Below are 56,191 nucleotides of genomic sequence, written 5' to 3'. Positions count from 1 at the left end.
CACACCAGCACCAGATAGATCGCGCCGACCACCGTGATGCGCGTGAGCACATAGTCGATATATTCGGCCGTCCGCTCGCCCGGACGATAGCCGGGAATGAAGCCCGAATGCTTCTTAAGCTGGTCGGCCGTGTCTTTCGGGTTGAACACGATCGCCGTGTAGAAAAAGGCGAAAAACGCGATCATGGCGGCGTAAAAGATCATGTAGAGCGGCTGACCGTGCCCCAGCGTGGCAAGGATCGAATTGGCCCAGCCCGGCAGGGTGGTCGTGTCGGAAAAGCCTGCCAGCGTCGCCGGCAGGAGAAGCAACGAGGATGCGAAGATCGGCGGAATGACGCCGGCCGTGTTGAGTTTCAACGGCAAATGCGACGTATCGCCCTGGAACATGCGGTTGCCGACCTGGCGCTTCGGATACTGGATCAGGAGCCGCCGCTGGGCGCGTTCGAAAAACACGATCAGCGCGATGAGCGCGATCGCCAGAACGATGATCGCCAGGATGATGCCGGTCGACAGTGCCCCGGTGCGGCCGAGTTCCAATGTGCCCCCGAGTGCCGACGGCAGACCGGCGACGATGCCGGCAAAGATGATCAGCGATATGCCGTTGCCGATGCCGCGCGCGGTGATCTGCTCGCCGAGCCACATCAAGAACATGGTGCCGCCGACGAGCGTGATGACGGCCGAAATGCGGAAGAACCAGCCCGGGTCGGTAACAATGTTCGCCCCGCTCTCTAGCCCGACCGTGATGCCGTAGGCCTGCACGGTGGCAAGCAGCACCGTCCCGTAGCGGGTGTACTGGTTGATGACCTTGCGGCCCTGCTCGCCTTCCTTCTTGAGCTGTTCCAGCGTCGGGATCACCGACGTCATGAGCTGCATGATGATGGAAGCAGAGATGTAGGGCATGATGCCGAGCGCGAAGATCGCCATGCGCTCCACTGCGCCGCCAGCAAACATGTTGAACATGCCGAGCACGCCGCCCGACTGCTGTTCGAACGCCTGGGCGAAAGCTTCCGGATTGATGCCGGGAATGGGGATATAGGTGCCGAGGCGGTAGACAAGCAGCGCGCCGAGCGTGAACCAGATTCTCTTTTTCAGGTCCTCCGCCTTGGCGAAGGCGGCGAAGTTGAGATTGGATGCAAGTTGCTCAGCAGCAGATGCCATGAAAAATTCTCCGCTTCGTCACGCCGCTGGTCCGTTCCGTTCCGAACGGCATGCGTCGCCGAAGCCCCGAGATAGGCTCCGGCCAGCCAAGATGCAAGCGGCGGCCTTGGGCCGCCGCTATTGGTCGCACCGGGTGCCAGTCTATTCCGCGGCGGGTTTTTCCGGCACTTTGACGGAACCGCCGGCCTTTTCGACCTTCTCGACGGCTACTTTCGAGGCGCCGGCAATGTCGAACGCCACCTTGGCCTTGAGGTCGCCGTCCGACACAAGCCGCACGCCGTCCTTGACGCGGCGAATCACGCCGGCCTTGACGAGTGCCTCGGCCGTCACCGTCTCCTTGGCGTCGAGCTTCTTGGCATCGATCGCGATTTGGATGCGCGCCAACGAAACGACGTTGAATTCCTTCGGGAAAGGAACCTTGAAGCCACGCTTGGGCAGGCGCCGGTAAAGCGGCATCTGGCCGCCCTCGAAGCCGTTGATGGAGACGCCCGAACGCGATTTCTGACCTTTCACGCCACGTCCGCCGGTCTTGCCGAGACCGGAGCCGATGCCGCGTCCGACGCGCTTGCGCGAGTGGGTCGCGCCGTCCTTGTCACTCAGTTCGTTGAGTTTCATGTCGATACTCCAGCGTCGCTCAGGCCTCGTCCACGACGCGGACGAGATGTTGCACTTTCGCGATCATACCGCGCACGGAGGGGGTATCCTCCAGCGTACGCCGGCGATGCATCTTGTTGAGTCCCAGCCCGATCAACGTCGCGCGCTGCGCGCCCGGACGGCGGATGGGACTGCCGGTCTGCTCGACCGTAACGGTCTTGCCGCTTTTCTTCTCAGCCATTGTCCTGCTCCTCAGTCAGCCGATCGACGGACTATTCTTCGGCGGCGGCGGTGCCGCGACGCGCCTGAAGCGACGAATATTTGATGCCGCGCTGAGCGGCGATGTCCTTCGGATGCATCTGCTGCTTGAGCGCGTCGAACGTCGCCCGCACCATGTTGTAGGGATTGGACGATCCCATCGACTTGGCGACGACGTCATGCACGCCGAGCGTCTCGAACACGGCGCGCATCGGGCCGCCGGCGATGATGCCCGTACCGGCCTTGGCGGCGCGCAGAAGCACCTTGCCGGCGCCGTGGCGGCCGGCAACGTCGTGATGCAGCGTGCGGCCCGAACGCAGCGGCACGAAGATCATTTCGCGCTTGGCGCTCTCGGTCGCTTTGCGGATCGCCTCCGGCACTTCGCGCGCCTTGCCGTGGCCGAAGCCGACGCGGCCTTTCTGGTCGCCGACCACGACGAGCGCGGCGAAGCCGAAGCGACGGCCGCCTTTGACGACCTTGGCGACACGATTGATGTGAACGAGCTTGTCGACAAACTCGCTGTCGCGCTCATCGCGATCACGGCTGCGGCCGTCCCTGCGATCTTGTGCCATTATCCTGTTCCTTATTCTTTTCCGGAAGCACGGTTGTTGTTGGAGACCCGCACGGCATGAAGGGCCGTGCGAGCGGTGATCAGAAGCTCAGGCCGCCCTCGCGGGCCGCCTCGGCCAGCGCCTTGACGCGACCGTGGTAGAGATACGCGCCGCGGTCGAACACGACGTCCTTGACGCCGGCCTTGACGGCGCGTTCGGCAAGCAGCTTGCCGACGGCGGTCGCCGCGTCAGAATCCGCACCGGTCTTGAGCGACCCCTTGAGGTCTTTCTCGAGCGTAGACGCGGCGGCGACGGTATGGCCCTTCTGATCGTCGATGATCTGGGCATAGATGTTCTTCGACGACCGGTGAACCGAAAGCCGAAGGCGATCGCCCGACACCGCCTTCAATTGGCGGCGAACGCGGGCGGCGCGGCGCTGAGCGGGATGCTTCGAAGCCATGGCCTGCTTTCCTTACTTCTTCTTGCCTTCTTTGCGCACGATGCGCTCGTCGGCATAACGCACGCCCTTGCCCTTATAGGGCTCGGGACCACGATATTTGCGGATTTCCGCGGCGACCTGGCCGACCTTCTGGTTGTCGATGCCGCTAACCACGATTTCGGTCGGCTTCGGCACAGCGATCTGAATGCCTTCGGGGGCCTCGTAGACGACCTCGTGGCTGAAGCCCAGCGAAAGCTGCAGGTTTTTGCCCTGCATCGCGGCGCGGTAACCGACGCCGGTGATCTCGAGCCGCTTCTCGAAACCGCTCTTCACCCCCTCGAGGATGTTGACGATCATCGTGCGCGACATGCCCCATTTGGAGCGCGCGTCCTTGGACTGGTCGCGCGGATCGACCTTGATGCCGTCGTCGTCGAGCTTGATCAGCACTTCGTCGTTGACGACAAATTTGAGCTCACCCTTCGGGCCCTTCGCGACAACGGTCTGGCCGTCGACGCTGGCCGTTACGCCCTCGGGCACCGGCACGGGTTTCTTACCAATACGAGACATTTTCCCGTCCTCGTCTTCCTGTTCCGTTTCCCAGCCCGATCAGAAGATCTGGCACAGGATCTCGCCACCGACATTGTTCTCGCGCGCCTCGTGATCGGCCATCACGCCTTTGGGCGTGGACAGGATCGAGATGCCGAGGCCGTTGGAAACCTGCGGGATCGACCTGGCCGACACATAGACCCGTCGACCGGGCTTCGACACGCGGGCGATCTCGCGGATCACCGGCACGCCGTCGAAATATTTCAGTTCGATCTCGATTTCCGACTTGCCGTTGTCGAAATCGGTCTGGCTGTAGTCGCGGATATAGCCTTCCGACTTCATCACTTCCAGGACGCGGGCACGCAGCTTTGAAGCCGGCGTGGACACCGTGTTCTTCTTGCGGCCGTAGGCGTTGCGGATGCGGGTCAGCATATCGCCGAGAGGATCACTCATGGACATCGCGCGCCCTCCTTACCAGCTCGACTTCACAAGGCCCGGGATCATGCCCAGCGAGCCCAGTTCACGCAGCGCAACACGCGACATGTTCAGCTTGCGATAATAGGCACGCGGGCGACCGGTCACCTCGCAGCGGTTACGGATGCGCACCTTGGAGGAGTTGCGCGGCATCGCGGCGAGCTTGAGCTGGGCGCGAAAGCGGTCCTCCATCGGCAGGTCGCGATCCATCACGGTCGCCTTGAGCGCAGCGCGCTTGGCGGCGTGGCGCGCGACGAGCTGACGGCGGCGCTTGTTCTTTTCGACTGAGCTGGTCTTTGCCATTTCAGATTGTCCTTTCTCGCTGCCGTTACTGCCTGAACGGGAAGTTCAGGGCCTTGAGCAAGGCCCGAGCCTCGTCGTCCGTCGGGGCAGTCGTACAAACGATGATGTCCATTCCCCAGATCTGATCGACCCTGTCGTAATTGATCTCGGGAAACACGATGTGTTCCTTGATGCCCATGGCGAAATTGCCGCGGCCATCGAAGCTTTTCGAATTCAGGCCGCGAAAGTCGCGCACCCGCGGCAACGCGATCGTCACCAGACGATCGACGAAGTCGTACATACGATCCTTGCGCAGCGTCACCTTGGCGCCGATCGGCATGCCCTCGCGGACCTTGAAGCCGGCGATCGAATTGCGGGCGCGGGTCACCACGGCCTTCTGGCCGGCGATCAGCGCCAGGTCTTCCGCCGCCGTGGTCGGCTTCTTGGAGTCCGCCGTGGCCTCGCCGACACCCATATTGATGACGACCTTGTCGAGACGCGGAACCTGCATCTCGTTGGCATAGCTGAACTGGTCGCGAAGCGCCTTACGGATCGTCTCGTTATAGAGCTTTTTCAGGCGGGGTTCGTAAGCCGTCTCAGACATCGATCGTTACTCCCGAGCGCTTGGCGACGCGCACCTTCTTGCCGTCCTTGACCTCGAAGCCGACACGGGTCGGCTTGCCGTCCTTCGGGTCGGCGAGCGCGAGGTTGGACAGGTGGATCGGCGCGTCGAGCGCGACGATGCCGCCTTCCTGGGTCTGCGTCTGCCGCTGGTGGCGGCGCACAACATTGATGCCACGCACGACGGCCTTGTCGTCCTTCGGCATGACTTTCAAAACTTCACCGGTTCGGCCTTTGTCCTTGCCGGCGAGCACGACGACCTTGTCGCCCTTACGGATCTTCTGCATCAGTCCGGCTCCTTAAAGCACTTCCGGCGCGAGCGAGATGATCTTCATGTGGCTCTTCGCGCGCAGTTCGCGCGGAACCGGTCCGAAGATACGCGTGCCGATCGGCTCTTTCTTGTTGTCCACGAGGACGGCGGCATTCTTGTCGAAGCGAATGACGCTGCCGTCCGGGCGGCGGATGTCCTTGGCCGTGCGTACCACGACCGCCCTCATCACATCGCCCTTCTTCACGCGGCCGCGCGGAATGGCTTCCTTCACCGACACCACGATGATGTCGCCGACGGAAGCGTATTTCCGCTTCGAGCCGCCCAGCACCTTGATGCACATGACACGACGGGCGCCGGAATTATCCGCGACGTCGAGGTTTGTTTGCATCTGAATCATGACTGGCCGCCTTCTTCTTGTTCAGGGGGACAGGCCAACGCCCTCCCCGGCTTCCTTGATCGTTGCTATTCGGCCTGCGCTTCGGTCACCACGACCCAGCGCTTGTCCTTCGAGATCGGCCGCGATTCCTGAATGAGCACGGTATCGCCGACCTTGAAGCTGTTCGCCTCGTCATGCGCCTTGTAGTTCTTCGACGTACGCACGGTCTTCTTCATCACCGGATGGGTGAAGCGACGCTCGACCTTGACGACAACGGTCTTGTCGTTCTTGTCCGAGACGACGGTGCCCTGCAGGATGCGCTTTGGCATTTGTTTGTCCTTACGCCTTCTTGTCCGCCGATTTCTCGGCGACGATGGTCTTGATGCGCGCAATGTCCCGACGGACCTGCTTGACGCGCGCGGTCTTTTCGATCTGCCCGGTGGCCTGCTGGAAGCGCAGGTTGAACTGCTCCTTCTTCAGGCCGGCGAGATCGTCGGTGAGCTGGTCGAGGGTCTTGGCCCTGAAATCCGAGGCTTTCATCTGTCCGCCCTTTCTATTCGACGACGCGCTGCACGAAGCGCGTCTTGACGGGAAGCTTGGCGGCGCCGAGCCGCAGCGCCTCGCGCGCGATCGTCTCATTGACACCGTCGAGCTCGAACATGATCCGGCCGGGCTTGACCCGACAGACCCAATAATCAACCGAGCCCTTGCCCTTGCCCATACGGACTTCGGTCGGCTTGGACGTGACCGGCACGTCCGGGAAAATGCGAATCCAAACCCGACCCTGACGCTTCATCTCGCGGGTGATCGCACGGCGTGCGGCCTCGATCTGGCGCGCGGTCACGCGCTCGGGTTCGAGCGCCTTCAGGCCGAACGCCCCGAAATCGAGATTGGTCCCGCCCTTGGCCGCGCCATGGATCCGACCCTTGAACTGCTTGCGGAACTTCGTGCGCTTCGGCTGCAGCATCGTTTTCTACTCCAAATTCCGTTTTGCCAGCGGCAAACGATCAGGCGTTTTCGCGACGACGGCCACCGCCGCCCTGATGCTCGCTCTCGACCACGCGGCGTTCCGACGCCATCGGGTCGTGCTCGAGAATCTCGCCCTTGAACACCCAGACCTTGACGCCGCAGATGCCGTACGCGGTCTGCGCCTCGGCTGTCCCGTAGTCAACGTCGGCGCGCAGCGTGTGCAGCGGCACGCGACCTTCGCGATACCATTCCATACGCGCGATCTCAGCGCCGCCGAGACGGCCGGCGCAATTGATACGGATGCCTTCCGCGCCGAGCCGCATCGCCGATTGCACAGCGCGCTTCATGGCGCGCCGGAACGCGACGCGGCGCTCGAGCTGCTGTGCGATCGACTGCGCGATCAGCGTCGCGTCGATCTCCGGCTTGCGCACCTCGACGATGTTGAGATGCGTCTCCGACTGGGTCATCTCGGTCAGCTTGCGGCGCAGCTTCTCGATGTCAGCGCCCTTCTTGCCGATGATCAGGCCCGGGCGCGCGGCATGGATCGTCACGCGGCACTTCTTGTGCGGGCGCTCGATCACCACCTTGGAGACCGCGGCCTGCTTCAGTTCCGACATCAGATATTTGCGGATCTTGATGTCCTCGTGCAGCAGCTTGCCGTATTCGCCGGTATTTGCGTACCAGCGCGAGTCCCAGGTCCGATTGATGCCGAGACGAAGCCCGATCGGATTGACTTTCTGGCCCATCAGGCGGCCTCCACGTTTTCTTCTACTTCGCGAACCACGATCGTCAGGTTCGAGAATGGCTTCTCGATGCGGCTGGCTCGACCGCGACCGCGCGCATGAAACCGCTTCATGGTGATCGACTTACCGACGAAGGCTTCCGCCACGACCAGCGAATCGACGTCGAGATCGTGGTTGTTTTCCGCATTTGCGATCGCGGATTCCAGTGTCTTCTTGACCGTGCCGGCGATACGCTTGCGCGAAAATTCGAGATCCGCGAGCGCGCTCGCCACCTTCTTGCCGCGGATCAGCGCGGCAACCAGGTTGAGCTTCTGAGGGCTGACGCGGATCGTGCGCAACACGGCGCGCGCCTCGTTGTCAGCAAGCCGGCGCGGAGCTTTGGCCTTGCCCATCTTTATTTCCTCTTCGCCTTCTTGTCCGCCCCGTGGCCGTAATAGGTCCGGGTCGGCGCGAACTCACCGAATTTATGCCCGACCATGTCTTCCGACACGGAAACCGGCACGTGCTTCTGGCCGTTGTAAACGCCGAAGGTCAGGCCGACGAACTGAGGCAGAACGGTGGAGCGACGGCTCCAGATCTTGATCACCTCGTTGCGGCCGCTCTCGCGCACCTTGTCGGCCTTCTTCAGCATGTAGCCGTCGATGAAAGGGCCTTTCCAGACTGAGCGGGTCACTTCGCGTTACCTCTTATGACTTGCGCGCATGACGCGAGCGCATGATGAACTTGTCGGTCGACTTGTTGGAGCGCGTCCGCTTGCCCTTGGTGGGCTTGCCCCACGGCGAAACCGGATGGCGGCCGCCGGAGGTACGGCCTTCGCCGCCGCCGTGCGGATGGTCGACCGGGTTCATGGTGACGCCGCGATTGTGCGGGCGCTTGCCGCGCCAGCGTGTGCGACCGGCCTTGCCGTCATTGGTGTTGGCGTGGTCCGGATTGGAAACCGCGCCGACCGTGGCCAGGCACGAACCGTGCACGAGGCGCTGTTCGCCGGAACTGAGCCGCAGGATCGCCATGCCCTGATCGCGGCCGACGAGCTGCACGTAAGCGCCAGCCGAACGCGCGACCTGACCGCCCTTGCCGGGCTTCAGCTCGACATTGTGGACGATCGTGCCGATCGGCATCGCCGAAAGCGGCATCGCGTTACCCGGCTTCACGTCGACCGACGCGCCAGCGACCACCTTGTCGCCCACCGCCAGGCGCTGCGGCGCCAGGATGTAGGACAATTCACCGTCATCATAACGCACCAGCGCGATGAAGGCCGAGCGATTGGGATCGTATTCCAGCCGCTCCACCGTCGCCACAACGTCGAACTTGCGTCGCTTGAAGTCGACCACGCGATAGGTCCGCTTGTGGCCGCCGCCGATAAAGCGCGCCGTAACCCGGCCGGCATTGTTGCGCCCGCCCGATTTCGTCAGGCCCTGCGTCAGGCCCTTGACCGGCTTGCCTTTGTAGAGGCCGGAACGATCGACGATGATCAGCTGACGCTGGCTCGGCGTGATCGGATTGTACTTCTTGAGTGCCATAACTCTACCTCAAGCCTCTCAAAGACCCGTCGCGATATCGATCGACTGGCCCTCGGCCAGCGTCACGACGGCTTTCTTGATGTCGCTCTGCTGACCGGAAGTGCCGCGAAAGCGCTTCACCTTGCCCTTGCGAACGAGCGTGTTGACGGCCATGACCTTGACGCCGAACAGCGCCTCCACGGCAGCCTTGATCTCCGGCTTCGTCGCCTTGCGGGCAACCTTGAAGACCACCTGGTTGACCTCCGAGGCCATGGTCGACTTTTCGGTGATCACCGGGCTGACGATCACGTCGTAATGGCGCAGATCCGTCATTTGAAACGCTCCTCGAGAGCCTCGATGGCCGATTTCGACAGAACCAGCGTACCGCGGCGCAAAATGTCGTAGACGTTGATGCCCTGGATGGGCAGCACGTCGATATTGGGAATGTTCGACGCCGCGCGCTTGAAGTTGGCGTCGATCTCCGCGCCGCCGATCATCAGCGCGTTGTCGAGCCCGAGCTTCTGGAAGCTCGCGATCAGCGCCTTGGTCTTGGCTTCCGGCAGCGCCAGATCGTCGATCACGATCAGGTTCGAGGCCTTCGCCTTGGCCGACAGCGCGTGCTTCAGGCCGAGCACGCGCACCTTCTTCGGCAGGTCGTGCTCATGGCTGCGCACCACCGGACCGTGGGCCCGGCCGCCGCCGCGAAACTGCGGAACGCGCGCGGAGGAGTGACGGGCGCGGCCCGTACCCTTCTGCCGGTACATCTTGGCGCCGGTGCGGGCGATCTCGGAGCGCCCCTTGGTCTTGTGGGTGCCCTGTTGCTTCTTGGCGAGCTGCCAACGCACCACGCGCTGCAGGAGGTCGTCACGCGGGTCGAGCCCGAAAATCTCGTCCGACAGCGACGCCTTGCCCGCGTCCTTGCCGGCCAGCGTTGTGATCTTGATATCCATCACTCGGCACCTTCCTGAGCGGCGGCTTGACTTACGCCTGCGTCGTTCGCGGCGGCGGCCCGGAACGCGGCCGGTTGGGGCGCGTTGTCCGGCAGCGACGCCTTGACGGCGTCGCGCACCAAAATCCAGGCCCCCTTCGAACCGGGAACCGCGCCACGCACCAGGATCAGGCCGCGGTCGACATCGGTCGACACGACTTCGATATTCTGGGTGGTGACCCGGGTGTCGCCCATGTGACCGGCCATCTTCTTGCCTTTGAACACCTTGCCGGGGTCCTGGCGCTGGCCGGTGGAACCGTGCGCACGGTGCGAGACGGAGTTGCCGTGGGTCGCGCGACCACCACCGAAATTGTGACGCTTCATCACACCCTGGAAGCCCTTGCCGATCGAGGTGCCGGTGACATCCACCTTCTGCCCCGCGACGAAATGGTCGGCCGTGATCTCGGCGCCCACGTCGAGCAGGCATTCCGGGGATACGCGAAACTCGGCCAGCTTCGACTTGGGCTCGACGGACGCGGTGGCGAAATGGCCACGCAGCGCCTTGGTCGTGTTCTTGACGCGGGCAAGCCCCACGCCGAGTTGGACAGCCGTGTAGCCGTTCTTTTCCTGGGTGCGCTGCGCAACAACCTGACAGTTCTCCATCCGCAGAACAGTCACGGGCACGTGTTCGCCCGCTTCGTTGTAGATGCGCGTCATCCCCACCTTCTGTGCGATAACACCTGAACGCATCGGTTCGATTTCCTTCTCAAGAGTTCCCGGGCGGGGCTCGAGCGCCCCACCGCGCCTCTTCTCAGCTCGTCAGAGCTTGATCTCAACGTCGACGCCGGCGGCCAGATCGAGCTTCATCAGCGCGTCAACGGTCTGCGGTGTCGGATCCACGATGTCGAGCAGGCGCTTATGCGTGCGCATCTCGAACTGTTCGCGGCTCTTTTTGTCGATGTGCGGCGAGCGGTTCACAGTGAACTTCTCGATCCGCGTCGGCAGCGGAACCGGCCCGCGAACATTCGCCCCGGTACGCTTGGCCGTCGACACGATCTCCCGGGTCGAGGCGTCGAGCACACGGTGATCGAACGCTTTGAGGCGAATTCGGATATTTTGTCCGTTCATGGATATTGTCCTTGTTTGGCGGGGTGCGGCGGGTTTGCCGCGCCCGCGCCAGACCGGTTTGTGCCTATTCGGTGATCGAGGCGACGATGCCCGCGCCGACCGTGCGGCCGCCTTCACGGATGGCGAAGCGCAGCTTCTCCTCCATCGCGATCGGCACGATCAGTTCCACGTCCACCGTCACATTGTCGCCCGGCATCACCATCTCCGTGCCTTCCGGCAGCGAAACCACGCCCGTCACGTCCGTCGTGCGGAAATAAAACTGCGGACGGTAATTGGTGAAGAACGGCGTGTGGCGACCGCCCTCCTCCTTCGTCAGAATGTAGGCTTCCGCCTTGAACTTGGTGTGCGGCATCACCGAACCCGGCTTGCACAGGATCTGACCGCGCTCAACGCCCTCGCGATCCACACCGCGCAAAAGCGCGCCGATATTGTCGCCCGCCTGCCCCTGGTCCAGAAGCTTGCGGAACATCTCAACGCCCGTCACCGTCGTCTTCGTCGTCGGACGGATGCCAACGATCTCGACTTCCTCGCCGACCTTAACGATGCCGCGCTCGACGCGTCCCGTCACCACCGTGCCGCGGCCCGAGATCGAAAACACGTCCTCGATCGGCATCAGGAACGGCTGGTCGACCGGACGCTCCGGCGTCGGGATATAGGCGTCGACCTCCTTCATCAACTCGCGGATCGCGTCCTCGCCGATCTCCTTGTTGGAATCCTCAAGCGCGGCAAGCGCCGATCCCTTCACGATCGGAATGTCGTCGCCCGGGAACTCGTAAATCGACAGAAGCTCGCGCACCTCAAGCTCGACCAGCTCCAGAAGCTCCGCGTCGTCAACCTGGTCGACCTTGTTCAAAAACACGACAATCGCCGGAACGCCAACCTGGCGCGCCAGCAAAATGTGCTCGCGCGTCTGCGGCATCGGGCCGTCGGCCGCCGAAACAACCAGAATCGCGCCGTCCATCTGCGCCGCGCCCGTGATCATGTTCTTCACATAGTCCGCGTGACCGGGGCAGTCGACATGCGCGTAGTGCCGCGCTTCCGTCTCATATTCAACATGCGCCGTCGAAATCGTGATCCCGCGCGCCTTCTCCTCCGGCGCCGCGTCGATCATGTCATACGCCTTGAACTCGCCGAAAAACTTCGTGATCGCCGCAGTCAACGACGTCTTGCCGTGGTCAACGTGACCAATCGTGCCAATGTTCACATGAGGCTTATTACGCTCGAATTTACCTTTTGCCATGTGATTTCTCCATTTCCTTCCACCCGCTCGCGGGCATTGTTGACTTCGGCGTCAGTCCCTCGGGACTACGCGTATTTCTTCTGAATTTCCTGGGCGACCGCGGTCGGGACAGGCTCATAATGATCGAACAGCATCGTGTACTGGGCGCGGCCCTGAGACATCGAGCGAAGATTGTCGACATATTTGAACATGTTCGCCAGCGGCACCATCGCGTTGATCACGGTGGCGATGCCGCGGGCTTCCGTGCCCTGAATCTGACCGCGCCGCGAGTTCAAGTCGCCGATGACGTCGCCGACATAATCTTCCGGCGTCACGACTTCGACCTTCATGATCGGCTCCAGCAGCTGCGCGCCGGCCTTTTGCGCACCTTCGCGGAAGGCTGCACGCGCTGCGATCTCGAAAGCGAGCACCGAGGAATCGACGTCATGGTAGGCGCCGTCGATCAGCGTCGCCTTGACGCCGAGCATCGGGAAGCCCGCGACCGGACCGGAGGACAACACGCTCTCGATGCCCTTCTGGACGCCGGGAATGTATTCCTTCGGCACCGAACCGCCAACGATCTTGGATTCGAAGACGAATTCCTCGCCCTCGGCGTTCGGCTCAAACACGATCTTCACTCGGGCGAACTGCCCCGAACCACCCGACTGCTTCTTATGGGTGTAGTCGATCTCGGCGACCTTGGTGATGGTCTCGCGATAAGCGACCTGCGGGGCGCCGACATTGGCCTCGACCTTGAATTCGCGCTTCATGCGATCGACCAGGATGTCGAGATGCAACTCGCCCATGCCGGCAATGATCGTCTGGCCGGATTCCTCGTCGGTGCGCACGCGGAAGGACGGATCCTCGGCGGCGAGCCGGTTGAGCGCCATGCCCATCTTTTCCTGGTCGCCCTTGGTCTTGGGCTCGATCGCGATCTGGATGACCGGATCGGGGAATTCCATGCGCTCCAGAACGACCGGCTTGAGCGGATCGCAAAGCGTGTCGCCCGTGGTCGTCTCCTTGAGACCGGCCAGCGCGACGATGTCGCCGGCGAACGCCTCGTCGATATCCTCGCGTGAATTGGAGTGCATCTGCAGCATACGGCCGATGCGCTCGCGCTTGCCCTTGACCGTGTTCTCCAGCCCGACGCCCTTCTTCAGGACACCGGAATAGATGCGGCAGAAGGTGAGCGAGCCGACAAACGGGTCGTTCATGATCTTGAAGGCCAGCATCGACAGCGGCTCGTCATCGGACGATTTGCGCGCGGTCTCCTGCTCGGTCTTCGGGTCGATGCCCTTGATCGGCGGCACTTCCACCGGCGACGGCAGGAAGTCCACGACGGCGTCGAGCAGTGGCTGAACACCCTTGTTCTTGAAGGCTGAACCACAGAACATCGGGAAGAACTTGACCGCGACCGTACCCATACGGATCAAGCGGCGCAACTCGTCATTGGACGGGAACTCACCTTCGAGATAGGCCTCGAGCGCCGCCTCGTCCATTTCGACGGCGGTCTCGATCATCTTCTCGCGATATTCCTCGGCCTTCGCCTGCATGTCGGCAGGAATGTCGACGACATCCCATTCGGCACCGAGATTTTCCGACTTCCAGACCAGCGCCTTCATCTCGACCAGGTCGATGACGCCGGCGAAATCACTTTCGGCGCCGATCGGCAACTGCATGACAACGGGCGTCGCGCCGAGACGCGAGGAAACCATCTCGACCGAACGATAGAAGTCGGCGCCGATCTTATCCATCTTGTTGCAGAAGATCATGCGCGGCACGTGATACTTGTCGGCCTGGCGCCATACCGTCTCGGTCTGCGGCTCAACGCCGGCATTGGCGTCGAGCAGCGCGATCGCGCCGTCAAGCACGCGCAGCGAACGCTCGACCTCGATCGTAAAGTCGACGTGGCCCGGCGTATCGATGATGTTGAAGCGGCGCTTCTTGCCGTCGCGCCCCTGCCAGAAGGTCGTGGTCGCGGCCGACGTGATGGTGATGCCGCGCTCCTGCTCCTGCTCCATCCAGTCCATGGTGGCAGCGCCGTCATGGACCTCGCCGAGCTTGTGCGACTTGCCGGTATAAAACAGGACGCGCTCGGTGGTCGTCGTCTTACCGGCATCGATGTGCGCCATGATGCCGAAATTACGATAATCTTCGATTTTGTAGTCGCGGGCCATCTTCGTGCCTTTCGCTCGTCTGTCCGCTGCGTCGCTTACCAGCGATAATGGGCGAAGGCGCGGTTCGCCTCGGCCATGCGGTGCGTGTCTTCGCGCTTCTTGACGGCAGAGCCGCGATTATTGGCGGCATCCATCAGCTCGCCGGAAAGGCGGTCGACCATCGTGGTCTCGTTGCGGCCGCGCGCAGCGCCGATCAACCAGCGGATGGCCAGCGCCTGACGCCGCTCCGGGCGCACGTCGACGGGAACCTGGTAGGTGGCACCGCCGACGCGGCGCGAGCGAACCTCGACATGTGGCGCGACATTGTCGAGCGCCTGATGGAACACGCCCACCGGTTCCTGCTTGGTCTTGTCTTCGATCTGCTGCATCGCGCCATAGACGATGGTCTCGGCGATCGACTTCTTGCCGTGCAACATGATCGCGTTCATGAACTTGGTGACAACCAGATCGCCGAACTTCGGGTCCGGGTTGATCTCACGCTTTTCTGCTCTGTGACGACGGGACATCTTTTCTCAGCCTCAAAACTGGCGGGCCCTGCCCCGGATCGTCGCCTCGCGCCGCCCGGGGTGACCTTCGCTCAGGTCACTTCGGACGCTTGGCACCGTATTTGGAACGGCGCTGTTTGCGGTTCTTCACGCCCTGCGTGTCGAGCACGCCGCGGATAATGTGGTAACGCACACCCGGAAGGTCCTTCACGCGACCACCGCGGATCATGACCACCGAGTGCTCCTGAAGATTGTGCCCCTCACCGGGAATATAGCCGATCACCTCGAAGCCGTTGACGAGGCGGATCTTCGCAACCTTGCGCAACGCCGAGTTCGGCTTCTTCGGCGTCGTCGTGTAGACGCGCGTACAGACTCCGCGTTTCTGCGGATTCTGCTGCATGGCCGGAACCTTGTTGCGCTTCACCGGCGCGGTGCGCGGCTTGCGGATCAGCTGGTTTACGGTAGGCATCAAACCTTCCTTCTCTTCCAATTCCGTGTCTTCAGGCCGTCATCGGGCCGCTCGCAGCGCCTTTTCCATACGCAAAGCCGGGCAAAACGCCGCCTAGCGGCTTGCCCGAACAAAAAAGCAGAGGAAGCGGGGATCCCGCCTCATGCGCGCCGGATATGTCGTCGCTCGTAGAACGAACCCTGTTTGAGACGAACTCCAGGACGCGTCGTCCCGAAAGGCCAAGTCTCACATCGGCTCAGACGAGGCGGCTAATACGCGCACGCCGTCGGACCGTCAACCCCGCCGGCCGATAAATCGCACCGGAGCGGCCACACGCCGCCTGGCGCGCAATTTTATATCGCAATCATGCCCGCCATCTTGCGGATCGAACCGGTTGCGGCCTGTCGCGCCCGCCCCGAACATGTCACAACGCCACATCCGACCCGTTTGGACCCCTACGGGGGTGCAGACTCGGGGCTCAGACTAGGGAATCACCTCATGCAGGACAACGACAACCATCCCGTCACCATCATCACCGGCCGGGTCTGGGAGCAAAAGGGCGCCGATGCGCTCGGCGTCCATGTCCTGCTGGTCGCCCCCGACGACGACACCGCCGTGCGTTCGGCGCTGGAGGCGCTGGCGCGCGAGGGTTATGTCGAGGCCGAACTCGACCGTATCGGCGACATGGACGGCGTTCCCGACGACGAGCCGCATCTGACCGCCTACGAGGGCGCGCTCGCCGGCGAGATCTCGATCGTCACCTTCGAGGAGCCGTTCTGAGCCGGCCAGTCGCCGACGCTCGGAACGAGGCCGACGCTTCAGAACCCGCGGGTCATCTTGAGATAGCCGAAGTGACGGTCGATCCCGGTGCTGACGCCGCGCAGCTCGGCATCGTTCGGCGTTTCACGCATGTCGACGCCGCTGACCTCCGGCAGATAGGAATATTCGTACCCCAGCGCCACCGTCCAGTCCCGCATTAGCGCGTATTGCAGCTCGATCCTGGCCGACGCACCCACGACGAAGCCGGAATTGTCGAAATGCAGCGTGTCCTTCACGCGATTGCCGCCCCCGACACCGGTCACCTGTCGAAAATCGGCCTCGCCCCAGTGATAGGCCCAGTTGAGCGCGCCACCGACGGTCACACGGGTGCGCTCGGTGGGAAACAGGAAGAGGTCGAGCCCCGTCGCCACACCCGCATAATAGTCCTGGGTCTCCATCTTGTAGCGCTGGTAGAAGCCGGGAAACGGATTGCCGCCGAATGTCAGTTTCGCCTTCGCGCGCGAGTCGAAAGCGATGCCCTCCCCGTAGAGCCCCGCCCGCAGGACGACGACCGGAGAGCGGGTGTCCTCCTCGTCGAGGATGAAGCTCTTGCCATAGCCCGCCGCGCCGATTGCCCAGTTGCTGCTGATCTCGCCTTCGCCGTAAAGGCCGAAACCCGGCGCGGTGCCGATCACCCCGGTGCCGTACATGGGATGGCCGCGCCCGAAGGTGAAACCGGTGCCCGTAACCCCGTCTTGCCCGATTTCGGCCCGACCGGACGCCTTCTCCTTGCCGCCGCTATAGTCGAACGAGCCGTAGACGAAACCGTAATAGTCGCCCAGCGGCGAACCGCGCTTGCCGAGCCCGTACTCGAAATCCACACCGCCGCCGAACCGGTCGACAGAGCTGGGCATCCAGTAGAGAAACGTCTCGCTGACGTCCAATCCCAGCTGCCTGCGGACCGTGCCCACGCCCAATTCGGAGGGGTTTTCGACCCGTTCCGCACGAAGTCGTCCCCCGACCTTCAGGCAGGTCTCCGTCCCGGGAATATAGAAGAAGCCCGTGCCGTACGCGTCGCACACGCGCACATACTCAACCGCGGTTCCGTTCTCGGCGCGAGCAGTCGCGCCGGCGGCACACGCCACCAAGGTGGCGGCCGCGACTCGTGCGAAGTGCATCATTGCTCCCCTCCCTACAGGGCGCGTCGACGCTGCGCTGACGCGCCCCGTTAGGATGGCGACATGTTCGGTGGATATGCAAGCAACCATTGCGCGCATTCCCGGAACAAAGCGCGTATGTCCACCGCCTGCGTCGGTTCCGCCCAGCCCAAAAGCGCGTTCCCGGTTCCAATAGAGCTGTGCCGGCAATGAAAAAGGCCGCCCGGTGGGGCAAATAACCGGGCGGCCCAAATTGCGGCTGGGAGGTCATGGACCCGATCGATTGCCGCGACGTCATCTAAACGGCCTACCCGGATGCCGTATGTGAGGTTTTTCACCCTCCGCCCATCTCACGATGGCATGCGCCCTTACCAGACGGGACGCCGAACGAAAAAAGCCGCCGGCCAAGGCCGGCGGCTCGAAATTTCGGCGTTCCGTGCGCCGTTGCTATTCGGCGGTTGGCGCGGACATGTCCGCCAGCATCGGCTCGGCCGTCTCGGCGCCGGACGCCTTGCGGCGCTCGTCGAGGATCAGTTCGTCGCGCTGGACGGCGATGCGCCGGATCTGGCTCATCACGCCTCCGGTGCCGGCAGGAATCAGCCGGCCGACAATGACGTTTTCCTTCAGTCCCTGCAGCGTGTCGGTCTTGCCGGCCACTGCCGCCTCCGTCAGCACCCGCGTCGTCTCCTGGAAGGAGGCGGCGGAGATGAAAGACGGCGTCTGCAGCGACGCCTTGGTGATGCCCAGAAGCACCGGTTGGCCCTGGGCGGGTTTCTTGCCGTCCTCGACCAGGCGGTCATTGATCTCGTCGAACTCGATCGAATCGACATGATCCCCGGGGATGTAGACCGAATCGCCCTGCTCGGTGATTTCGATCTTCTGCAACATCTGCCGGACGATAACCTCAATGTGCTTGTCGTTGATCAACACGCCCTGGAGCCGGTAGACTTCCTGGATTTCGTTGACCAGATAAGACGCCAGCGCCTCCACGCCCTTGATGGCCAGGATGTCGTGCGGAGCCGGATTGCCGTCGAGAATGTAGTCGCCCTTCTCGATGCTGTCGCCGTCCTGAAGGTGGAACGGCTTGCCCTTGGGGATCAGGTACTCGACCGGATCGCCCCCGTCCTCGTGCGGCTCGATGATGATCCGACGCTTGTTCTTGTAGTCGCGCCCGAACCGGACCGTGCCGTCGATCTCGGCGATGATGGCGTGGTCCTTCGGCCGACGTGCCTCGAACAACTCGGCCACCCGCGGCAGACCGCCAGTGATGTCCTTCGTCTTGGCGCTTTCCATCGGAATACGCGCCAGAACGTCGCCGGGCTTGACCTGCGCACCCGGCTCGACCGACAGCACCGTTTCGACCGACAGCATCACGCGGGCGTCGCCGCCCTTGGAGAATTTGCCGATCTTGCCCTTGGCGTCCATGATGGTCATCGCCGGCTTGAGGTCGGCGCCACGCGGGGTCGAACGCCAGTCGATGACCTCGCGCTTGGTGATGCCGGTCGATTCGTCGGTAGCCTCCTGAACGGACATGCCATCGACCAGGTCCTCGAAGGCGACCGTGCCTTCGATCTCGGTCATGATCGGCCTCGTATAAGGATCCCACTCGGCGATGCGCTGGCCACGCTTCACCTTGTCGCCGTCGTCGACGAAGATGCGCGATCCGTAGGTCACCCTGTGGACGGCGCGCTCCTTGTCGGCCTCGTCGAGGATGACGACCGCCATGTTGCGGCCCATGACGACCAGATGGCCGTCGGAGTTGCGCACGACGTTGCGGTTGCGGATCTGCACCTTGCCTTCGTAAGAAGCCTCCAGGAAGGACGAATCGACCACCTGTGCGGTGCCGCCCATATGGAAGGTACGCATGGTGAGCTGGGTACCCGGCTCGCCGATCGACTGGGCCGCGATGACGCCGACCGCCTCGCCCATGTTGACGGGCGTGCCGCGGGCGAGATCGCGCCCGTAGCAGACCGCGCAGACACCGACCTTCACGTCGCAGGTGAGCGCCGAACGGATGCGGATCGACTGCACACCGGCCTTTTCGATCTGCTCGACATCACGCTCGTCCATCAATGTGCCCGCCTTGACGATCAGATCGCCCGTGACGGGGTGATTGATGTCCTCGAGCGCGGTGCGGCCAAGTACGCGCTGGCCGAGCGAAGCCACGACCTGGCCTGCATCCACGATCGGCTGCATGGTCAGGCCCGTGTCCGTGCCGCAGTCGACCGCGTTGACGATGCAGTCCTGCGCCACATCGACGAGACGGCGCGTCAGATAGCCCGAATTCGCCGTCTTCAAGGCGGTGTCGGCCAGGCCCTTGCGGGCGCCGTGGGTGGAGTTGAAATACTCCAGAACGGTCAGGCCTTCCTTGAAGTTGGAGATGATCGGCGTCTCGATGATCTCACCCGACGGCTTGGCCATCAGGCCGCGCATCCCGGCAAGCTGACGCATCTGGGTCGGTGACCCGCGTGCGCCCGAATGCGACATCATGTAGATCGAGTTCATCGGCTTCTGGCGGCCGTTGTCCAGGAACTCGACCGCCTTGATGCGGCCCATCATCTCGTCGGCGACCTTTTCGGAGCATTTCGCCCAGGCGTCGACGACCTTGTTGTACTTCTCGCCCTGGGTGATCAGGCCATCATTGTACTGCTGCTCATATTCCTTCGCCAACGCCTCGGTCTCGCCGACCAGCTTCTGCTTGGTGTCGGGGATCAACATGTCGTCCTTACCGAACGAGATGCCCGCGCGGCAGGCATGGCCGAAGCCGAGCGCCATGATCCGGTCGCAGAAGATGACCGTCTCCTTCTGGCCGCAATGGCGATAGACGGTGTCGATCATGCGGGAGATGTTCTTCTTGGTCATCTCCTGGTTGCAGGTCTCGTACGGCACGTTGACGTTCTTCGGCAAAAGCTCGCCGATGATCATCCGCCCCGGAGTGGTGTCGTGGATCTGCGAGACCGGCTTGCCGTCTGCATCGACTGTCTTGAAACGCCCCTTGATCTTGGTGTGCAGCGTCACCGTCCTGGTTTCAAGCGCGTGGTGCAACTCGCCCATGTCGGCGAACACCATGCCCTCGCCAGGCTCGTTCTCGTTGACGATCGACAGGTAATAAAGCCCCAGAACCATGTCCTGGGACGGCACGATGATCGGCGCGCCGTTGGCCGGGTGCAGGATGTTGTTGGTCGACATCATCAAGACCCGCGCCTCGAGCTGCGCTTCCAGCGACAGCGGCACGTGCACGGCCATCTGGTCGCCGTCGAAGTCGGCGTTGAACGCCGTGCACACCAGCGGGTGGAGCTGGATCGCCTTGCCCTCGATCAGCACCGGCTCGAAAGCCTGGATGCCGAGGCGGTGCAGCGTCGGCGCACGGTTCAACAGCACCGGATGCTCGCGGATCACCTCGTCGAGAATGTCCCAGACTTCCGGCTTCTCCTTCTCGACCAGCTTCTTCGACTGCTTGACGGTCGAGGAAAAGCCCTTGGCGTCGAGCCGCGCATAGATGAACGGCTTGAACAGCTCCAGCGCCATCTTCTTGGGCAGGCCGCACTGATGCAGCTTCAGCTCCGGACCGGTCACGATCACCGAACGGCCGGAATAGTCGACGCGCTTGCCGAGCAGGTTCTGGCGGAAGCGGCCCTGCTTGCCCTTCAACATGTCCGACAACGACTTCAGCGGGCGTTTGTTGGCGCCCGTGATGACGCGACCGCGACGGCCATTGTCGAACAGCGCGTCGACGGCCTCCTGCAGCATGCGCTTCTCGTTGCGGATGATGATGCCCGGCGCGCGTAGCTCGATCAGCCGCTTGAGGCGGTTGTTGCGGTTGATCACGCGACGGTAGAGATCGTTCAGATCGGAGGTGGCGAAACGGCCACCGTCGAGCGGCACCAGCGGCCGCAGGTCCGGCGGAATCACCGGGATGATCTTCATGATCATCCATTCCGGGCGGTTGCCCGACTCGATGAAGTTCTCAACCACCTTGAGACGCTTGAGCAGCTTCTTCTGCTTCAGCTCCGAGGTCGTTGTGGCCAGTTCCTCGCGCAGATCGACCGCGACCTTTTCCAGGTCGAGCGAGCTCAAAAGCTCATGGATCGCCTCGGCGCCGATCATCGCGGTGAAAGCGTCCTCGCCGTAATTGTCGACGGCGACCATATAATCTTCCTCGGACAGAAGCTGGTGAAGCTTCATATCCGTCAGGCCGGGCTCGGTGACGATATAGTTTTCGAAATAAAGGACGCGCTCGATATCCTTGAGCGTCATGTCGAGCAGCGTGCCGATGCGGCTCGGCAGCGACTTCAGGAACCAGATATGGGCGACCGGCGCGGCCAGCTCAATATGACCCATGCGTTCGCGGCGCACGCGCGAAAGCGTGACCTCGACACCGCACTTCTCGCAGATGATGCCCTTGTATTTCATCCGCTTATATTTGCCGCACAGGCACTCATAGTCCTTGATCGGACCGAAGATGCGCGCGCAGAACAGGCCGTCACGCTCGGGCTTGAACGTGCGGTAGTTGATGGTCTCCGGCTTTTTGATCTCACCGAAGGACCAGGACAGGATCTTGTCCGGGCTGGCGAGCGAGATCCGGATCGAATCAAACGTCTGCGCCGGCGCCTGCGGGTTGAAGAGATTCATGACCTCTTGGTTCATGCCGTGCTCCTGTTCGAGACCGTTGCGGCCTCTTGTCGAAATCCCTCGGGGCGCGAAGCCCCTTTTGATCGGCGGCGCGCTGCCGGTTTGACGGCGTCGCAGCCTGGTGTCGCCCGCCCGCTCTCCCGGTCGGGGAGCGGGCGGCGCGCTTTCTTATTCGGCCGCGTCCGGCAACGGCGTCGGCTCTTCGTCGACGCGCGTATTCTCCAGCTCGACGTTGAGGCCGAGCGACCGCATCTCCTTGACCAGCACGTTGAAGCTTTCGGGAATGCCGGCTTCGAACGTGTCGTCGCCGCGCACGATCGCCTCGTAGACCTTGGTACGGCCGGCCACGTCGTCCGACTTCACCGTCAGCATCTCCTGCAGCGTGTAGGCCGCGCCATAGGCCTCGAGCGCCCACACCTCCATTTCGCCGAAGCGCTGGCCGCCGAATTGCGCCTTGCCGCCGAGCGGCTGCTGGGTGACGAGCGAGTACGGGCCGATCGAGCGCGCGTGGATCTTGTCGTCGACCAGATGGTGCAGCTTCAGCATGTAGATGTAGCCCACCGTGACTTGGCGATCGAACGTCTCGCCCGTGCGGCCGTCATAGAGCGTCGACTGGCCGCTTTCGCGAAGCCCGGCCTGTGCCAGCATCTCGTTGATGTTGGCCTCGTGCGCGCCGTCGAAGACAGGCGTGGCGATCGATACGCCGCGCTTGACCTGCTCGGCGAGCCTGACGACGCTGTCGTCGTCATAACGACGCACCGGCTCGTTGCGGTCATTGTCCGGATAGATCGATTCCAGAGTGGACCGCAGCGGCTTGATATCGCCGCCCTTCTTGTAGGCCTCGATCAACTCGCCGATCTTGTTGCCCATGCCGGCACAGGCCCAACCCAGATGGGTTTCCAGGATCTGGCCGACATTCATCCGGCTTGGCACGCCGAGCGGATTAAGCACGATATCGGCATGAGTGCCGTCCTCAAGGAAGGGCATGTCCTCGATCGGAACGATCTTGGACACGACACCCTTGTTGCCGTGACGTCCGGCCATCTTGTCGCCGGGCTGGATCTTGCGCTTCACCGCGACGAAGACCTTGACCATCTTCATCACGCCGGGCGGCATCTCGTCGCCGCGCTGCACCTTTTCGACCTTATCCATGAAGCGCTGCTCGAGCGCGTTCTTGGAATCGTCGTACTGGCCGCGCAGCGCCTCGAGTTCGCTCTGCAGCTTCTCGGTGTCGACGGCGAACTGCCACCATTGCGAGCGCGGATAGTCGTCCAGCACTTCCTTGGTCAGCTTGGAGCCCTTCTTGTAGCCCTTCGGGCCCGCGATCGGCTCCTTGCCGACAAGCATGTCGGCCAGGCGCGAATAGGTGTTGCGATCCAGGATCGCCTGCTCGTCGTCGCGGTCCTTGGCCAGTCGCTCGATCTCCTCGCGCTCGATCTGCATCGCGCGCTCGTCCTTTTCGACACCGTGGCGGTTGAAGACACGAACCTCCACCACCGTGCCGAACGTGCCGGGCGGCATACGCATGGAGGTATCGCGCACGTCCGATGCCTTTTCGCCGAAGATGGCGCGCAACAGCTTTTCTTCCGGCGTCATCGGGCTTTCGCCCTTCGGCGTGATCTTGCCGACCAGGATGTCGCTCGGCTGGACCTCGGCGCCGATATAAACGATGCCCGCCTCGTCGAGGTTCTTCAAAGCCTCTTCGGAGACGTTCGGAATGTCGCGGGTGATCTCCTCCGGACCGAGCTTGGTGTCGCGCGCGGCCACTTCGAATTCCTCGATATGGATCGAGGTGAACACGTCGTCGCGCACGATGCGCTCGGACAACAGGATGGAGTCTTCGTAATTGTAGCCGTTCCAGGGCATGAACGCGACGAGCACGTTGCGGCCGAGCGCCAGGTCGCCGAGATCGGTCGACGGCCCGTCGGCGATGATGTCGCCCTTTTCGATCCGGTCGCCCACCTTCACCAGCGGCCGCTGGTTGATGCAGGTATTCTGGTTCGAGCGCTGGAACTTCTGCAGACGGTAGATGTCGACGCCCGAAACGGCGGCATCGACATCGTCGGTCGCCCGGATGACGATACGCGTGGCATCGACCTGGTCGACGATGCCGGTGCGCCGGGCGCCGATGGCGGCGCCCGAATCGCGCGCCACGATCGGTTCCATGCCGGTGCCGACGAACGGCGCCTCGGCGCGCACCAGCGGCACGGCCTGACGCTGCATGTTGGAGCCCATCAGCGCGCGGTTGGCGTCATCGTTTTCCAGGAACGGAATCAGCGCCGCGGCGACCGACACCATCTGTTTGGGCGAAACGTCCATCAGATCGACGTTGTCGCGCGGGGTCATCATCACTTCGCCGGCATGGCGGCAAATGACGAATTCCTCGACGAAGCCGCCATCCTTGTCGAGCTCGGCATTGGCCTGCGCGACATAGTGCTTGGCCTCTTCCATCGCCGACAGATAGACGACGTCGCTGGACACCTTGCCGTCAACGATCTTGCGATACGGGCTTTCGATGAAACCGTATTTGTTGACGCGGGCGAAGGTCGCGAGCGAATTGATCAGGCCGATATTCGGGCCTTCCGGCGTCTCGATCGGGCAGATGCGGCCATAATGCGTGACATGGACGTCGCGCACCTCGAAGCCCGCCCTTTCGCGGGTGAGACCGCCCGGTCCGAGCGCCGAAAGGCGCCGCTTGTGGGTGATCTCCGACAGCGGGTTGGTCTGATCCATGAACTGCGAGAGCTGCGAGGAACCGAAGAACTCGCGTACGGCGGCCGCGGCCGGCTTGGCGTTGATCAGATCCTGCGGCATCACCGTGTCGATCTCGATCGAGGACATCCGCTCCTTGATCGCGCGTTCCATGCGCAACAGGCCGACGCGGTACTGGTTTTCCATCAGCTCGCCGACCGAACGCACGCGACGATTGCCGAGATTGTCGATGTCGTCGATCTCGCCCTTGCCGTCGCGCAGGTCGACCAGCGTGCGCACGACCGCGATGATGTCCTCCTTGCGCAGGACACGCATCGTATCGTCCGTCTCCAGTTCCAGGCGCATGTTCATCTTGACGCGGCCGACGGCCGACAGATCGTAACGTTCGGAATCGAAGAACAGCGAGTTGAACATCGCCTCGGCGGTCTCGAGCGTCGGCGGCTCGCCCGGGCGCATGACCCGGTAGATGTCGAACAGCGCGTCCTGGCGCCCCTCGTTTTTGTCGACGGCGAGCGTGTTGCGGATATAGGCGCCGATATTGACGTGGTCGACGTCGAGAACCAGCACGTCCTGCACGCCGGCCTCATCGAGCACCTTGAGCGTCTTTTCGTCGAGTTCGTCGCCCGCTTCGAGATAAATCTCGCCGGTCGCCGGATTGACGATGTCCTCGGCGAGATAGCTGCCGAAAATATCTTCCTCGGTGGCGCGGATCGCCTTCAGACCCTTTTCGGCAAGCTGCTTGGCCTGACGGGCGGTGATCTTCTTGCCGGCCTCGACTACGACTTCGCCGCTATCGGCGTCGACCAGGTCGAGCACCGTCTTGCGGCCGCGAAAACGGTCGGCCGAATAGGGGATGCGCCAGCTTTCGCCGTCACGCACGAGCGATAGCTTGTTGTAGAAGGTCGACAGGATTTCCTCGCCGTCCATGCCGAGCGCCATCAACAGCGAGGTGGCCGGAATCTTGCGGCGACGGTCGATGCGGGCGTGGACGATATCCTTGGAATCGAACTCGATATCGAGCCAGGATCCGCGATAGGGGATGACCCGGGCGGCAAACAGAAGCTTGCCCGAGGAATGCGACTTGCCCTTGTCGTGGTCGAAGAACACACCCGGCGAGCGGTGCATCTGGGAAACGATGACGCGCTCGGTGCCGTTGACGATGAAGGTGCCGTTCGACGTCATCAGGGGCATGTCGCCCATATAGACGTCCTGCTCCTTGATGTCCTTGATCGACTTGGCGCCGGTGTCCTCGTCGATATCGAACACGATCAGGCGCAGCGTCACTTTGAGCGGCGCGGCATAGGTGAGATCGCGCTGACGGCATTCCTCGGTGTCGAATTTCGGCGCCTCGAATTCGTAGTTCACGAATTCGAGCATCGCCGCGCCGGAAAAGTCCGTAATCGGGAACACGGATTTGAAAACCGCCTGCAATCCCTCGTCGGGGCGGCCGCCTTCCGGCTCCTCGACCATCAGGAACTGGTCATAGGACGCCTTCTGGACCTCAATCAGGTTCGGCATTTCCGCCACTTCGGGAATATTGCCGAAGAATTTGCGGATACGCCTGCGGCCGTTGAAGGTGTGGGTCTGGGCCATCGTCACTCCTTGCTGCCTTGCCGGCTTCTTGTCGGACCGCGCGGCTGCCCTCCGCGCGGCTAATCAAAAACGGATTAAAACCCGTTTCCTGAAGGCCGCGGCCGGCCCACAGGAAAAGGGTTCTCGTCTGCCCCGGACAAGCGGGACCGGCGAGCGGACCAGATCCGCCCGCCGAACACGCGTACTTACTTCAACTCGACCTTGGCGCCAGCGCCTTCGAGCTGGCCCTTGATCTTTTCCGCCTCGTCCTTGGAGACGGCTTCCTTGACCGGCTTGGGCGCGCTCTCGACCAGGTCCTTGGCCTCTTTGAGGCCGAGACCGGTGATGGCGCGGACTTCCTTGATCACGTTGATCTTCTGGGCGCCAGCTTCGGTGAGAACGACGTCGAACTCGGTCTTTTCCTCGGCCGGAGCTGCATCGGCGCCCGCACCGCCGGCAGCGGCGACCGCGACCGGAGCGGCGGCGGAAACGCCCCACTTTTCCTCAAGCATCTTCGACAGCTCGGCCGCCTCGAGGACGGTCAGGCTCGACAGGTCTTCTACGATCTTGGCGAGATCAGCCATTTTTTCAGTTCCTTACAAGGTTCGAACACAATTGGGTGACAGCGAGGAACGGCCTCATGCCGCCTCGTCCTTTCGGGCATAGGCGCCGACGACGCGCGCGAGTTGCGCGGCCGGGGCGTTGACCACCTGCGCGATCCGGGTCGCCGGCGTGGAGATTATCCCCACCAGCTTGGCGCGAAGCTCGTCGAGCGACGGCAAGGTCGCAAGCGCCTTCACGGCATTGGCGTCGAGATTGGTGGTTCCCATCGCACCGCCGAGAATGATGAGATTGTCATTCCCCTTGGCGAAATCGGAGGCCACTTTCGGCGCCACGACCGGGTCATCCGAATAGGCGATCAGGGTCTGTCCGTTGAACAGTTCCTGCATGCTTTCGGAAGGTGTGCCTTTCAGGGCGATTTTGGCGAGACGGTTCTTCGCGACTTTGACGGTACCGCCCGCTTCCCGCATCTTCGTGCGAAGATCGTTCATTTGCGCGACGGTGATACCGGCATAGTGGGCCACGACGACCGTTCCGGCGCTCGCGAAAACACCGTTCAGTTCCGTGACAAGTTCGCGTTTTTCCGCTCTGTCCACTGCCTGTCTCCAGTAGACAACCGCTCCAGAGAACGGCTGTCGGGTTGCCTTTTGCCGGGCGGGCCATCCACAATGGATCACCCGAACGACGTTCGAGGATCCTGCCCCCTTTCACCACGCCGGCCGAGGCCGGCACGCGGGCAAAAGGCAAACACGGTTCGAACCTTTCATCGAGGCCTTGGCCTCTTTGTCCGGTCGACCCCGTCTCATGCAGGCCCATAGCGGATTAAGGAAAACCGCCTGCAATCTCGGACAGGACTTCCGAGGGCCTCGCGGCCACCGGATTCCGGGCCCGTGGGTCCGGAATTCTGCGTCCGCGGACGGCGTCGCCGCCCTCCGCGGAGGTCACATCACGCCTCGGCGAGCGAAGCGACGTCGATTTTCAGGCCCGGGCCCATCGTCGAGGAGATCGCGACCTTCTTGACGTAGTTGCCCTTGGCGCCCGACGGCTTCGCCCTCATCACCGCGTCGGTGAAGGCGCGCACGTTCTCGACGATCTTATCGGCCTCGAACGAAGCCTTGCCGACGCCGGCATGCACGATGCCCGCTTTCTCGACGCGGAACTCGACCGCGCCGCCTTTCGACGCCTTGACCGCGGCGGCGACATCCATCGTCACCGTGCCGACCTTCGGGTTCGGCATCATGCCGCGCGGGCCGAGCACCTTGCCGAGACGACCGACCAGCGGCATCATGTCGGGGGTCGCAATACAGCGGTCGAAATCGATCTCGCCCTTCTGCACGGTCTCCACCAGATCTTCCGCGCCGATGACGTCGGCGCCGGCTTCCTTGGCCTCGTCGGCCTTGGGGCCGCGCGCGAAGACGGCGACACGCACGTCGCGACCGGTGCCGTTCGGCAGGTTGACCACGCCGCGGACCATCTGGTCGGCGTGGCGCGGGTCGACGCCGAGATTCATCGCCACCTCGATCGTCTCGTCGAACTTGGCGGTCGCCCGCTCTTTCAGCAGGCCGACGGCCTCGGTGAGATCGTAGTTCTTGTCCCGGTCGATGCCGTCACGGGTCGCCTGGATACGCTTTGCAATTTTCTTGGCCATTTCGCTCACCCAACCACTTCGAGGCCCATCGAGCGCGCGGAGCCCTCGATCATGCGCATGGCGGCCTCAACGTCATTGGCGTTGAGGTCCTTCATCTTCGCTTCGGCGATCTCGCGCACCTTGTCGCGTGACACCTGGCCGGCGACCTGCTTGCCGGGCTCCTTGGAGCCGGACTTCAGCTTGGCGGCCTTCTTCAGGAAAAACGTCACCGGCGGCGTCTTCATGGTGAAGTTGAAGGATTTGTCCTGGTAGTAGGTGATCACCACCGGAATCGGCGCACCCTTCTCCATCTCCTGGGTCTGGGCGTTGAACGCCTTGCAGAACTCCATGATATTGATGCCACGCTGACCGAGCGCCGGGCCGATCGGGGGCGACGGCGTCGCCGATCCCGCCGGGACCTGGAGCTTGAGCTGGCCTGCAATCTTCTTAGCCATTTCTCATCTGCCTTGGTTCACAAGCCGGCCAGGCCGGCAACTGCAGTTTGGTGGTGCGGACCCGGCGGCCGGCAAAAGCCGCCTATCCTCCCACCGCTCGTGACGGGCATGCCCGCCTTTCCCGCCCCCGTCGGGACGGGATTAAGTCCGCTCAGGCTTTTTCGACCTGACCGAACTCCAGATCGACCGGAACCGCCCGGCCGAAAATCGACACCTCGACCTTGAGGCGAGAACGCTCCTCGTCCACCTCCTGGACATGACCATTGAAGGAGGCGAACGGCCCGTCGGACACTCGCACCTGCTCGCCGATCTCGAAGGTGATCGACGGCTTCGGGCGCTCCACGCCCTCCTGCACCTGATGCAGGATGCGGTCGGCCTCGGCGTCGGTGATCGGCACCGGCTTGGAATCGCCGAGAAAGCCGGTCACTTTCGGCGTGTTCTTGATCAGCGAAAACACCGCGTCGGTCAGGTTGGCGCGCACCAGCACATAGCCCGGAAAGAACTTGCGCTCGGCATCGACCTTGCGGCCGCGGCGCACCTCGACCACCTTCTCGGTCGGAACCACAACCTGCTCGACAAACTTGTCCAGGCCCTTCTGGCGGGCCTTGTTCTCGATGTCCTCGGCGACCTTCTTCTCAAAATTCGAATAGGCGTGGACGATGTACCACCGCGCGGTCATATCAGGCGTTCTCCATAATGCGGGTCGTTATCGTCCAAGATTCAGAAGCAGTTCCACGCCAAGCGCCAGGACCTGATCCGCGGCGAAGAAGAACACAGCCGCGATGACCGCGAAAATCAGCACCATGATCGTGGAAATCGTCGTTTCGCGCCGGGACGGCCATGTGACCTTGGACGTTTCCTGACGCACCTGCTGCAGGAAAACGAAAGGATTGGTTGTTTTAGACGCCATATGCCGCTCTGTTTCACAAAGCCCGTTGGCCGGGCTTTTTTCGAATACTCCCGCGAGGGAGAAACTGCACGATGCCAATCACGCCGCCTGCCGAATCAGCGCTATCGCCCATGCAATAAAGGCGCGCAAAGCCATTTCCGGCTCCGCACACCGTGAGTCTGAATGGCCCTACATAGTCCCGAATGAGGGGCCATGCAAGTGGCTTTTCAGCGCGGTGTCGTTGCCGGCGGAACCATTCAATCGTCCCGCAACCCTGTCGATACCCGATAATATTTGCCAAGCGCGAGACTGGCAGGGGCAGCAGGGCTCGAACCTGCGACCTGCGGTTTTGGAGACCGCCGCTCTACCAACTGAGCTATACCCCTAGATACCGCGTTCGCGCACGGCAGCGCTTCGTAAGGTCTTCCGCCGCGTCTGTAAAGGGTGCTTCGCGCTCCCGGCCGCGTTTTCGGCCGGCTTGCCGCCGAACCTGACCGATGGCGCGCTCGAACCCTTAAAACGATGAGGGGCGGCCGCAGGGCCGCCCCGTGTCCGTTCATGGATATTGTCCTTGTTTGGCGGAGTGCGGCGGGTTTGCCGCGCCCGCGCCAGACCGGTTTGTGCCTATTCGGTGATCGAGGCGACGATGCCCGCGCCGACCGTGCGGCCGCCTTCACGGATGGCGAAGCGCAGCTTCTCCTCCATCGCGATCGGCACGATCAGTTCCACGTCCACCGTCACATTGTCGCCCGGCATCACCATCTCCGTGCCTTCCGGCAGCGAAACCACGCCCGTCACGTCCGTCGTGCGGAAATAAAACTGCGGACGGTAATTGGTGAAGAACGGCGTGTGGCGACCGCCCTCCTCCTTCGTCAGAATGTAGGCTTCCGCCTTGAACTTGGTGTGCGGCATCACCGAACCCGGCTTGCACAGGATCTGACCGCGCTCAACGCCCTCGCGATCCACACCGCGCAAAAGCGCGCCGATATTGTCGCCCGCCTGCCCCTGGTCCAGAAGCTTGCGGAACATCTCAACGCCCGTCACCGTCGTCTTCGTCGTCGGACGGATGCCAACGATCTCGACTTCCTCGCCGACCTTAACGATGCCGCGCTCGACGCGTCCCGTCACCACCGTGCCGCGGCCCGAGATCGAAAACACGTCCTCGATCGGCATCAGGAACGGCTGGTCGACCGGACGCTCCGGCGTCGGGATATAGGCGTCGACCTCCTTCATCAACTCGCGGATCGCGTCCTCGCCGATCTCCTTGTTGGAATCCTCAAGCGCGGCAAGCGCCGATCCCTTCACGATCGGAATGTCGTCGCCCGGGAACTCGTAAATCGACAGAAGCTCGCGCACCTCAAGCTCGACCAGCTCCAGAAGCTCCGCGTCGTCAACCTGGTCGACCTTGTTCAAAAACACGACAATCGCCGGAACGCCAACCTGGCGCGCCAGCAAAATGTGCTCGCGCGTCTGCGGCATCGGGCCGTCGGCCGCCGAAACAACCAGAATCGCGCCGTCCATCTGCGCCGCGCCCGTGATCATGTTCTTCACATAGTCCGCGTGACCGGGGCAGTCGACATGCGCGTAGTGCCGCGCTTCCGTCTCATATTCAACATGCGCCGTCGAAATCGTGATCCCGCGCGCCTTCTCCTCCGGCGCCGCGTCGATCATGTCATACGCCTTGAACTCGCCGAAAAACTTCGTGATCGCCGCAGTCAACGACGTCTTGCCGTGGTCAACGTGACCAATCGTGCCAATGTTCACATGAGGCTTATTACGCTCGAATTTACCTTTTGCCATTGTCTCTTTCCCTGGCGATCAGAACTGGAATGCGGTTCGGATTGGGGGCGATTAGCGACAAAGGCCGCAAAAGACAAGGGCGAAATGGGCTCGGGCAGCATGCCGCCCGGCCCGTCGCTCAGTTGTTTTCGGGCGCGGTTTCGGCCTCGAAGGCCAAACGAGCTACCTGAAAGAAAAGCCACAATGACGGCACCGCGACCAGCACCGACAACACGGTGAGCACGGTCGCAGGCAAATGCAGGAGAGAGGCCAGCGAATACACGGTCACGATTTCGACCGTCGCCATCTGGCTGCAGATCAGGATGGTGACCGCCACAAAGCCGGCCAAGCTCGACGCGGTGATCACCCGGCGTCTGCGCAAATCGGCCTCGATCGCGGCCGGCACACCATTATCGGAACTCATCTATGGGCAACCTCAACGAAACCCGCACGGCGCGGGCAGCTCGAATTGCCGCGCCGCAATTGCGGCTTTTCCAAGACGGAACTGTTTTTCACGCTAACGGTCGCCGTGGTCTGGAGCGGGTAGCGGGAATCGAACCCGCATATTCAGCTTGGAAGGCTGCTGCTCTACCATTGAGCTATACCCGCGGTCCGATAGGCTTCCGGTGGGCGGTGGTGGAGGGGGCTGGATTCGAACCAGCGTAGGCATAGCCAACGGATTTACAGTCCGTCTCCTTTAACCACTCGGACACCCCTCCGTCGCTGCGCCGGAGCCTGGAGCGCGGATCTTACCGCGCCTTCGGGAACGTCGTTTGCCGTCCCGAAATTCCGCGAAGCGCCTTATGGCGGGATGGTCTGGCGGTGTCAACCGAAACGTCGCCCGAAAAACCGTCGGCACCGTGGCCCCCACGAAGAGAACCGGGAATTCTTCGTCGGGCGCTCGAATTTGGGCCAACCGGGCCATAGGCACGGGACCGCACTGGCGATATAGAGGCGGCATGAACGACGATAAAAAATCCGGCTCCGCCAAGGATACCCATTACGCCCGGCTGCGCCGCGCCCACCGCGACCGCAAGGCCGGTGGCGCCGCGCCGCGCCCCAGGCCCAGCTCCGGCGAACCGGGATCGGCCCCGCCCGAGGGCCGCGTCTATCTCTATGGGCTGCACACTGTGCGCGCCGCGATCGCCAATCCCGACAGGACCATCCACAAATTGCTGGCGACACGCAATGCGCTGGCACGGCTGGAGATCGCCGACATCGACGCCCTGCCCTGTGCGGTCGAGCTCGCCGAACCGCGCGCCATCGACAGGATCGCCGGCGGCGATGCGGTGCACCAGGGCGTGGTTCTGGAAACCGAACCGCTGGCGCCCAAACCGCTGTCGGCCCTCGGCGACACGCGCCTGGTCGTGGCGCTCGACCAGGTCACCGATCCCCATAATGTCGGGGCGATCCTGCGCACGGCGGTCGCCTTCGGCGCCGGCGCGCTGATCACCACCGCCCGCCACAGCCCGTCCGAATCCGGCGTTTTGGCCAAATCCGCCTCCGGCGCGCTCGAGCACATCGACCTGATCGCGGTGCGCAATCTCGCCGCCGGGCTGGAATCGCTGCATCAGGCCGGCTTTTTTACCGTCGGCCTGGATTCGGAAGGCCCCGACGAACTGGAGGCTAGTCTGGAGGGTCAGCGCATCGCCCTGGTGCTCGGCGCCGAGGGCAAGGGCCTGCGGCAAAAAACCCGGGCGACCGTGAACAGGCTGGCCCGGCTGACCATGCCGGGGCCGATCCACTCCCTCAACGTCTCCAACGCCGCGGCGGTGTCGCTTTATGCCGCGCAGCGGCATCTCGCCAAACGCTAGGCTCTACCGGACCGGGAGCCGGTTCCGGCGGCGCTGGCGCACGCGCCCGCGATCGGCGTTCAAGACACGCAGAGATTGTAGCAGGTCGTCCTAGCGCTTTTTTGGTTGCAGGAAGACGGCTTTTCGTGCACGCTCTCGATCGCACAACCTATGAGAGAGAATGGCCCGGGACCGCCAAGCGGCCCACCCCCCTCCTTCGCCCGCAAACGGGCGACGGCGCGAGGTTTCGTGTCCCGGCTGCAAGCGGCGCACAGACCGCGGCAAACGCGCGAAACGGGAGGCTTTCATGACGCAATATGACGACATTTTCATGCGCGACGCGCTCGACGACACCGGACAGATTCCCTCGGGCGTCCGCACCGCCTATCACTCGCCGGACGTCATCCCGTGGGGCAACCAGACGGTAGGCGACCCGCAGACGTTCTTCGTCGACAATTACGACCAGAATCCCGGCAAGAACCTCGTCGCCAACGAGATCAACTACATCTACACGCGCGGAAAAAACCTTGCCAGCGGCGCCGCCAACGGCCAGATCTATCTCTATTGGGTGAAGTCGAGCCTTTTGTCGCAGCCGAGCGAGTGGCGCAACAACAAGGTGCCGACGGCCACGCCGGGCCAGAACTATTCCAATGTCAGCGCCAGCCAGGCCAACCAGATCGTGGTCGGGGAATCGGCCTTTCAATGGTCGGTGCCCGCCCCGCCAACGGGCTATCATTACTGCCTGGTCTCCCAGGTGGTGACCGCCGCCAATCCAAATCCGATTCCCGACGATTTCAACTCGACCGGCGGGTTCGTCGGCTGGGTCGTCGACAATCCGGGGATTGCCTGGCGCAACGTTTCGGTGCTGTCGAACGCCTCACCGCCGAGCTACCAGGTCACCACCGCCTTCCAGAACCTGGACGACACCGAGGAGCTCTACGCCTTCACCGTCGAGGCCCGCAACCTGCCGCAGGGCACCACGGTCAGCCTGGTCTGTTCCGAAGCCGGCCCCAATCCGCCGATCGACTCCTCCGGCACCGTCACCCAGCAAAATCCCTGGTATCTTTATACCGAAAACAGCCTGCCGGCGCATTTCTCGTCAGGGCTGGTGACGACGGTCCGCCTGCCCACCGGTCAGTCCTGGCCGCCCGACGCGACCATCGACATTACCTATAACCGCATCGTCGGCTCCCACGACCAGGAGATCCTGCTCCGCCACGCCAAGACCCCCGCCGAGATCGGACTGCCGGAAGAACTGCACGACAAGGTCAGCGGCACGATGGTGCGGCTGGGCACCTACAACATCGTGGTCGATTCATGACAGCGCGCGCGCCGGCTCCGGCGCGCCGTTGAACCGACGGGCGTACGCTGAACGCCCGTCTTCCGCACCAATCGGTTACGCGCGGGATCCCTGCGGTCGGCGCAGGCGCTTCGTACGGGACCCCGCGCCCCAGGAGGCAACAGCCATGACCTATACGCCGCCCGCCGAACAATCCGTCACGCTTTCCCTGAACGCGGAAGCCTATGTCAATCTCGGCACCGATATCGGCATCGACTTCACCAACCGTTCCGCCTTCACCATCGAGGGCTGGTTCAAGTTCAACGGGCTGTGTCCCGATTCGACCTTGTTCGAGAAGCCCGGCCAGTTTTCCTTCAAGACCCGGGGGCAAAAGGTTTCCGCCAGCTTCGTCGGCCAGCCCATGCCGCTGGAGACCGGCGACACCCTCAACACCGAGACCGACTTCCACGTCGCCGTCACCTATGACGGCCAGACCCTGTCGCTTTATGTCAACGGGCTGTTGCGCGTGCAGTCCTCGTTTTCCTTCACTCCGCCGCCGGCAAACCAGAACCCGGCCGTGATCGGCCGCGACCTGCAGGCCTATTGCCATTACGTGCGGCTATGGTCGGTCGCCCGCCAGCAAGACGAGATCTATGCCAATGAATGGACCTACCTGACCAGCGGCACCGGGCTGCAGGCGGCCTATGCCTTTTACGAGTATCCCGCCAAGGACGTCTCGCCCAACGACCGCTCGCTGACGCTGATGAACGGGGCGCGCTCCGAAGCGACCGCGCCGTGCCTGCTTTATGCCGGCACCGCCTATTGCCAGCCGCTCCAGGACACCGACGTCAATCCCGGCGGCGGCGGCACGGACGACTACACCATCCTGGCCTGGATCCGGCTGCAGGATCTCGGCACCCAGCAGGCCATCTTGTGCAATGGCGATCTGAACCAGCAAAGCGGCATCGTGCTCTACGTCGACACAGACGGCACGGTGGTGGGCCGGCGCGGCAGCACCTCGGGCGCCAGCGTCACCTCCGGGTCGACCAAGCTGCAGTCCAATCTGTGGTACTCGATCGGCTACACCTATGCCTACGATTCCGGCAGCGGCAGCGGCACGCAGACCCTCTATGTCAACGGCGTTTCGGCAGGCAGCGGCACGGCAGGCGCCATCGCCGCGCTAGCCCAGGGCGACGTCATCCTCGGCGCGGCCGACGATAGCGCCACCGCCAACCAGCTCATGAACATGAACGGCTACATGCAGTTCCTGAGCGTGTGGAATACCGCGCTGGCACAAGCCGACATCCAGCAATGGATGTATCACGACCCGACCACGGAAACCTCCTGCCTGGCCAACTACAATTTCTCCACCCCGCCGCTGGCTCAGGATCTTGTCGACGGCAATCCGATGGCCCTGGTGCGCGGCGCCGATCTCGTCGTGCTGCGCACCATTCCCGTTTCCGACGGCGCCACCGAACAAGACGTGCTGCACCGGCGGGCGCCGCCGCGCCCGCAAAAGCGTTTTTCCAACGCCCGCATGGTCGGCATGCCCGAGCCGACGGAACCTTACCGTCCGGCCGAGGTGCCGAATGCCGACAACACCCGTGCCTGGGTCGAACATTTCGCCCGGCAATTGCCGAACAGCCTGCCGCATGGCGAGCACCAGCGGCTGCGGCGCGAATTCCAGACGGCGGTCGACGACGCGATAGCCAATCCCGAACCGGCCTTCCAGGTCCTGCACGAATTCGATGGCGACGATCACGTGCTCGTGCTCGTCACCCGGGACGGCCACGAGGAAATCTTCCGCGCCGCGCGCGACGAGATCGACGACTGCACGGTGTGGAAGGTGCGGCTGATCGTGACGGTGCTGATCGGCGTCTACACCGTGTTCGGACCGATCATCCGCGCCGGGCCCGTGACCAACTGGCTCGGCGAGCGCATCAACACGGTCGGCTTCTGGCCGCAGGTAAGCGCCATCTTCAATGCCGGCGTCACACCCAACAGCTTCCTGCAGATGATGCGGCTGCTGTACGAGTTCGGCTGGATCACCACCGTGGGCAAGCTGATGCTGGCACAGCTGAGCTGGTGGGACGTGGCGGTGATCGGGCTGCGCGTGGCCTCCTTGCTGGTGCCGGGCGCGGCCGCCCTCCAGGTCGCCTATTTCCTGGCCAAGGTGGTCTATTCGGTCGCCTCGGTGGTCACCGTGTGGAACGAGCGCCCGGCCGGCTGCTGAACCGGCGCAGTATGACCGGTCCACCGGACGGCGGGCCGGCACCGCGGCCGGTCGCATATCGCCTGCGATCAGGCCAGGCCGACATCCTGTCCGGCTAGGCTGCCGAGTGAGCCGATTTCCACCCGATTGCGGCCGGCATGTTTGGCGGCGTAGAGCCGCCGGTCGGCGTTGCGATAGAGCTGGGAAAATGTTGCCGGCGGGATGAATGATACCCCGCCAATGCTCAGCGACAGATCATGCCGTTCGCCGGCGGGAGCGAACTCCGCCGCCTGCACGGCGGCTCGAATCCGTTCCGCAATCGCTATTGTCTGGTGCAGATCGAGGCCGGGCAGAAAGACGCCGAACTCCTCTCCCCCGATACGGGCCACGAGGTCGAGATCACGCACGCTGGACTGGATAACAGCCGCGATCAGCCTGAGCGCCTCATCGCCGCTTTCATGGCCGAACTGGTCGTTGACGGCCTTGAAGCGATCCACGTCGAGAACAAGCAACGCTCCGTTTCCCGACTCCCTGACTTCGTCAAACCGACTGAGATATCCATCGACCAGCGACGAAAACGCCCTGCGATTGAGGCAATTGGTGAGGGAATCGGTGGATGCAACGGTGAGCAGTTCGCCGTGAGCGAGCGACAATTCGCGCAGCTTGGTCAACAGGAAATAGAAAAAGGGCGGCGCCACCACGGCGGGGATGATGAGATTGTTGATCCAGCGATCGCCCAACTGCCATCGACCATGTTCAACCGAAAAGCCATCCATGACGAAGGCAAGCAACATGCAGACCAGCGTGCCAAGAACGGTCAGTAGATAGACCCTGGTCCTGCTTGTAGGCGATAAGTCGATCATGATCGGCCGGCCGTTCGTTCGAGACTGCGAATTATAGGAACAAAATCTTTACCGGACATTGCCGGGGAACGTTCAAAATCGAGCGATCCGGCGCGTGGTTTGCCGGCTTGCCGACAACGCGGTTCGCCAAAAAGCGCCGCGGACGCCAACTTTCGCGGCGGACCGTCGTCTCGCGAGACCGCTACTCACAAGCTGGTGATATCCCGCAATCCGTCACCCCGCCGCCGCAAAAACGAACCGTTTGCCTGCCACATCGCTAGCCAGGACGACGCGAGGCAAGGACCGTGAACGACATCACCCGCATGAAGACGCAATCGAGGCCTGCGCGCTGGACGCCGTGGGGCGAAATTCCCGTCGCGGCGCAAAGCGATGCGGTAACGGACCGACAAAAATCCGAGCACCGGGCAATGATGCGCCGAAACACACGGGCGTGGCTAAAACGCCTCGCTCGGCGCCAACACGGATCCTGAAACGCCCTCGCGCGGATATTCGGCGACCAGCAGGCACCGGGAAAATCCGGCAAGATTGGTCGGCACGGAGCGTTTCGCGAGCGTCCGTCGGTTTTCTGGAAACGCCGACTATCGGCATTTTGCTGATTTAACGGAAGCTAATCAATTGAGGGATTCGCCCCATGGCGGGGCGCATGCCGCCACGTCATGTTCGGCTCCGGTTTAATGAGGAGCTAAACCATGACGAACGAATATTTGGGACGCCGAACTTTCCTGAGCCTGTTGGGCGGCATCGCGTTGGCTGGCTGCACCGTGACGCCGCCCGGCAATGGCGTCGGGCCCGCGCCGCAGCCCCAGCCGCAACCGCAACCGCAGCCGCAACCATCCGGCCCGACCATCCTGCTGCAGGCAAATTCCTTCTATAATGGCCGCGACGGCAGCGGCAAGAAGATCAGGGCTTTCGTGTCGCGCAGCGGCGAGATTATCCGGGTCGATTCCAAAACCGGGCGGAACTTTTCGCAAATCTACCGCCATCGCAGCGGCAACACATACGGGTCCGGCAGCTATTCGGTCCGGGTCACGTCGCGCAAAAGCTTTGTGTGGAACGGACCGTTTGGCCGCGTCACGATGAACGACTGATCCCATCATACTCCGGCCCGCCGCAAGAGCACTCCCGGCGGGCCTCCACCTTCTTTGCCGACGGCTCGGACAAGAAAGCGCCAGGGAACGATCGCCGCACGATACGCGAAACGGGCTGGACTCCAACGGATTTGCACGTCAGGCCGATCTGCGCCCGCCAGCCTGCCGGGCAGGAGGACGTTGCCCCTGAATTGATGCGATCGGCTTCGTGTTGCAGTCTACGGTTCGACGAGTCCATCGCGCATGGCGCGAACCAACAAGGTGGCGGTTGAATGCACCTCGAGTTTGCGCATCAGGTTCGTGCGATGGTTGTCGACCGTCTTGGCGCTTATGCCCAGATGCTCGGCGATACCGTTGTTGGACAATCCGCGCGCGATGCATTGCAGCACTTCCGTCTCGCGGCGCGTCAGACTGTCATTGGCCGCGTCTTGCGCGATGCAATGGGTAACGCCCGCTCCAACGACGGTTCGGCCCGCTACGATGTCTCGAAGTCCCTGACACAACTCTTCAACCGCACCGGATTTCAAAAACAGGCCCGCCGCTCCGGCTTCTATCAGTCGCCGCAAGGTTTTCGCGGACGGGCTTCCGGTCACGATAGCGATTTTCGTTTTCGGGCTCCAGCGCCGCGCCTCGAGCAGAACTTCCAGTCCCGAGGCGCCGGGCATGACGAGGTCGAGCACGGCGCAGTCCGGCGACAGGCGCTTGATCTGCGCAATGGCTTCGATACCGTTGCCGGCGGTGCCGACGACTTTGAATTCGTGCATCGCCTCGATCGCCGCGCGCGTGCCACCGACAGTCAGCGCATGATCGTCGGCAATGACTATGCTGATAGGAATGCCGCCCCTCCCCCGAAAGCCGCTGACTTGAACCGCAAATGGTACAGCCTGCCGTTTTTGGCATGTTTCGCTGTGCTGTGCCAATTGCATATCGCCCAGGCTCAGGACCGGACGCTTACGCTCGAAGGCCCTGTCGATCCGGACACGGTCGGCAAATATATCGACCTTCTTCTGGACGAGGATCATTCGCTGACGATCGCCGACGTCAAGAGCGAAAGCCCCGACCCCTTTTCACCGATTGCCACGCGCGTACCGGATGTAGGCTATTCCGACGCTATGGTGTGGCTGCGCCTGAGGCTAGAAAACGTCGCCGCCCGGACCGCCGATTGGCGCCTGCATTTCAAGGAGAATTTCAAGCAGATATTCCACGTCTACATCGTCGATGACAGCGGCCGGACGACCCACCCCTTGGCCCAGGACCACGATTCGGCCTTTTCCACGCGTCCCGTCGCGCATCCCGAAGTGGTGGTACCGCTATCCTTGAAACCGGGCGAGGCAGCCACCGTCTATGTCCGTTTCTGGACCGAGGGAGCGACCTATCTGCCGCTCGCCATCGAGACAGCCGAGAGCTTCACGGAAGTCTCGACCCGCCAGACCGCCAAGCAGTTCATCTATTACGGCATGATGGTGATCCTGATCGTCGCGGCGCTATTGGCAGGCATCGTACTGCGCCATCCGATCTTCCCCGCCTACATCGCCTATTCCACCGCCACCTTGGTCTACATCATGCATGTCGACGGTGTCGCCTTCCAGTATTTGTGGCCCGGCCTGCCGGCCTTCAACAGCTACGCCTCGGTCGTCGCAGGCGGCTCCTACGCCGTTTTCGGCGCGATCTACGCGCGGATTTTTCTCAACACGCCGAAATATCATCGCGTCGTCGACAAGTTCCTGCTTGCCGTCATCCTCATCACGGCGACGATGATGGTGTCCGGCCTCTTCGTCGAGCCCCGGCTGATCAAGAAATATCTCATCCTCGTCGTGCTGTTCGCAGTCGCGCTGTTTACCGTTGCCGCGCTCTTGGCCGCGCGCCATCGCTTCAAGCAGGTTCGCTTTTACGTCTTTGCCTGGCTGGGGGCGACGGGGTCAGCCATGCTGATGATGGCGCGCCACTGGTTCGGGATCGAGGTCACACAGGAATTCCAGCACGACAGCATGCGCGTGGTGATGATATTCGATGCCGTCATGATGGGCCTTGCGATCGTGGACCGCTATCATCAGTTGCGTGAAGAACGGCAAAAGGCGCTGCGCGCGAGCCTGGAGCAGGCCCAACGCAATCTCGACATGAACACGCGTCTGCGCAATCTGGAAGCACGCTACGAACTGGCCCTGGAAACCACGACCAAACACAAGCAGCACATCGAAAACACGGTTCACGACATCCGTCAGCCGCTGCATGCGCTCCGCCTGGCCGTGCAGGGGGTGATGAGCGACAAAAAAGCCGGACCGACGCAGAACTACGCCGACATCTACGACAGTTTCGACTATCTCGAAGCGCTCGTCTCCGACCACCTCAAGGGCCCCGCCCCCAACCAGGTCCGCAAAACTAGCGACGAGATCAATCTCGGCGAAATCCTGAGCAGCGTGCATGAAATGTTCGTACCCGACGCCGAGATCAAGGGGCTTCGCTTCCGCTTCGTCGCGACCAGCCTCGTCACGCCCGTTCCCGCCTTGGCGGCCATGCGGATCGTCTCCAACCTCGTGTCGAACGCCATCAAATACACTCCCTCTGGCAAGCTTCTCCTGGGCGTACGCCGGTTGAAGGATGGATGCCGCATCGAAATGCACGATACCGGTCCCGGCCTCACGTCCGAGACGTTCAAGCAGGCCTGTCGGCGCGGCGCGCGGCTGGACAGCGCCTTCACCGTCAGCGACGGCGAGGGTCATGGTCTCGCGATCGTGGTCGAACTGGCCGAGCGTTACGGCTACGACTTCGAACTCCTCAGCAAAGGCGACACCGGCACCGCCCTGGGCGTGACGATCCCGTTTCAGCAAGAGCAACCCGGGTGAAACCGCGCGCGAGGCGCCCTGCCGAAACCAGCTCCAACCGGTCGGCAGACATCAAAACCGCGATCCAGAGAAGGCCAGGAGACCGATCCTGAATTGGTGAAACCCGCCTTTCGTGCTAGCCTGCGTCATCATGAGACTGCTGCGCACCTGCTTTGCCGTCGCGGCGTTGCTGGCCGCGGGGCCGGTATTCGCCGAGCCGGAATGCACTTGTCTTGCCAACGGCACCCGCTATGCGGAGGGGTCGGTGGTGTGCCTCCGGCTGCCAAGCGGCTCCTGGCTAGCGCGCTGCGGCAAGGTGTTGAACAACACGTCGTGGCAAAAGATCGAGGACGGCTGTCCGACCACCCTGCTCGCGCCCGAAATGACCCGCGCGCCGACTGCCAGCAAGCATCCGGTATCGCAATCGTCCGACGGCGATTGAAAGCGCGCGCCGCAGCGCCTGCCGTTCGAAACCCGTTGCAGCCCCGGCCCGGCATGCGTGCTCACGGCGATGAACGACGCCGCCCCGCGCTTGAGCGTCTTAGCCGGCGGCACGCGGCTGCCTACCGGCCAAGCCCCTTGCGGATGATATCCTGGGAGAGCGCGATCGCGGTACGCCGGTCGGATTCACCGGCCAGCGAGAAAGCTTCTTCCTGCATGCCGCGAATCCAGCTCTGGTCGACGGGCGCCGCGCGCTCGAGCGCGGCCGTCATCATCGCCAGCCCCTTCACGACCTTGCCGCTCTGAAACAGCAGATTGCCGAGCGTCGCCTGTGCGCCGGCATGACCCTTCTCGGCGGCAAGCTGCAGCCAGCGTCCGGCCTGGCGGACGCTGGAGCGCACGCCTTCTCCGGACAGGAACATCTTGCCGATCTCGTACTGAGCGTTCGGATTGCGGTAATTGGCGGCCGCACGCATGTAATATTCCTGCGCGGCGGACGGGTTCGGCTTGACCGGCGTGCCGGGTATGCCACGGCGCAGATATCCGCCCACGGCCACCAGCGCATCCGACACGTAGCTTTCCTCCGGGCTGCCCGGCGCAACGTCCTGGCGGACGATTTCGCTAAACGCCTTGAAGGCTTCGTAATCGTTGCGCGCGACCCCGTCGCCTTCCGCGTACATGCGCGCCAGCTTCCAGCGCGCGCCGAGCTGGCCTTTCTCGGCCGCGTAGCGATAGGCCTCGATCGCCTCTTCCTTATGTCCCTGCTTGTAGGCGGAGAAGCCCAAACGGAACACGGCCCAGGGGCTGGTGTCCTTTTCCTGTACCGTGTTCGGATCGAGCGCGGAGGCGCTGCCAACGCTTCCGCACACCCACACAAACGCACTGACAAGGACCGGAACGGCCCGACTGGTAATCAGCATGACAAAAAGGTTCTTTTGTTTTCTGTAAGCGACACGGTCCGCTCTTTGCCAAGGCCACGCGCCCATCCGCGCGGCAGGCTGATACGGATAGTCGTCGCATATTGTTCCGACCCGCCGTCAAAGGCCACCGTAGGCCTGCGCCGGACTGCGCATTCAACAGCGCCAGCCGACAACGACGCGACCGGCACCGATCCGCGCCTGGCGGCAAAGCGAAAACTGTCTCCGACGGTCTTTTTGGCGTCCATCTGTGTCCTCGCCACCCTTTGGCGGCGCTTCCGGCCGCTGGTTACGGCAGGCGTTTCGACACCCTACGAGTTGCGATCTGTTTATGGCGGGATCGGGGCAATCCTCCCGCCAGCACCGGTATACATCAAAGCTTGTTGAGAGAGTGTTGCCGAAACGCCACAAAGCGGACCACAGAAGGTGGAGATCAAACATTCCACCCTTCAGCCGCGCGCTTCGCCGCCCTTTTTCTCGCGCGTGAGAACAGAAGCCACCACCGAACCGACAATCAACATCGCCGTCACCAGCAGCGCCGCGGTGGCGGGGATTTCGTAAAAATGCGCCACCAGCATTTTCGCGCCGATGAAGATCAGCACCAGCGACAGGCCGGTCTTGAGGTGGTGGAACTCGCGCATCATCCCGGCCAGCACGAAAAACAGCGCGCGCAGCCCCATGATGGCGAACACATTCGAGGAAAAGACGATGAACGGGTCGTTGGAGACGGCGAGCACGGCCGGGATCGAATCGACGGCGAAGACCAGATCGGTCACCTCGACGGTGGCGAGCACCACGAAAAGCGGCGTCATGAACAATAGGCCGCCGCGCCGGACGAAGAAACGCGCACCCTGATATTCGTCGGTCACGCGCCCGGTCCGCTTGAGCAATTTCACCACCCGGCTCTCGCCCGGATCGATCATGTCATCGCCGCACATCATCATCTTGTAACCGGAAAAGACCAGCAGCGCGCCGAGCGCCATGCCGACGATAAAGAACTGGTCGACCAGTTTGACGCCGGGAACGATCAGCGACAGCCGCATCACGATGGCGCCGACAATGCCGTAAAACAGCACCCGATACTGTGCCTCGGGCGGCACCCGGAAATAGGAAAAGATCAGCGCGATCACGAAGATGTTGTCGAGCGACAAGGCCTGCTCGACCAGATAGCCGGTGAGGAATTCCGACCCGCGCCGGGCGCCGGCGAAATAAAAGATACCGGCGGCGAAGATCATCGCCAGCGACACGTAGCCGGCAACGGTGAAACCTGCCTCGCGCGCCGAAATCACGTGATCGCGACGATGCAATACAAAAAGGTCCAGGAAAAGAATCAACGCGACGAAGGCCAGAAATCCGGGCCAGAGCCACTCATGTTGAATCATCGAAAAGGCTGCGCGTTGCGCCGCGTGAGCGCGTTTGTCGTCGGTCCGACATCACAGGCAACGCCTTGCCTGCCAGAGGGGCCCGGCCCGTGTGACTGCCCCTATGTGCGCTCAACCGCGTGCTTTTTCAAGCACGGCTACCGTTTTTGATCGGCCACGGGCGGGTGGGCCGAGGCGACCCGCCCACGTCGATGTCGCGCCGGCCGCGCACCGGCCTTTGACATCTAGCCGGCGTCCGCGACGCGGGCATGCGCCGTTTTCAGGCGGTCGCGCGAGGCCTGGAACTCGGCCATCTTCTCGCGCTCGCTTGCCACGATGCCCTCGGGGGCCCGGGCGACGAACTTCTCGTTGGCGAGCTTCTTCTGGATGCGCGAGATCTCGCCGTCGAGCTTGGCGATCTCCTTTTCGAGCCGATCCGCCTCCGCCTTCAAGTCGATGAGATCGCCGAGCGGCAGACAGGCCGTCGCCTCCCCGACCACGATCTGCGCCGACCCTTTCGGGGCCTCGTTCTTCTCAGTGATCTCCGATACCCGCGCCAGGCGCCCGATCGCCTCGCCATGGCGCTTCAAACGCTCCTTGGTGAGCGGCTCGGCGCCGACCAACACCAGCGGCGCGGTCGCCGACGGCGGCACGTTCATTTCCGCGCGCACCGAACGAATGCCCGAAACGAGATCGACCAGCCAGTTGATCTCGGCCGCCGCCGCCTCGTCCTCGAAGCCCAGTTCCGGCCAGCCGGTCACCGCCAGCATGTCCTCGCGCGGCGTGCCGTCCGGCGCCGTGCGCGCCCACAATTCCTCGGTCATGAACGGCATCATCGGGTGCAGCAGCTTGTAGATCTGCTCGAGCGCGTAAGCCGCGCACGCGCGGCTTTCGGCGACGGCTGCCTCGTCGGAGCCGGCGAAAACCGGCTTCAGCAGTTCCAGATACCAATCGCAGAAAAGGTTCCAGACGAAGCCGTAGGCCGCGCTCGCCGCCTCGTTGAAGCGGTAGGAACCGATCGCCGTGGTGATCGCCCTTTCCGTCCGGGTCAGTTCCGTCAGGATCCAGCGATTAATAGTCAGCGCCACCGCTTGCGGATCGAAGTCCGGATCGGCGGCGACCCCGTTCATCTGGGCGAAGCGCGTCGCGTTCCACAGCTTGGTGCCGAAATTGCGATAGCCGGCCACACGCGCCGGGTCGAGCTTCACGTCGCGCCCCTGGGCGGCCATGATCGTCAAGGTGAAGCGCAGCGCGTCGGCCCCGTACTGGTCGATCAACTCGAGCGGATCGATGACGTTGCCTTTCGACTTCGACATCTTGGCGCCGTTCTTGTCGCGCACCAGCGCGTGCACATAGACGGTGTGAAACGGCTCCTCCTCCATGAAATGCAGGCCCATCATCATCATCCGTGCGACCCAGAAGAAGATGATGTCGAAGCCGGTGACCAGCACCGAGGTCGGATAATACCGTTTCAGCTCGGGCGTCTCGTCGGGCCAGCCAAGCGTGGAAAACGGCCACAGCGCCGACGAAAACCAGGTATCGAGCACATCGTCGTCGCGGGTCAGAATCTCGCCCGGGGCGAAATTCTCCAGCTTTTCCTCCACCCACGCCTTCCACGGCGTATCGACGGCGAGGTAGTATTCGACCGCTGCGTCGAGCGCCTCCTTCTCGGTCTTTTCCACGAAGACGTGACCGTCCGGCCCGTACCAGGCAGGAATTTGGTGCCCCCACCAAAGCTGGCGCGAAATGCACCAGGGCTGGATGTTGTCCATCCATTCGAAATAGGTCTTTTCCCAGTTTTTCGGCACGAAATTCGTGCGGCCCTCGCGCACGCTCTCGATCGCCGGACGCGCCAGGGTCTTGGCGTCGACATACCACTGGTCAGTCAGGAACGGCTCGATCGGCACCCCGCCGCGGTCGCCATGCGGCACCATGTGGCGATGCGGCTCCGTCTTCGCCAGAAAGCCGCCCTCCTCCATGATCGCCACAACCAGCTTGCGCGCCTCGAACCGGTCGAGGCCGTCGAGCTGATCCCAAACGGCGCGCTGCATGTCCGTCGGCTCGAGGCCGTCGACAAAATCCTCATTGTCGGTGATCGCGACCTTGGCCTCGACGGTCAGGATGTTGATGGCGCGCAGCTTGTGGCGCTTGCCGACCTCGAAATCGTTGAAATCGTGCGCCGGCGTGATCTTGACCGCGCCCGAGCCCTTTTCGGGATCGGAATAGTCGTCCGCGACGATCGGGATCCTGCGGCCGACGATCGGCAATTCGATCTGCTTTCCGATCAGGTCGCTGTAGCGCTCATCCTCGGGATGGACGGCGACCGCCGTGTCGCCGAGCATCGTCTCGGGTCGTGTCGTCGCGACCGTGATGAAGGTCGACGGATCGGCCGGATCGAAGGCTACGCCGGCGATCGGATAGCGGAAATGCCACAGATGGCCATCGAGCTCGACCTGCTCGACCTCGAGGTCGGAGATCGCCGTCAAGAGCTTCGGATCCCAGTTGACCAGACGCTTGTCCTTGTAGATCAGGCCCTGTTTGAAGAGCGTGACGAACACCTCGATGACGGCCTTCGACAGGCCTTCGTCCATGGTGAACCGTTCGCGCGACCAGTCGCAGGACGCGCCGAGCCGTTTCAACTGGTTGACGATCGTGCCGCCTGACGCGGCCTTCCATTGCCAGACACGGTCGATGAAATCCTCGCGCGACAGGTCGCGGCGATGGATCTGCTTTTCCATGAGCTGGCGTTCGACCACCATCTGGGTGGCGATACCGGCATGGTCCATGCCCGGCTGCCACAACACATCCTTGCCACGCATCCGTTCGAAGCGAACCAGAATATCCTGCAGCGTGTTGTTGAGCGCATGGCCCATATGCAGCGAGCCGGTGACATTGGGCGGCGGGATGACGATCGTATAGGTTTCCGCCCCATGTTCGGCACCCGCTCCGGCACGGAAGGAATGGGCTTCCTCCCACCGCTTGCCGATCAGGGGCTCGACGCTCGCCGCGTCATAGTTTTTTTCAAGCATTGGAATGTCCGCGCCAGCAGGGCTCTGTCAGAACCCGGTGTAAAGCCGACAGATCAAGGCGAGTCAACTGCGCCGGCGCAACGCTCACCCGGGCCCGAGAGCAACCGGAGCCGGCGGCGGCCCCGGCCGGCGGTGTGCCTCAAAGTGCCCGCCAGCCTGTCGACTTTCGCATTTTTCGGATATGCCGGGCCGAAAGGTGCTTCAGCCGCCGCGCGCCACGCGCTCGATCTCCTCGCGCACCAGTTTTTCCACCAGTGTCGGCAGGTTGTTGTCCAGCCATTCCTGCAGCATCGGCCGCATCATTTCCGCGGCCATGTCGTCGAAGCGCTGGCGCCGGTTTTCCGCGAACGCGTCCGAGAGCTCGCCGAACGCCGCGGCGACCTGACGGCTCGTCTGCTCCGACAGGATGGAGGATGCGCGCTCGGGAGCCACGGCCGAGACCTGGGGAGGGGCACTGTCGGCCTGGGCCGGCGATGGCGGCAAGGCCCTGTCGATTTCCGTTTCCATGGCCACCGACCAGTTGGCGACGTCCTGCGCCGTCGCGGTGTCGTGGTCCGTCGGGCTTTCCGGCGCGGAGGGCCATGCCCGCATGGCCTGCTCCTCCTCGTCTGCCGGCTCGGCGTCGAGTTGCGGCGCGGATGGTTCGCCGCCCGCGACCTGCCCCGCCGTCCAGCTCGGCTCGGCCATGCGATCGTCGCCCAGGTCGACTGCATCGTCGTCGGCCGGCGCGTCGTCATCGGCGGCGGCGGGTTGGCTCGGCGATGCACCGGCCTCGTTGGCCGGCCCGTCTGGCGGGCCCGCCTGGTCACTGTCTTCGATGATGCGCCGGATGGAGGCCAGGATCTCCTCCATCGACGGCTCTTTCTGCAAATTCTGCGTCTGTGGCACGATGGATTCCGCCGCTTCGCTCGCCATGGCCGCTGCTCCCTCGGTTACGGGGGATGCGCCCCCGAATCAGGCCAAGCCTAACCGAGTGGACTCTATGAGAGAATCCCCGTCAGCGAGCTGATTTGGGTTTCACACAGGATAGCCGAGCCTGCTCTGCCCGTGGCTCAGCGACCGTCCGGGGTACGCAGGCCGTACCATTTGTCCTTCACCGCCTCATAATGCTCCTGAGGCCGGTATTCGGCGACCTTGAGACCGAGATTGCGCATCGAAAGCCGGCCGATCGACGACAGGATGGCATAACTCGCCACGACCAGGTCGCGCTCGGCCGTCACCAGATTGATCTGGGCGGTGATCACGTCATCCTGAGAATCGAGCACGTCGAGCGTGGTGCGCTGGCCGACATTACGCTCCTCGATCACGCCGTCGAGAGCAAGCTGGGCGGCGGAGACCGCCTCGCGGCTGGCCGCCACCACTTCGGCGCTCGCCGTATATTGCGTCCAGGCCGACGTGACCGCCGCGCGCACACCGTCATGGGCGACATCGACCTCGATCCGGGCCTGGCCGAATTCTTCCTTCGAGCGGCGCACATTTGTCGAGGCCGCGCCACCCTGGTAGATCGGGATGGTAAGCGTGGCGCCGATATTGCCGGAATTGAAAGTACCGCTGGTGCCGGTCAGGTCCGGGGAATTGTTGCGAAAACCGCGGGAAACGCCCGCGCTCGCCGTCACGCCGGGCAACAACGCACCCTCGGCAGACTTCACCGCGAACGACGAGGCGTCGACCAGATTCTGCGTCGACTTGATCGCCGGGTGCTCGGCCGCCGCGATCGCGATCGCCTGACCGAGCGTGCCGGGCAACAGCTTTGTGAGCGGACCGGCCGCGCGCAGCTTGCCCGGATCGTCGCCAATGATCTGGCGGTAGACGGCCGAACTCGACAGCACCGCCGCGCGCGCCGCCGAAAGCTGCGCCACGGCGCCCGACCGCCCCGCCTCTGCCTGCGCCACATCGGTGCGGGTGCCCTCGCCCACCTCGAACCGCGATTTGGACGCGCGCACCTGTTCCGCCAGGAAAGCCAGATTGCGCTCGCGCAACGCCGCGATCTGCCGGTCGCGGATCACATCCATATAGGCCGACGCCGCGTTGAACAGCGTGTTCTGCTCGGTGTTGCGCAGCGCCTCGTTGGCCGCGCGCACCCGCGCCTCGGCCGCGCGCACATTGTTCTTGGTCTGGAAACCGTCAAACAGGGTCTGCCTGATCTCGACGCCGAACGAGCCGGTGGTGATCCGCGTCCCGGCCTGGCTGGCATAGTTGACGGAACCGACCGCTGCGATCGTCGGCCGATAGCCCGATTTGGCAAGCGGAACGCCCTCGTCGGTGACACGCACACCGGCACGGGCCGAATTCAGGCTCGAATTGTTCTGATAGGCCTTGGAGAGCGCTCCGGTGATGGTCTCCGCGCCTACCGGCGTTACCATCACCGCGGAAAGCAGAAACGCTGCGAGAAACTTACCGTTCAACGACGCCACAACCAACCTCTCAACACGACCCAACGCGACCGCGGGTGTTTTCGACTGCTCTCTAGCGCCGCTTTGAGCGCTGCTCGTCCCCGCCGCGGGCATCAAAAGCCCACCCCTAAAAACTCGACGTCGCAACATGCCGGCTCCGCGACCGCCATGCAACCATTCCGCACCCGCCGCCGGCAGGCTCCTTGGGCTTTGTCCTAAAGCGTGTCGCGATCTTTCACGTTCGCTCCGCGTGCTTCAGGCTCTTGGTTTCGCGCATGTCTTGATCCCGAAACCATTTTCCACTTTCGAGAGGCATGCTTTAGAATTCGAACGCGGGCTCGGCCTGGAAGCCAGGCAAGGGCTTGACCGCCGCGTTGAAAGCCCAGCGCCCCGACACATGGCCAACCTGCTTGAGGTAGAGCCGCGCAACGCCGGCATTGCCATGGCCCTCGACGGTGACGAGACGACCGCCCTCCTTCATCTGCTCGAAGATCGCGTCCGGTATCCGATCGACCGCCCCGGCGACGAGGATGACATCGTAGGGCGCTTCGGACGGGTAGCCCGCTTCGAGCGCGCCTTCCACGACCGCGACATTGTCGCAGCCAAGCTCTGACAGGCGCTCGCTCGCCTGGGCGGCGAGTGCGGCATCGCTTTCCAGCGCGATCACCGAGCCGGCAAGCTGCGACAGGATCGCCGCCGAATAGCCGGTGCCGGTACCGACATCGAGCACGATGTCGCCCGCGTCCACCTCGGCGAGCTGGATCAGCTTGGCCAGCGGCGACGGCTCCATGAGAAAACGCCGGGTTTCGCCGTCCGGCGGGGTGATGTCGACATCCTCGTCGATATAGGCCAGGTCCCTGAGGCGCGCCGGCACGAACGCCTCGCGCGGCACCGACAAAAAGGCGTCGAGGACGGACAGATTGGTCACGTCGGTCGTACGCAACTGACCGTCGACCATTTTTTCCCGCAACTGCTCGAAATCGGTGCTCATCCCGCCTGCCCATCTTCACCGCAAAGCGGCCATACGAACGAAGTGGGCAGCGAGCGCCGCCCTGACATGATGGAACCCGGGAATTGGAGGCCTCGCCCGGAATCGAACCGGGGTGCAAGGATTTGCAGTCCTCTGCGTAACCACTCCGCCACGAGGCCTCGCCCCCCAGGCTTTACGAAGCGATCTGTTAACAGAGGGTCACCGGACCGACAAGCGTCTGAATTGATTTTCCGCATCCCAATCCGCCGGTTCAGTTCGACCGGGGCGTGGAGGTTTTCCGCCGGCGCTCCCACCATACGACCAGCCGGCGGCGCAACCGGCGAATCGCCGCGATGTCATAGGACAGCACAAGCAACCCGAGCGGGACCATCCAGTAACCCAGAACCGGCAGGAATCCGAAAAACAGACCCAAAAACACCAGCACGCCGCCGACGACGATGCGCGCCAGCCGCGACCGCGGCATCGGCACGGTGCGGCCGTAAAACCTGAAGGACGGTTTGGACGTCGTCCCGTCTGTACCGTGGCCGCTCATCGCTCGCTCCTCCGCGACAATGCCGGTGACCTGCCGGCATTGCATTTCAGTCGTCTCATATGATGGGCGGCGGCGGCAAATGCGAGACGCGGACGCGCCATGGTCGCGAGATTTTTCCCACAAGAGGCCCGTTTCGACCGAATTCGCCAAAATGGCGCTTGGCAAAACCGAAACGGTTTTGCTATAGGCAGCCCACTTCGCGAGCCCGTGTTCCCCGGTAGCTCAGCGGTAGAGCAACCGGCTGTTAACCGGTTGGTCGCTGGTTCGAATCCGGCCCGGGGAGCCATTTTCTTCAAAAAATCAGCCCACCAGACCGGAAAACTGGCGCATCGCCACGCCTTGTCATCGTGCCGACATAGGCGGATGCTAGTGCTTTCGTCACATTGAGATCGTCTCCGCGCGCCGACCACGGATGAACTGGCGGTGCGTGTCGAGACGCGGGGAAAGGTCGGGGCAAAACCCGGCCTTTTTCGTTTCCGGCGCCGTTTGATTTTCGTCCGTCGGCCTGCGTCACAGCCGAAACATACTCCGCTCCGACACTGGTTCCTCGCACCAAACCGGAAATAACCGCACCGAGACCGAGGGGTTGGCGCGATCGGTGCCATTTCTCCCCTTGATGCAATCCAGATCGCATCAGCGCGCGTAATCGGACTTCGTCCCGCCGGTTCGACCCTCAGAACTGCCGCCGGCACCAGATTCGCGCGATCCGGAGACCACCCTTGCCCGCCCAAAAAACCGACGCCCCGCCCGAACCGCCGGTGCTATTGCTGTTTCGCAACGACCTGCGGATTGCCGACAATCTGGCGCTGAACGCGGCGGCAGACACCGGCCGGCCGGTGCTGCCGGTATTCGTTTTCGACGACGGCGCCGATGGCGGCCGCCCGCCCGGCGGCGCGCGCCGCTGGTGGCTGCATCACGCGCTCGAACGGCTGCGCGCTTCACTTTCCGAGCGCGGCGCCGGCTTGACCCTGCGGCGCGGGCCGACCCTGGCCACTGTGCTGTCGCTGGTCGAGGACACACAGGCGAATGCGATTTATTGGAACCGGCGTTACGATCCCGTCGGCATCGCCGCCGATTCGGCGCTGAAAACGGCGCTGCGCGAACGTGCCCTGGAGGCAAGAAGCTTCGACGGCCACCTGCTGCACGAACCGTCACGGCTGACGACCGGGACCGGCGGGCCCTACAAGGTCTATTCGCCGTTCTGGCGCGCGCTCGCCGCAAGCGGCGAGCCGCGCGCGCCCGTCGCCGCGCCGAAGGCGATCCGTCCGCTGCCAGCACCGATCGCCTCCGATGGGCTCGAAAACTGGTCCCTGCTGCCGACGGCGCCCGACTGGGCCGGCGGCCTGCGCGACGCCTGGACCCCGGGCGAGGCCGGCGCGCGGCAACGCCTGGCGGAATTTCTCGACGCGGGTTTGCAGCACTATGCCGAGGGGCGCGACCGCCCCGCCGATGCCGTGACCTCGCGGCTTTCGCCGCATCTGGCCCATGGCGAGATCACGCCGTTCCAGATCTGGCACGCGCTTAACCGCCCCGACCTCGACACGCCCGCGCGCGACCTGGAAACGTTTCGCAAGGAGATCGCCTGGCGCGAATTTTCCTATCACCTGCTGTTTCACAATCGCGATCTCGCATCGAAAACCGTCAACCGGGATTTCGACGCTTTTGCCTGGCGACCCGACGCCGGCCTGCTTGCAGCCTGGCAACAAGGACGCACCGGCTATCCGATCGTCGATGCCGGTATGCGCCAATTGTGGCGCACGGGCTGGATGCACAACCGGGTCCGCATGGTCGCCGCCTCCTTTCTGACCAAGCATCTGTTGCAGGACTGGCGCGACGGCGAGGCCTGGTTCTGGGACACGCTCGTCGACGCCGATCCGGCCAGCAATCCGGCGAACTGGCAATGGGTGGCCGGCTCCGGCGCCGACGCAGCCCCCTATTTCCGTATTTTCAACCCGGTCCTGCAGGGCGAAAAATTCGATCCGGACGGGACCTATGTGCGCGACTTCGTGCCCGAATTGGCGCGGCTTCCCAGCCGATACATCCACAAGCCCTGGCAGGCGCCGGCCGACACGCTTTCTGAGGCCGGCGTGAAACTCGGCGCCACCTATCCCGTAGCTATCGTCGAACACCGCAAGGCCCGCGCCGCTGCGCTGGCAGCCTACGACGCGATGAAAGGAACACGATGACGGTTGTCGCCATTCGCCGCAAGGCCGATCCGGGCCGCAGGAAGATCGCGATCGTGGGGTCCGGCATTTCCGGCGCCGCCGCCGCCTGGGCCCTGCATCCGCGCCACGACGTCACCCTGTTCGAAGCCGCCTCACGGCCGGGCGGCCACACCGCCACCGCCAGGATCGACTACCGGGGACGCGAGATCGCCGTCGACACCGGCTTCATCGTCTATAACGAACCCAACTATCCCCAACTCACCCGGCTGTTCGCGCATCTGGGCGTGGCCACCCAGGAAAGCCGGATGGGGTTTTCGCTGTCGCTCGACGACGGGCGGCTGGAATGGAGCGGCCAGACCTACCGGACGATCTTCGCCCAGAAACGCAACGTGTTTTCGCCGTCCTTCCTGTGGATGCTGCGCGAGATCCTGCGCTTCAACCGGCAATGTCTGGCCGACCGCGAAGCGGGACTGCTCGGCGGGGTGACCATCGGCGACTATCTCGCCCGGCGACGGTTCTCCACCGCCCTGCGCGACGATTACTTGATCCCGATGGCGGCCGCGATCTGGTCGACGCCCCGGGCGAAAATGCTCGACTATCCAGCCGCGACCTTCGTGTCGTTCTTCGAAAACCATCGGCTGATCCACAATGAACGCCCGGCCTGGCGTACGGTGACTGGCGGGGCCCAAACCTATCTCGACCGGCTCCTGGCGCCGCTGGGCGACAGGCTGCGGCTGGCACGGCCGGTCGAGGCGATACGGCGCGACGATGCCGGCGTCACCGTGTTCGCGCGCGGCGCGGCGCCCGAACGCTTCGACGAGGTGCTGCTTGCCTGCCATACCGACCAGGCGCTCGCCATATTGGACCGGCCGAGCCAGGTCGAACGCACCGTCTTGTCAGCGATCCCCTACCGGCCGAACCGGGCGATCCTGCACCGCGACCCGCGGCTGATGCCAAAACGGCGCGCCGCCTGGGCGGCGTGGAATTATATGCGCACCAGCGCCATGGATACCGAAACCGAGGTCTGCGTAACCTACTGGATGAACGAATTGCAGGGGATCGACGCGGCCTGTCCGCTGTTCGTCTCGCTCAATCCGGTCACCGAGCCGCGGGCCGACACGGTGTTCGGGGAATGGTCCTTCGACCATCCGCAATTCGACGCCGCCGCGCTGTCGGCGCAGGCGCGGCTGGACGACATCCAGGGTCGCGGCCATTGCTGGTATGCCGGCGCCTGGACCGGGCACGGTTTCCACGAGGACGGCCTGCGCTCGGGACTGAGCGTCGCCGAGCGGCTCGGCGCCTCGGTTCCCTGGCGCCAGGCCCTGCCCCGCGCCGCCGAACCGGCGCTCGCGGCGGAATAGGTGACGCGATGACCAGGGCCCGACGCATAACGACCCTTGCCAAGAACGGTCCGCCGCCGCGTGAGGCGGCGTGGCTTTACCGCGGCCAGGTCATGCATCAGCGGCTTTCCCCGTTCGGTCATCGTTTCGCCTATGCGGTCTATTCGCTGCTGATCGACGTCGACCGGCTCGACGAGGTCGACCGCCTGTCGCCGCTTCTGTCGGTCAACCGGCCCAACGTGCTGTCCCTGCGCGAGGATGACCATACCGATGACGGCCTCTCGCTGCGCGCCCATACCGACCGTCTGCTGGCCCAGGCCGGTCTTGGCGAACGGGCCGCGCGTATCGTCTTGCTCGCTTATCCCCGTGTGTTCGGGTACGTCTTCAATCCGCTTGCGGTCTATTTCGCCTATGATGGCCAGGACCGGCTGATCGCGGCGATCTACGCCGTCCGCAACACGTTCGGCGAACGGCACACCTATGTTGCGCCGGTCGCGCGCGGCGAACTCTCCGAGGCCGGCCTGCGCCAGAGCCGCGACAAGCTTTTCCACGTCTCGCCCTTCATCTCGATGGACGCGCGCTACCATTTCCGCATTCTGCCGCCGGGGCGCGCCGTCAAGCTTCGCATCCACGAGACCGAGGCCGGCAGGCCGGTGCTCGCAGCGACGTTTTCGGGCGACGGCGCGCCGGTCACCAATGCCGGGCTTTGCCGTTGCCTCTTGCGATTTCCGCTTCTGACATGGAAGATTATCGCCGGCATTCACTTCGAGGCATTGCGTCTGTGGCTGAAGGGAGCGCCATTCTTCAGGAGCCCGCCTCCCCCTCGACGGGCCAGCTTTGGCGACACCGAGGCACGGGAGGCGGACGCATGAGGTTGCCGCGACGACGGCGCGCTGCCGGAGGGGACAGGAGAACGCGATGGTTGGGATCGCAGCTGAGGCACCGGAAACGATCTGGTTGAACGCGGACAATTTCGCCGCGCGCACGCGCGGCCTGCCGCGCCGCGCGCGCATGGTGTTGTCGGCCGCGATGCGGCTTCCCAGGGGCACGCTGACGATCGTTTCGCCCGACGGGCGCCGGTTCGGCGTCGGCGGCAACGCCGCCGGCCCTGACGCGCACCTGATCCTCAACAATTGGAAACTGCCCGGCCGCGCCTTTTCCCTCGGCACGATCGGGGTGGCCGAATCCTATATGGACGGCGACTGGGACAGTCCCGACGTGACCACCTTCCTGGAGCTTTTCGTGGTCAACCAGGAAACCGGCGAAGAGGTTGCCGGCGGCGCGAGCCGGGTGTTGATGGCCTTCCAGCGCCTGCGCCACTGGCTCAACGAAAACACCCGCACCGGCTCTAAGCGCAACATTTCCGCCCATTACGATCTCGGCAACAATTTCTACCGAACCTGGCTCGACCCGAGCATGACCTATTCCTCGGCGTTGTTTTCGACCGGCGCCAACGACCTTGAATCCGCCCAGGCGGCCAAATACCGCGCACTTGCCCGCGACGGCGACCTGCGGCCGTCGAGCCACGTGCTGGAAATCGGCTGCGGCTGGGGCGGTTTCGCCGAATTCGCCGCGCGCGAGATCGGCTGCAAGGTGACCGGCCTGACGATCAGCCGCGAACAGCATGATTTCGCGCGCGAGCGCATCCACAAGGCCG

General features: G+C 63.4%; 58 protein-coding genes and 5 tRNA genes (2 of these 63 cut by a window edge). 12 read left to right on the top strand and 51 right to left on the bottom strand.

Going from position 1 to position 56,191, the window contains the following annotated elements; translation table 11 throughout:
* The 26 genes from secY to rpsL form a co-directional block, all read right to left on the bottom strand.
* Positions 1–1,157: the 5' portion of a preprotein translocase subunit SecY gene (gene secY, locus GN330_RS09655; RefSeq protein WP_156712461.1), read on the bottom strand. Its footprint begins 184 nt before the window's first position; the window shows 1,157 of its 1,341 coding nt (coding positions 1–1,157); it begins with the start codon at positions 1,155–1,157; its stop codon lies off the left edge, out of view.
* Positions 1,158–1,298: 141 nt separating this feature from the next.
* Positions 1,299–1,772, bottom strand: a complete 474-nt coding sequence (rplO, locus tag GN330_RS09650) for a 50S ribosomal protein L15 (protein WP_156712460.1) — start codon at positions 1,770–1,772, stop codon at positions 1,299–1,301.
* Positions 1,773–1,791: 19 nt separating this feature from the next.
* Positions 1,792–1,992, bottom strand: coding sequence for a 50S ribosomal protein L30 (rpmD, locus tag GN330_RS09645; protein ID WP_156712459.1), 201 nt, complete (start codon positions 1,990–1,992; stop codon positions 1,792–1,794).
* 31 nt (positions 1,993–2,023) lie between these two features.
* Positions 2,024–2,581, bottom strand: coding sequence for a 30S ribosomal protein S5 (rpsE, locus tag GN330_RS09640; protein ID WP_156712458.1), 558 nt, complete (start codon positions 2,579–2,581; stop codon positions 2,024–2,026).
* A gap of 79 nt (positions 2,582–2,660) precedes the next feature.
* Positions 2,661–3,020: a 50S ribosomal protein L18 gene (gene rplR / locus GN330_RS09635; RefSeq protein ID WP_156712457.1), complete on the bottom strand. Its 360-nt coding sequence runs from the start codon at positions 3,018–3,020 to the stop codon at positions 2,661–2,663.
* A 12-nt stretch (positions 3,021–3,032) separates the two neighbouring features.
* Positions 3,033–3,566, bottom strand: coding sequence for a 50S ribosomal protein L6 (rplF, locus tag GN330_RS09630; protein ID WP_156712456.1), 534 nt, complete (start codon positions 3,564–3,566; stop codon positions 3,033–3,035).
* Positions 3,567–3,605: 39 nt separating this feature from the next.
* Positions 3,606–4,004: a 30S ribosomal protein S8 gene (gene rpsH, locus GN330_RS09625; RefSeq protein ID WP_156712455.1), complete on the bottom strand. Its 399-nt coding sequence runs from the start codon at positions 4,002–4,004 to the stop codon at positions 3,606–3,608.
* Between the two features lie 12 nt (positions 4,005–4,016).
* Positions 4,017–4,322 carry a 30S ribosomal protein S14 gene (gene rpsN, locus GN330_RS09620; RefSeq protein ID WP_156712454.1) on the bottom strand — a complete coding sequence of 102 codons (306 nt, stop codon included), beginning with the start codon at positions 4,320–4,322 and terminating at the stop codon, positions 4,017–4,019.
* Positions 4,323–4,347: 25 nt separating this feature from the next.
* Positions 4,348–4,905 (bottom strand): 50S ribosomal protein L5, encoded by a 558-nt coding sequence (gene rplE, locus GN330_RS09615; RefSeq protein ID WP_156712453.1) that lies wholly within the window; start codon positions 4,903–4,905, stop codon positions 4,348–4,350.
* A complete protein-coding gene (gene rplX / locus GN330_RS09610; RefSeq protein WP_156712452.1) occupies positions 4,898–5,209 on the bottom strand; it encodes a 50S ribosomal protein L24 in 312 nt (103 codons plus the stop codon). The genes rplE and rplX overlap by 8 nt, the downstream gene beginning before the upstream one ends.
* A 12-nt stretch (positions 5,210–5,221) precedes the next feature.
* The gene (gene rplN / locus GN330_RS09605; protein ID WP_106569149.1) at positions 5,222–5,590 is read right to left on the bottom strand and encodes a 50S ribosomal protein L14; all 369 of its coding nucleotides are present in this window, start codon (positions 5,588–5,590) and stop codon (positions 5,222–5,224) included.
* Between the two features lie 65 nt (positions 5,591–5,655).
* Complete coding sequence (gene rpsQ, locus GN330_RS09600) at positions 5,656–5,898, bottom strand: 30S ribosomal protein S17 (RefSeq protein WP_156712451.1); 243 nt, start codon at positions 5,896–5,898, stop codon at positions 5,656–5,658.
* A gap of 10 nt (positions 5,899–5,908) precedes the next feature.
* A complete protein-coding gene (gene rpmC, locus GN330_RS09595) occupies positions 5,909–6,109 on the bottom strand; it encodes a 50S ribosomal protein L29 (RefSeq protein ID WP_156712450.1) in 201 nt (66 codons plus the stop codon).
* Between the two features lie 13 nt (positions 6,110–6,122).
* Positions 6,123–6,536, bottom strand: coding sequence for a 50S ribosomal protein L16 (gene rplP / locus GN330_RS09590; protein ID WP_156712449.1), 414 nt, complete (start codon positions 6,534–6,536; stop codon positions 6,123–6,125).
* Between the two features lie 40 nt (positions 6,537–6,576).
* Entirely contained in the window at positions 6,577–7,284 is a 708-nt protein-coding gene (gene rpsC / locus GN330_RS09585; protein ID WP_156712448.1) for a 30S ribosomal protein S3, read from the bottom strand.
* Positions 7,284–7,673: a 50S ribosomal protein L22 gene (rplV, locus tag GN330_RS09580; protein WP_156712447.1), complete on the bottom strand. Its 390-nt coding sequence runs from the start codon at positions 7,671–7,673 to the stop codon at positions 7,284–7,286. The genes rpsC and rplV overlap by 1 nt, the downstream gene beginning before the upstream one ends.
* Positions 7,674–7,675: 2 nt before the next feature.
* The gene (gene rpsS, locus GN330_RS09575) at positions 7,676–7,954 is read right to left on the bottom strand and encodes a 30S ribosomal protein S19 (RefSeq protein WP_343040503.1); all 279 of its coding nucleotides are present in this window, start codon (positions 7,952–7,954) and stop codon (positions 7,676–7,678) included.
* A 13-nt stretch (positions 7,955–7,967) separates the two neighbouring features.
* Positions 7,968–8,801, bottom strand: a complete 834-nt coding sequence (gene rplB, locus GN330_RS09570) for a 50S ribosomal protein L2 (protein ID WP_156712446.1) — start codon at positions 8,799–8,801, stop codon at positions 7,968–7,970.
* 18 nt (positions 8,802–8,819) lie between these two features.
* Positions 8,820–9,113, bottom strand: a complete 294-nt coding sequence (locus GN330_RS09565; protein WP_156712445.1) for a 50S ribosomal protein L23 — start codon at positions 9,111–9,113, stop codon at positions 8,820–8,822.
* A complete protein-coding gene (rplD, locus tag GN330_RS09560; RefSeq protein ID WP_156712444.1) occupies positions 9,110–9,730 on the bottom strand; it encodes a 50S ribosomal protein L4 in 621 nt (206 codons plus the stop codon). Before rplD ends, GN330_RS09565 begins: the two co-directional genes overlap by 4 nt.
* Positions 9,730–10,458, bottom strand: a complete 729-nt coding sequence (gene rplC, locus GN330_RS09555; RefSeq protein WP_156712443.1) for a 50S ribosomal protein L3 — start codon at positions 10,456–10,458, stop codon at positions 9,730–9,732. The genes rplD and rplC overlap by 1 nt, the downstream gene beginning before the upstream one ends.
* A gap of 69 nt (positions 10,459–10,527) precedes the next feature.
* A complete protein-coding gene (gene rpsJ / locus GN330_RS09550; RefSeq protein WP_007009511.1) occupies positions 10,528–10,836 on the bottom strand; it encodes a 30S ribosomal protein S10 in 309 nt (102 codons plus the stop codon).
* 64 nt (positions 10,837–10,900) lie between these two features.
* Positions 10,901–12,076 (bottom strand): elongation factor Tu, encoded by a 1,176-nt coding sequence (tuf, locus tag GN330_RS09545; RefSeq protein ID WP_156712433.1) that lies wholly within the window; start codon positions 12,074–12,076, stop codon positions 10,901–10,903.
* A 65-nt stretch (positions 12,077–12,141) separates the two neighbouring features.
* Positions 12,142–14,232, bottom strand: coding sequence for an elongation factor G (fusA, locus tag GN330_RS09540; RefSeq protein WP_156712442.1), 2,091 nt, complete (start codon positions 14,230–14,232; stop codon positions 12,142–12,144).
* Between the two features lie 35 nt (positions 14,233–14,267).
* Positions 14,268–14,738: a 30S ribosomal protein S7 gene (gene rpsG / locus GN330_RS09535; protein WP_156712441.1), complete on the bottom strand. Its 471-nt coding sequence runs from the start codon at positions 14,736–14,738 to the stop codon at positions 14,268–14,270.
* A gap of 76 nt (positions 14,739–14,814) precedes the next feature.
* A complete protein-coding gene (gene rpsL / locus GN330_RS09530; RefSeq protein ID WP_146300991.1) occupies positions 14,815–15,186 on the bottom strand; it encodes a 30S ribosomal protein S12 in 372 nt (123 codons plus the stop codon).
* 477 nt (positions 15,187–15,663) lie between these two features.
* On the opposite strand from rpsL, the gene GN330_RS09525 reads away from it, so the two are divergent.
* On the top strand, positions 15,664–15,945 hold the full coding sequence (locus GN330_RS09525) for a transcriptional regulator (RefSeq protein ID WP_156712440.1): 282 nt from the start codon (positions 15,664–15,666) through the stop codon (positions 15,943–15,945).
* A gap of 38 nt (positions 15,946–15,983) precedes the next feature.
* Here the strand turns inward: GN330_RS09525 and GN330_RS23775 are convergent, their stop codons facing one another.
* The 14 genes from GN330_RS23775 to GN330_RS09455 form a co-directional block, all read right to left on the bottom strand.
* Positions 15,984–17,102, bottom strand: a complete 1,119-nt coding sequence (locus GN330_RS23775) for a porin (RefSeq protein WP_246188602.1) — start codon at positions 17,100–17,102, stop codon at positions 15,984–15,986.
* Between the two features lie 426 nt (positions 17,103–17,528).
* Positions 17,529–21,728 carry a DNA-directed RNA polymerase subunit beta' gene (gene rpoC / locus GN330_RS09515; protein ID WP_156712439.1) on the bottom strand — a complete coding sequence of 1,400 codons (4,200 nt, stop codon included), beginning with the start codon at positions 21,726–21,728 and terminating at the stop codon, positions 17,529–17,531.
* 153 nt (positions 21,729–21,881) lie between these two features.
* Positions 21,882–26,018 (bottom strand): DNA-directed RNA polymerase subunit beta, encoded by a 4,137-nt coding sequence (rpoB, locus tag GN330_RS09510; protein ID WP_156712438.1) that lies wholly within the window; start codon positions 26,016–26,018, stop codon positions 21,882–21,884.
* 185 nt (positions 26,019–26,203) lie between these two features.
* A complete protein-coding gene (gene rplL / locus GN330_RS09505) occupies positions 26,204–26,581 on the bottom strand; it encodes a 50S ribosomal protein L7/L12 (protein WP_156712437.1) in 378 nt (125 codons plus the stop codon).
* Between the two features lie 54 nt (positions 26,582–26,635).
* Positions 26,636–27,154 carry a 50S ribosomal protein L10 gene (gene rplJ / locus GN330_RS09500; RefSeq protein WP_343040495.1) on the bottom strand — a complete coding sequence of 173 codons (519 nt, stop codon included), beginning with the start codon at positions 27,152–27,154 and terminating at the stop codon, positions 26,636–26,638.
* 350 nt (positions 27,155–27,504) lie between these two features.
* Entirely contained in the window at positions 27,505–28,206 is a 702-nt protein-coding gene (rplA, locus tag GN330_RS09495; protein ID WP_156712436.1) for a 50S ribosomal protein L1, read from the bottom strand.
* 5 nt (positions 28,207–28,211) lie between these two features.
* On the bottom strand, positions 28,212–28,640 hold the full coding sequence (rplK, locus tag GN330_RS09490) for a 50S ribosomal protein L11 (protein WP_156712435.1): 429 nt from the start codon (positions 28,638–28,640) through the stop codon (positions 28,212–28,214).
* 151 nt (positions 28,641–28,791) lie between these two features.
* On the bottom strand, positions 28,792–29,319 hold the full coding sequence (gene nusG, locus GN330_RS09485) for a transcription termination/antitermination protein NusG (RefSeq protein ID WP_156712434.1): 528 nt from the start codon (positions 29,317–29,319) through the stop codon (positions 28,792–28,794).
* Positions 29,320–29,346: 27 nt separating this feature from the next.
* Positions 29,347–29,550, bottom strand: coding sequence for a preprotein translocase subunit SecE (gene secE, locus GN330_RS09480; protein WP_156712898.1), 204 nt, complete (start codon positions 29,548–29,550; stop codon positions 29,347–29,349).
* Positions 29,551–29,839: 289 nt separating this feature from the next.
* Positions 29,840–29,915: transfer RNA gene (locus GN330_RS09475), tRNA-Trp, on the bottom strand.
* Positions 29,916–30,153: 238 nt separating this feature from the next.
* Positions 30,154–31,329 (bottom strand): elongation factor Tu, encoded by a 1,176-nt coding sequence (gene tuf / locus GN330_RS09470; RefSeq protein WP_156712433.1) that lies wholly within the window; start codon positions 31,327–31,329, stop codon positions 30,154–30,156.
* A gap of 118 nt (positions 31,330–31,447) precedes the next feature.
* Positions 31,448–31,732, bottom strand: a complete 285-nt coding sequence (locus GN330_RS09465; RefSeq protein ID WP_156712432.1) for a hypothetical protein — start codon at positions 31,730–31,732, stop codon at positions 31,448–31,450.
* Between the two features lie 111 nt (positions 31,733–31,843).
* Positions 31,844–31,917, bottom strand: a tRNA-Gly gene (locus GN330_RS09460).
* A 25-nt stretch (positions 31,918–31,942) separates the two neighbouring features.
* A tRNA-Tyr gene (locus tag GN330_RS09455) sits at positions 31,943–32,027 on the bottom strand.
* Positions 32,028–32,267: 240 nt separating this feature from the next.
* On the opposite strand from GN330_RS09455, the gene GN330_RS09450 reads away from it, so the two are divergent.
* The 3 genes from GN330_RS09450 (at position 32,268) to GN330_RS09440 (ending at position 36,613) form a co-directional block, all read left to right on the top strand.
* Positions 32,268–33,122, top strand: coding sequence for a TrmH family RNA methyltransferase (locus GN330_RS09450; protein ID WP_156712431.1), 855 nt, complete (start codon positions 32,268–32,270; stop codon positions 33,120–33,122).
* 286 nt (positions 33,123–33,408) lie between these two features.
* Positions 33,409–34,422, top strand: coding sequence for a hypothetical protein (locus GN330_RS09445; protein ID WP_156712430.1), 1,014 nt, complete (start codon positions 33,409–33,411; stop codon positions 34,420–34,422).
* Between the two features lie 145 nt (positions 34,423–34,567).
* The gene (locus GN330_RS09440) at positions 34,568–36,613 is read left to right on the top strand and encodes a LamG domain-containing protein (protein ID WP_156712429.1); all 2,046 of its coding nucleotides are present in this window, start codon (positions 34,568–34,570) and stop codon (positions 36,611–36,613) included.
* Positions 36,614–36,681: 68 nt separating this feature from the next.
* Here the strand turns inward: GN330_RS09440 and GN330_RS09435 are convergent, their stop codons facing one another.
* Entirely contained in the window at positions 36,682–37,455 is a 774-nt protein-coding gene (locus tag GN330_RS09435; RefSeq protein WP_156712428.1) for a GGDEF domain-containing protein, read from the bottom strand.
* Between the two features lie 689 nt (positions 37,456–38,144).
* On the opposite strand from GN330_RS09435, the gene GN330_RS09430 reads away from it, so the two are divergent.
* Positions 38,145–38,543 (top strand): hypothetical protein, encoded by a 399-nt coding sequence (locus GN330_RS09430; RefSeq protein ID WP_156712427.1) that lies wholly within the window; start codon positions 38,145–38,147, stop codon positions 38,541–38,543.
* Positions 38,544–38,761: 218 nt separating this feature from the next.
* Here the strand turns inward: GN330_RS09430 and GN330_RS09425 are convergent, their stop codons facing one another.
* Positions 38,762–39,463, bottom strand: a complete 702-nt coding sequence (locus tag GN330_RS09425) for a LuxR C-terminal-related transcriptional regulator (protein WP_197435105.1) — start codon at positions 39,461–39,463, stop codon at positions 38,762–38,764.
* On the opposite strand from GN330_RS09425, the gene GN330_RS09420 reads away from it, so the two are divergent.
* On the top strand, positions 39,452–41,386 hold the full coding sequence (locus GN330_RS09420; protein ID WP_210252319.1) for a sensor histidine kinase: 1,935 nt from the start codon (positions 39,452–39,454) through the stop codon (positions 41,384–41,386). The genes GN330_RS09425 and GN330_RS09420 overlap by 12 nt on opposite strands.
* 130 nt (positions 41,387–41,516) lie before the next feature.
* Positions 41,517–41,807 carry a hypothetical protein gene (locus tag GN330_RS09415; protein WP_156712424.1) on the top strand — a complete coding sequence of 97 codons (291 nt, stop codon included), beginning with the start codon at positions 41,517–41,519 and terminating at the stop codon, positions 41,805–41,807.
* Positions 41,808–41,928: 121 nt separating this feature from the next.
* Here GN330_RS09415 and GN330_RS09410 read toward each other — a convergent pair whose 3' ends face one another.
* The 9 genes from GN330_RS09410 to GN330_RS09370 all read right to left on the bottom strand — a co-directional run bounded on the left by GN330_RS09410 (position 41,929) and on the right by GN330_RS09370 (position 51,029).
* The gene (locus GN330_RS09410) at positions 41,929–42,726 is read right to left on the bottom strand and encodes a tetratricopeptide repeat protein (protein WP_156712423.1); all 798 of its coding nucleotides are present in this window, start codon (positions 42,724–42,726) and stop codon (positions 41,929–41,931) included.
* Entirely contained in the window at positions 42,720–42,971 is a 252-nt protein-coding gene (locus tag GN330_RS23590; protein WP_156712422.1) for a hypothetical protein, read from the bottom strand. Before GN330_RS23590 ends, GN330_RS09410 begins: the two co-directional genes overlap by 7 nt.
* 201 nt (positions 42,972–43,172) lie before the next feature.
* Positions 43,173–44,105, bottom strand: coding sequence for a TerC family protein (locus GN330_RS09400; protein ID WP_156712421.1), 933 nt, complete (start codon positions 44,103–44,105; stop codon positions 43,173–43,175).
* A 224-nt stretch (positions 44,106–44,329) separates the two neighbouring features.
* Positions 44,330–47,113 carry a valine--tRNA ligase gene (locus GN330_RS09395; protein WP_156712420.1) on the bottom strand — a complete coding sequence of 928 codons (2,784 nt, stop codon included), beginning with the start codon at positions 47,111–47,113 and terminating at the stop codon, positions 44,330–44,332.
* Between the two features lie 201 nt (positions 47,114–47,314).
* Complete coding sequence (locus GN330_RS09390) at positions 47,315–48,028, bottom strand: PopZ family protein (RefSeq protein ID WP_156712419.1); 714 nt, start codon at positions 48,026–48,028, stop codon at positions 47,315–47,317.
* Positions 48,029–48,165: 137 nt separating this feature from the next.
* Positions 48,166–49,476 (bottom strand): TolC family outer membrane protein, encoded by a 1,311-nt coding sequence (locus GN330_RS09385; RefSeq protein WP_246188643.1) that lies wholly within the window; start codon positions 49,474–49,476, stop codon positions 48,166–48,168.
* A 349-nt stretch (positions 49,477–49,825) separates the two neighbouring features.
* Positions 49,826–50,497, bottom strand: coding sequence for a protein-L-isoaspartate O-methyltransferase family protein (locus GN330_RS09380; protein ID WP_156712417.1), 672 nt, complete (start codon positions 50,495–50,497; stop codon positions 49,826–49,828).
* 84 nt (positions 50,498–50,581) lie between these two features.
* A tRNA-Cys gene (locus GN330_RS09375) sits at positions 50,582–50,655 on the bottom strand.
* Positions 50,656–50,747: 92 nt separating this feature from the next.
* A complete protein-coding gene (locus GN330_RS09370) occupies positions 50,748–51,029 on the bottom strand; it encodes a hypothetical protein (protein ID WP_156712416.1) in 282 nt (93 codons plus the stop codon).
* A gap of 211 nt (positions 51,030–51,240) precedes the next feature.
* On the opposite strand from GN330_RS09370, the gene GN330_RS09365 reads away from it, so the two are divergent.
* The 5 genes from GN330_RS09365 to GN330_RS09345 form a co-directional block, all read left to right on the top strand.
* Positions 51,241–51,315 (top strand) — tRNA-Asn (locus GN330_RS09365).
* 433 nt (positions 51,316–51,748) lie between these two features.
* Positions 51,749–53,215, top strand: a complete 1,467-nt coding sequence (locus tag GN330_RS09360; RefSeq protein ID WP_156712415.1) for a cryptochrome/photolyase family protein — start codon at positions 51,749–51,751, stop codon at positions 53,213–53,215.
* Positions 53,212–54,555 (top strand): NAD(P)/FAD-dependent oxidoreductase, encoded by a 1,344-nt coding sequence (locus tag GN330_RS09355; protein ID WP_156712414.1) that lies wholly within the window; start codon positions 53,212–53,214, stop codon positions 54,553–54,555. Before GN330_RS09360 ends, GN330_RS09355 begins: the two co-directional genes overlap by 4 nt.
* Before the next feature lie 8 nt (positions 54,556–54,563).
* Complete coding sequence (locus tag GN330_RS09350; RefSeq protein ID WP_156712413.1) at positions 54,564–55,406, top strand: DUF1365 domain-containing protein; 843 nt, start codon at positions 54,564–54,566, stop codon at positions 55,404–55,406.
* 46 nt (positions 55,407–55,452) lie between these two features.
* A protein-coding gene (locus tag GN330_RS09345; protein WP_156712412.1) for an SAM-dependent methyltransferase crosses the window boundary here: on the top strand, positions 55,453–56,191 show its 5' portion. Its footprint extends 509 nt past the window's final position; 739 of the gene's 1,248 nt are visible here — the first part of the coding sequence; its start codon is at positions 55,453–55,455; its stop codon lies beyond the right edge, outside the window.

This window comes from Nitratireductor arenosus (genome assembly GCF_009742725.1).
GTDB lineage: Bacteria > Pseudomonadota > Alphaproteobacteria > Rhizobiales > Rhizobiaceae > Mangrovimarina > Mangrovimarina arenosa.
This window is presented reverse-complemented; position numbering and strand designations above follow the sequence as displayed.

Coding starts and splice junctions, on each gene's coding strand:
- rplE (WP_156712453.1), bottom strand. CDS start 4,905: ATGTCTGAGACGGCTTACGAACCCCGCCTGAAAAAGCTCTATAACGAG.
- rpoB (WP_156712438.1), bottom strand. CDS start 26,018: ATGGCCCAGACCCACACCTTCAACGGCCGCAGGCGTATCCGCAAATTC.
- GN330_RS23775 (WP_246188602.1), bottom strand. CDS start 17,102: ATGCACTTCGCACGAGTCGCGGCCGCCACCTTGGTGGCGTGTGCCGCC.
- rplP (WP_156712449.1), bottom strand. CDS start 6,536: ATGCTGCAGCCGAAGCGCACGAAGTTCCGCAAGCAGTTCAAGGGTCGG.
- rpsH (WP_156712455.1), bottom strand. CDS start 4,004: ATGTCCATGAGTGATCCTCTCGGCGATATGCTGACCCGCATCCGCAAC.
- rpoC (WP_156712439.1), bottom strand. CDS start 21,728: ATGAACCAAGAGGTCATGAATCTCTTCAACCCGCAGGCGCCGGCGCAG.
- rplR (WP_156712457.1), bottom strand. CDS start 3,020: ATGGCTTCGAAGCATCCCGCTCAGCGCCGCGCCGCCCGCGTTCGCCGC.
- secE (WP_156712898.1), bottom strand. CDS start 29,550: ATGGCGTCTAAAACAACCAATCCTTTCGTTTTCCTGCAGCAGGTGCGT.
- rpsJ (WP_007009511.1), bottom strand. CDS start 10,836: ATGAACGGACAAAATATCCGAATTCGCCTCAAAGCGTTCGATCACCGT.
- GN330_RS09465 (WP_156712432.1), bottom strand. CDS start 31,732: ATGAGTTCCGATAATGGTGTGCCGGCCGCGATCGAGGCCGATTTGCGC.
- rpsE (WP_156712458.1), bottom strand. CDS start 2,581: ATGGCACAAGATCGCAGGGACGGCCGCAGCCGTGATCGCGATGAGCGC.
- rpmC (WP_156712450.1), bottom strand. CDS start 6,109: ATGAAAGCCTCGGATTTCAGGGCCAAGACCCTCGACCAGCTCACCGAC.
- nusG (WP_156712434.1), bottom strand. CDS start 29,319: ATGACCGCGCGGTGGTACATCGTCCACGCCTATTCGAATTTTGAGAAG.
- GN330_RS09380 (WP_156712417.1), bottom strand. CDS start 50,497: ATGAGCACCGATTTCGAGCAGTTGCGGGAAAAAATGGTCGACGGTCAG.
- rplK (WP_156712435.1), bottom strand. CDS start 28,640: ATGGCTAAGAAGATTGCAGGCCAGCTCAAGCTCCAGGTCCCGGCGGGA.
- fusA (WP_156712442.1), bottom strand. CDS start 14,232: ATGGCCCGCGACTACAAAATCGAAGATTATCGTAATTTCGGCATCATG.
- tuf (WP_156712433.1), bottom strand. CDS start 12,076: ATGGCAAAAGGTAAATTCGAGCGTAATAAGCCTCATGTGAACATTGGC.
- GN330_RS09415 (WP_156712424.1), top strand. CDS start 41,517: ATGAGACTGCTGCGCACCTGCTTTGCCGTCGCGGCGTTGCTGGCCGCG.
- rplL (WP_156712437.1), bottom strand. CDS start 26,581: ATGGCTGATCTCGCCAAGATCGTAGAAGACCTGTCGAGCCTGACCGTC.
- rplF (WP_156712456.1), bottom strand. CDS start 3,566: ATGTCTCGTATTGGTAAGAAACCCGTGCCGGTGCCCGAGGGCGTAACG.
- rplO (WP_156712460.1), bottom strand. CDS start 1,772: ATGAAACTCAACGAACTGAGTGACAAGGACGGCGCGACCCACTCGCGC.
- GN330_RS09350 (WP_156712413.1), top strand. CDS start 54,564: ATGACCAGGGCCCGACGCATAACGACCCTTGCCAAGAACGGTCCGCCG.
- rpsG (WP_156712441.1), bottom strand. CDS start 14,738: ATGTCCCGTCGTCACAGAGCAGAAAAGCGTGAGATCAACCCGGACCCG.
- GN330_RS23590 (WP_156712422.1), bottom strand. CDS start 42,971: ATGGACGCCAAAAAGACCGTCGGAGACAGTTTTCGCTTTGCCGCCAGG.
- GN330_RS09525 (WP_156712440.1), top strand. CDS start 15,664: ATGCAGGACAACGACAACCATCCCGTCACCATCATCACCGGCCGGGTC.
- rpsL (WP_146300991.1), bottom strand. CDS start 15,186: ATGCCTACCGTAAACCAGCTGATCCGCAAGCCGCGCACCGCGCCGGTG.
- GN330_RS09410 (WP_156712423.1), bottom strand. CDS start 42,726: ATGCTGATTACCAGTCGGGCCGTTCCGGTCCTTGTCAGTGCGTTTGTG.
- rplN (WP_106569149.1), bottom strand. CDS start 5,590: ATGATTCAGATGCAAACAAACCTCGACGTCGCGGATAATTCCGGCGCC.
- rplV (WP_156712447.1), bottom strand. CDS start 7,673: ATGGGCAAGGCCAAAGCTCCGCGCCGGCTTGCTGACAACGAGGCGCGC.
- GN330_RS09450 (WP_156712431.1), top strand. CDS start 32,268: ATGAACGACGATAAAAAATCCGGCTCCGCCAAGGATACCCATTACGCC.
- rpmD (WP_156712459.1), bottom strand. CDS start 1,992: ATGGCTGAGAAGAAAAGCGGCAAGACCGTTACGGTCGAGCAGACCGGC.
- rplB (WP_156712446.1), bottom strand. CDS start 8,801: ATGGCACTCAAGAAGTACAATCCGATCACGCCGAGCCAGCGTCAGCTG.
- GN330_RS09390 (WP_156712419.1), bottom strand. CDS start 48,028: ATGGCGAGCGAAGCGGCGGAATCCATCGTGCCACAGACGCAGAATTTG.
- rplC (WP_156712443.1), bottom strand. CDS start 10,458: ATGCGTTCAGGTGTTATCGCACAGAAGGTGGGGATGACGCGCATCTAC.
- tuf (WP_156712433.1), bottom strand. CDS start 31,329: ATGGCAAAAGGTAAATTCGAGCGTAATAAGCCTCATGTGAACATTGGC.
- rplD (WP_156712444.1), bottom strand. CDS start 9,730: ATGGATATCAAGATCACAACGCTGGCCGGCAAGGACGCGGGCAAGGCG.
- GN330_RS09400 (WP_156712421.1), bottom strand. CDS start 44,105: ATGATTCAACATGAGTGGCTCTGGCCCGGATTTCTGGCCTTCGTCGCG.
- GN330_RS09435 (WP_156712428.1), bottom strand. CDS start 37,455: ATGATCGACTTATCGCCTACAAGCAGGACCAGGGTCTATCTACTGACC.
- rpsC (WP_156712448.1), bottom strand. CDS start 7,284: ATGGGCCAGAAAGTCAATCCGATCGGGCTTCGTCTCGGCATCAATCGG.
- rpsQ (WP_156712451.1), bottom strand. CDS start 5,898: ATGCCAAAGCGCATCCTGCAGGGCACCGTCGTCTCGGACAAGAACGAC.
- GN330_RS09565 (WP_156712445.1), bottom strand. CDS start 9,113: ATGACGGATCTGCGCCATTACGACGTGATCGTCAGCCCGGTGATCACC.
- rplA (WP_156712436.1), bottom strand. CDS start 28,206: ATGGCCAAGAAAATTGCAAAGCGTATCCAGGCGACCCGTGACGGCATC.
- GN330_RS09445 (WP_156712430.1), top strand. CDS start 33,409: ATGACGCAATATGACGACATTTTCATGCGCGACGCGCTCGACGACACC.
- rplX (WP_156712452.1), bottom strand. CDS start 5,209: ATGCAGAAGATCCGTAAGGGCGACAAGGTCGTCGTGCTCGCCGGCAAG.
- GN330_RS09385 (WP_246188643.1), bottom strand. CDS start 49,476: ATGGTAACGCCGGTAGGCGCGGAGACCATCACCGGAGCGCTCTCCAAG.
- rpsN (WP_156712454.1), bottom strand. CDS start 4,322: ATGGCAAAGACCAGCTCAGTCGAAAAGAACAAGCGCCGCCGTCAGCTC.
- GN330_RS09440 (WP_156712429.1), top strand. CDS start 34,568: ATGACCTATACGCCGCCCGCCGAACAATCCGTCACGCTTTCCCTGAAC.
- GN330_RS09370 (WP_156712416.1), bottom strand. CDS start 51,029: ATGAGCGGCCACGGTACAGACGGGACGACGTCCAAACCGTCCTTCAGG.
- GN330_RS09395 (WP_156712420.1), bottom strand. CDS start 47,113: ATGCTTGAAAAAAACTATGACGCGGCGAGCGTCGAGCCCCTGATCGGC.
- GN330_RS09430 (WP_156712427.1), top strand. CDS start 38,145: ATGACGAACGAATATTTGGGACGCCGAACTTTCCTGAGCCTGTTGGGC.
- GN330_RS09355 (WP_156712414.1), top strand. CDS start 53,212: ATGACGGTTGTCGCCATTCGCCGCAAGGCCGATCCGGGCCGCAGGAAG.